Raw genomic sequence first — 57,142 nt, 5'->3', positions numbered from 1 at the left:
AATGAGTTCCTAGCTTCAGTTGGAATATCTATCGTTAACTTGTCCAGTCCTGATTTATCACCGGTTCCCACATTATCCAACTTAATGGCTTTGTATTCCTTAATGGTATCCACCAGTTCGCTAATTTCTTCACCACCATAATTGGTTAGAACAAGAATTACTTGTTGCACATCATCAACATCATTAACAAAACCATTGTAAACATTATCATAAACATCTATCAGGCCTTTATATTTGAACAAGTCAGGACGTTCATATTTATTTTTAGGAAACGATATAAAAGGAATTCTACCAAAATGATGTTCAAGAACGTTGCTACTCCCTAATTCATTCCCTGTACTGGCATCAAAAATAGGAAAACGATCATTCATTTGCAATAAATTATCATAATTAGAGGTTTCCGATTTAAATACTGTTACTGTTTTATCATTCCAATACTCATGCACACTATAATTCTTGCCAGTATCTGGATTTAATTCTTGATATGTTCTACGAACTGCCAATAACTTCTTATCCAAATCATTTGAATAAATTGGTGTGACTTGACCAGGAGGAACAATGCCATATCTAAATTGATTTTGTTCATCGATCCAATAGTGAACCCATGCAACTCCCGCATTAGCAGCATCAACAACTAGTTGATTCAACCGCAAATTAAAGTTATCACCCAATGTAGTTTTAATACTCTCGTTTAATTTATCATTTTCAACATCAATTGCAGGAGGAATAGTTGCTAAGTAACCAGCCTCCTGATCAACGAGTAATTGATGAAAGTTGGAACTAACACGATTATCGGCTTTTCTTAACGGTTCATCCTTACCATCAGGATTGGTCTTTGATTCACCATTATTGCGGTTCGTGATGTCATTCTTATTAAAGTAATAGTTCAATGACTTTTGAAATCTATTAATAAATTCGGTTCTTCGTGGATCAGTTAATTGAAGCAGTTTCTTCATTTCTTTGATTTCCAAGGCTTGAATCCTCCTTTCCTAATAGTTGATTCAAGTGAATATCTTGTGGCATCCATAGCATGGTCATTACCATCAGGATAGCCAGCCTTAAAGTTTCCATTTGAATCTCTTTCTAATTCATAAGTGCTGAATTCTCTTGCTGCATTCGGGCATTTCTTAGAATCAATGACTATCTCACGTAAATCCTGTAACCATTTATAACCTTGGTCTCTGCTACCCGGTCCTTTAATAGCACCATATACGTTTAATCCCATATCTCTGTATTCAGCAATCGTACCAGGGGACGCTGAATCACCAATAACCTGCTTATTTTCTGGATCAAGTTTCTTAATCAAATCAACAGCGTTTCTATTCTTCAAACCAACCTGATAAATTTCATTGAAAATATATAATCTGTGATTTGCGACATCAAAAAAGGTCTCGACGTATGCTAATGGATCATGAGCAAAACCAAAATCGAGGCCTCTTTTGATGTTATCGAATAGTTGATATTCTTCTTTAGTAATTTTGCGTAACGTGATGTTGTCGAATACTTCTGCACCTGTCCCAGTTATTTCTCCTAAGTATTCATGATTGAAAGCCTTCGGATTATCTTTCTTTAATTGTTCCGCATCAGCCAGGAATTCTTTTCCTAGCCATTCTTTAGGAACTGATAAGTAATCAGATGAATGAATCAAAGTATCATCACGAGTACCCTCTTTAGCCGTAGTTTGATTAACCCAACTGTTTAGACTCGCAGGAGGATTGTACGAATAAAAGGTAATGATATTGCTACCACCACGGTTCAGCGATTGGTTCATTGAACGTATCTCAGCCCAATTGTTAAACTCATCAGTTTCTTCATAGTGCTTGAATTTGGTAAATCCATGACGAAATTTCTGAGATTTAATTTTTCTAGGCTTATCTGCACCTTTGAAACGTATTTGCTGACCAGTAGGCTTGTAAGTCAATGTCATAGGACTAACTGACTCTTTCCAATATTCTTCAACTCCTAATGCATCAATTGCCCAAAGATACTGATCATATACAGAATCACGTAAGGTATTTGCAACCTTTCTGAGTACTACCGCATTAGATTCAGAATCTCTCATAATTCCAAGTACCACTTCAATTGATACAAAACTAGATTTAGTAGAACCACGTCCGCCTTTAAGCCAGTAATTTGAATGTCTATGATGTTTGATATCTACATGAAGCTGTCTGAAAGATGGTGCAACTTTACTCTTGAGTTTTACTTGCTGTGCCATCTTCATCATCCCCTTCAATATCATCTAAAATTTGAACCGCATTATTATCATCTTTGTCTTTAAAGGTATCCGCTAACTTGGTCAAGCTATCCAAAGCTTTCTGCTTATCATAAAGTTTAACTACTAATCCATCTTTACCTCGATGAATTTCTTGAACCAATGACCAATCTATTTGATCACTAGGCTTTAAATAAATATCAGCAACGTGTTTCTCAACTGGATTGTCCTCAGTATCAAGAAAAACATTACCATCGTTATCCATTACTATCTCTTTATGAACTTTGTAATCCAATACATCCCCAAGACTCGCAAATGCTTGTTTGGCATATTCTTTAACAACATCATCAACACTTATGTATATATCTGAATGTAGTTGATTCTTCAATCTCGTTATTTGCTCTTTTACGTTAGGGTTTGCGAGGTTACGACTACCTTCTACTCTCGATGTTTCATAACTTGCACCATATGCTCTTTGATAAGCCTGAGTTGCATTAAACTGTTGCAAATAAAAAAGGCAGAACGATTTTTGCTTTTCTGTCAGCTTATCGTTTGCCTCTAATTCATCTATTATTTTGGGTGCAACCTTTTTAGGTTTTGTATGCACACTCTTCTTAATGGGTGCACCCCTTTGCCAACCATGTCTACTCTTCCATGATTTGACTGTATTGATTGATACTTCATACTTACTAGCGATATCTTTATATTTCATTCCAAGTAAGTAATCCTTCTCTGCCTCTTTCCATTTATCCATTACATATCACCTAACCTCCTAAAATAAAAAAAGAAGCTATTCGGCATCTAATTATCATTAATATGATCGTATGCATATTCATACTGTTCTTCATAATCATCGAATGTATCTATTCTCTTTATAGCTGCCATTTCAGAATTGCGATTAAATTGAAGACAATAATTTTCGCCGCCAATACCCACATATTCTTTATTACTTACTCCACTTGCGTCTTCAATACTCTTTTGAATACGCATTATTTTTTTCAACTGCTCTTCAGTATTTTCAATGGATAATATCGGTCTAATAGCAGATACTATTTCTGAATTATTAGGTTTAATGATTTCTTTAGGTCCAATTTCCCCACCAGCAATTAGTTCTGACCTAAAATTATTACCACTCTTCATTTTATATGCTTTTACTTGACCATTCACATCAAACCCAAAGACGTAAACTGTTAAAGTTCCAGCATTATTTTCTAAACTAACATCTCCATTATTGATTCCATTTGATAAATATGAGCTTATCAAATCAACTAATATATCCACCTCACCTGCTAATACTTCGTGAATCATATTAAATACTTTTTTCAATATGGTTAAGTTTCCCGTTCCACACACTACAGATTTAGCAAATGGTACATACTCAAATTTTTGAGTGAAATAAGAAGGCACTACTTTTCCATCTCTATTTATAGATACCAATGTATCCATAGATAATGTAATTGAATCGTTTAAAATCATAGCGTTCATTGCTGTCATTGTTAGTCCTCCGTTGTTTTCTTAAATTGTATCCATTTAGATTTAAATTCTTTTCCTTTCAAGTTTTTTACTGCCATTCGATAAAATTTATATTCATCAGCGTAGTTATCATTCATTGTTTCTAACGATTTGATTTTCATTTCTTTTGCATCACCAGGTGCGACTATCTGAATAGCCCCAATATTATAATCTGAAAGTTTCTTGTCTTCTACCCTTTTACTACATCCCCAGATTCTATGCTTCCTGCAAAACATTCCACTATAAAAGAACTTACCGCTTTTGTTATTAACATTTACCACAAAAACCTGTAGTTTATTGTCCTCTATTTTTGAACAATAAACCTTACCTACAATTTTATTTGCTTTCCGAAATGTCAGAACCACAAACATAAAAGTACTTGCCGAAATAATTACTGACCAATCCCATGAAGATAATGTTTTTAACAAGCACTGCAGCCAACTCGGAACCCATGTTATTGTAATTAAAAAATAATACATTTTTAGTACCCTTTTAAAATAATACTAGTATGTTCCTGTCATTTCCATTTTTATGAACGCTGATGGATTCGAACCACCGAACCAAAATGGAACAGGGTTACAACCTGTTGCGTTTAACCACTTCGCTAAGCGTCCATTAATAGCTCACCGTTCATGATCAGATGACGGGCTATTAATTGTTTCTATAACTTCTAAACTCGAAACAATGGTTGATGTCTATTGGCTAGCCGTACAACCGTTTTATTTAGTTTTATGCTGAAGGACAACGTGGATACTAGGAGTCGAACCTAGTGACTGCTACCGGAAACTTATTATTCGTAGAAAAGGGGATTATCTAAAAGTTAGTATTAACTCACTAAGTAATTAGCAATCATTGAGCCTATCTCAATCCACAAAAAAAGTGACCCTTCCAAAGGTCACTCCAAAAATCATAGCTGAGGTGCTATACAGAACTATCTGACTAATTCCACAATATCATTATATATCTTTAATATACGAGGTTCTGAACACCTTTCGGACATCATTTGGACATATCGTTAATTCCATCTAATCCAAATGTCATTACACTCAATTCACTAATAGCTTTTTTCATATCTCTATCGATTGTTTTTGGATCACAGTGATATTTTTTTGCCAATTTGTTCTTATTAAGAAAATCTCTAGATAAATAATACCCATCGACCACTCCGTATCTACGTTTTTGTTCTTCATCGCCGTGATCACAAATTCCTTTGTACCGTTTTAATATTTCCTTAAATAGAATCATCATCTCTTTTGATCTGGCTCTATAGCCTAGCATAGATTGAATTGATAATTCATCAGCTGGCAAATGCTCTTTATAAGAGTTGGGAATTTCACTCTTGAAGTCTGGTAATGGTAATTCAGTATGATTCTCAAGATATCTATACTGTTCTAACAATAATTTTATATTTCTCAGTTCCTTTTGAGATTTAAGTAAAGTTATTTTTTTACGTTTTCCAATCAAAGTATTTGCTAGTTTATCAATTGTTTCATCACTTAAATCTATTACTTCCAAACTAATCACCCCTTAGTTATATTCTGATAAGATACTATCGATATCATCCGCTGCAATTTCAGCATCTTCTCTTCTTTCATCAGAATCCTCAATCAATGAATAATTCTCAAAATACTCAATTACTGCTTCCTTTTGATTACTATTCATTATGCAACCACCACAACATGACCAGATTCAATTTCATCACTGAATTTATCTTCAAGATATTCTTTAATCGAATTCATAGCATCAATCTTCCACGCACCACCATCTGCATCAAAAATTGCACCCTGCATACCTTCCCTCATTCTAAAGATAAACTTACTTACCGGTTGATCAACCTCTAAAAATGTCCTATATGGTGCTAATTCAACAGGATTAGGAACCTTGACTTCTGATACATTAGCAACACCAGATTGAACGGTTACTGATTGACTAACTCCATCATCACTAGCCTTACGAACGTTCTCCTCTTTCAAATTACCAATGACTTTTAAAATAATATTTCTATCATTTGTTTGTACAAATTGTGATTGAAGCATTATATTCATCTGCTCTGCGTCAATGAAATATCCAAAAACTGTATCAGGTGTAGAGGCGTCTGATTTTGCCAGCCATTCTCTACGACCATAACTGTCTAAAGCTGTAAATACATTAACCTGTGTAGGACTTTCAACTCTAATAAATAACCTTTGTGCTTTTCGTTCATCCATATTTTTTTACTAAAGCAATTAAACCTGTTAATGTTCTTAACCCAATAGATTCATCTGATAAATCCTTGGGAACAATCAAACATAAATCTCCATCGCCGTCTATATAATAATTTTGACCATCAACGATTTGAATCTTTTCTCCTGCAGCTTCTAATGATAATTCTTGAATCTTTTCAATAGTTTCAGTTGTCATATCCATTTGTGTTTACCTATGCCTTATTTTTTTGTAAATCAATAATGTTTTGCTTTTTATCTGAATTTTCAATGTTTTCTTCAGCAACTTTTTCTTTTGATTCCACTTCATCAACCGACTCACCAATATCCGTCTTAGCCTTACCATCATCGACATCAATATAAGTTTGACCTGGTACATTGGACTTCAATTCATTAGCGGCAATAAATCCAGTATTCATATCTCTACCAAGCAACATGGTTGTCGACGTTCCAACTTGTGGTGCCAAAGTAGATTTAGCTTCAACTCCAACGTCTACTGAATTTCTTTGATCATTAGGTACATACGTCAAAGTGAGAGTGATTTTACGTTTCTTGCTTGCATCTGTATTCAAATCAAGAATGTTTTCGCACACTCTTTGCACCTCTTTGGCAAATTTGGCTTGTACGGCGCCTTCTGCAATTTCTGATAGATTGAAATTTATTAATTGTTTATCTTTACTCATAAGCTACTCCTTTATTAAAATGGCAAATCATCATCACTAATATGTACTCCACTGGAATTACCATGGAATGGATCACTGGAATTGTTATTAGAATTATTTGATTGATTGTTACCATATTGATTTTGGTTATTTGAATTATTTGAATTGTTATAATTATTTGAATTCTGATTGTAATTTGAAGATGAGCTTTGATTGTTATATCCATTATCAGAATTGTGACGTTCGTTTTCCGCCTTAGTTTCAAGCAATGAAAAGTTTTCTACCATGATATCAGTTCTGTATACCCGTTGGCCTTGTTGATTGTCATAAGAACTTGTTTGAATACGTCCGTCAATTCCGACTAAGGAACCTTTATGAGTGAAATTTGCAAAATTTTCTGCTGCTTTACGCCAAACTACACATCTAATGAAATCAGCGTCTCTATCACCATTGGAATTGGTAAACTGTCTATTCACAGCTACGGTAAAACTTGCGACCGCTGCGCCATTAGATGTATATCTCAGTTCTGGGTCTCTAGTTAAACGTCCGACCAAAATCACTCGATTAATCATCCTTATCACCTCTAAATTCGTCTAAACTAATTTTCAGTGCATCGGAAATTTTAATCATCAGTCCAATGGTTGGATTTTTTATCTTACCATTTATAATAGCCACAATATTAGTTCGAGGAATATCTGCAATCCGCGACAGCTCACTTTGACTAATATTTTTAGATTTAAGTATTTTTTTTAAGTTATTTTTGTACATTTCACACTCCATCTTGTATAAGAACTTTTGTTCTGTACAGTATATTGACATGCTGTAATTCTTTTACTAGAATATTTGTATTGAATACACGTTTTTGTTTATCCTCCCCATGATTACTTCTTAATCGCGTTATTCAAAATAAATTATAAGGAGCCAGAATAATGGCAAGAATTAAAGTAACTTCAGAATCAGATTCAGGTAGAAATAATAGCTTTCACGATAACTACAAGGGAACGGATATGTCGAGACAACAATTTGTAAACGAAATCAATAAAGGCAACTATCCAAACTACTCTGTTAAAAAGATTCATAATATCCCCACACCAGTTTCTAAACCCGATTCATCAATAAACAATAATCTAGGTTAAATCCTGAACTCCTACATTAATTTTAAAGTCATAACCATCCTTCAATATGACTTGATCACTATCGATTACCGCAATGGGTTCTAAACTCTTATTCACAATCACTATATTTTTCCAGTCCTTTATCGGACTGGTTATTTTTTTATCAATATTTTTCATTCTTCATAACTCCTAGTATCTAAAATCCCCAATGACTTTTTATCATCCAGTAAAAAATCATGAGCATCACTTGACGTTAAAGTAATCATAGCTATCTGATCAAGAACATCTGCATTTCCTGTATATACTTGATTATTTTCTTTAAGCACTCTCATTAATTCGTATGCTTTTTTGGATTCTGCGTGAATATGATCAATCAAGTTACTAATAGTGGTCACATCCCTTCTAGCAATATCAAAACCATCTGGTTCAAATCCAAATTCACTTTTATCTAAAGTCATAACCTCATCTATTCTTTTCATATATTTCTCATGTCCTTACTATCGAATCTAATCGCATTATTTGATTTCTTCGCAATTAATCGACTGTATATTTTAGGGTTATAAATCGATTGCAATTCTTTACTAGAATTATTTGTTGTTACAATATTTACCTTGCTCTTACGATAATCAGCCAATCTAAATAGTAGTGACTGAGTATGATTACTGGCTTCATCAGTTTCAGATTTCATAGCACTCTCAGAGCCAAGATCATCAAGTACCAAAACATCACATGCCTTAATACAGTCTTCAACATCCCAAGCTTTTTGTTTCATACTAAAATCCTTGATTCCAACTAATGTCATGTTCAATAACATTGAGAAACTAGCGAAGTAACAAGATAGATTAGTTTGAGAATTCATAATTTGATTCAGGATACTAACAGCCAGCATTGTCTTACCAGAGCCTGCCTTACCAGCAAAGGTGTAATTACCGACTTCTCCGGACATAATCCGATTAGCTATATCAGTTGCCTTATTGAACTCAATTGATTGAGCATCATCACTTATTTCAAAGTCGCTAAAGAATTGATGTAAATCTTCAGCGTCACTGATTAATGAACTGTTGAATAACCTAGTTCTTTTAATTCGATTATTCATATTCGTAAACTTAACAGCCTCTAATTCTTCTCGTTGATCACGTTGTTTTAATACCTGGTCAATATCGATTTTGTTAATGTCAATTCCATGCTTAGCAGCAATCCGTCTCATTGGTCCATCGAGGTTTAAAGGTTCCATAATCGGTACCTCCTAAAATATTTCTGGATAAGTTGTCCCACCTGCAGAACTAAAACTATTACGAGTTTTACGCTTATTGAATTGTACAAACATTTGATCATATTTCATTCTCAACTTATCAGGTGATAGGATTACCCCAGACCAAAAATCATGTTGTTGACACCAATCAATCATCATTTTGATTTGTTGATACGACCTGTTATCCCGTTCGTGCATTAATCGAATTGTATTAGCCCATTTTTGAAGATTAGGTTCCTTAAAATTAGGATTGTTATCCTTGATTCTCATTGCTAAGTAACTAGCAGCTTTAAAATTTAAATCATCAGGTCCATAAGTCTTTTTAGACTTTGGACTATTACTTTTATTATTAGTATTTTGTTTATTAGTTATTGGTTCATTAGTACTTTGTAGTGTAGGATTATCCGCTGTTGGATTTCCCGATATCTGGTTAACCGTTGTCGGGTTTTCAGTCGTCGGTTCATCCCATACACTCCACTCTTTTTGACCAAACTTGCCACTGTCTTCTCTCTTTTGATGCCTTATTAGATAACCGGATTTTTCTAATTCCTTTAATGCTGATCTAATAGCATCACGACCATCTTTGCTATGGTCCATCAATTCAGTTTCATAGAATACCCAATCATCAGGCAAGCTAAGCATATAAGCTAGTAGTCCTTTAGCTTTAAGTGATAAACGCTTATCTTTTAAACCAGTATTGCCAATAATTGTGAAATTAGTTTTTCGTTTCCCTCTTACAATTGCCATGATTAACCTCCAATCCTCAATCTCTTACGATCTTCATCATCCAATTTAACGGGTTTAATATGGTACTTTTGAAGGAATGACATGATTCCAATCTTGTGTTGTTCAATGTGATGCACTCGACACAAAGCCATGAAATAATATTTACTGTGATTGATATGTTTCCTGTTTCTACCCATACCAACCGTTTCAACATGGGCAATGTCAGCATGTCGACCACAGATACAGCACTTATGATGTTCCAAACATCTTAACTGCATCGCATAATCGTTCGGAAGCATATCCCAGGTCTTAGTGGTAAATGGAACGTCATTATCAAAGCAGAAATCTAGTAACCAACTAAGATATGAATTAGCCTGAGTCATAGTACAGTTAGATAAACTGAAGTAATCCCTACCGGTTTCAGTAAGATACTGCCATTTCATAACTCCAGGAGCTTCCTTTTCAACCATGTACCCTGACCATTCACTTATTTCACCAATCAACGCATAAATTTTGCTACGCTGATCAATTGAAATATATCGATTGTCTGATAGTTCAAGTTCAATCACTGGTTGCTTACCATTAGCTAATTTTTGAACCTTCAAAGTATTAAATTCATCATTCATTTCCAAAGTAATATTTTTACCTTGAATATTTTTTACTTTTGCAAAGAATTTCATAATTCTGCCTAGAAGGCACCCATCTGTTTGAGTGCTTTTTCTGTAGATTCAATTTGTTGATTCATAAAAGTAATCATATTGTCAGCGCTTGAATCCGGTAGCTGATCAAAATTAACTTTTGGAAAATGACTACGTAACATTTGAGTTGAAGTATTTCTATCAGTCTGATTAAGCTTCGATAATCTATCTAGTAATTGATTCAGCAAGCCTTTTTTAGCTTCATTCGCCATTCTTGAGGGCTTAGGTGCTGAATAATTGTTGTTTCCATACATTGGAGGTTGATTGTTGTATTGCTCGTTAGTTGGATAATATCCATTGAATGGAGCTTGGTTGTAATCATTAGATTGATATTGCTGTTGAGGATTCCAATTGTTATTGCTGTCATTCTCTGGATCATCACCAGTAGACATTAAGAACAACTGCATTAGAAAATTTTTTTGAGCTCCTGTCTCAGCCTTGTAGATAGCTTTATCACCGGAATCCATTCCAATACCTGGCATGCTTCCAATAAATTCTTCAGAGCCATTAGTTAGCTTGAAAGTACCCATGACTGATACATAGTTCATAGTATTTCCCTTATTAGTTTGGCTATTCCAAGTATTCAAAATTTCATAATGAGGGATAATCATAATTCCATGATCAGCTAACTTATTCTGCAACTTAGACTTAACTTGTGATTCACTGACGTAATCAAAACCTTGACGGTTGTTCTTACCATCTTTTTCAATCTTGTCTAACTCTTTTTGAATCTTTGTCAGTTCTTGAACCAATGTAGTTGTTGCTGTTTTAGTCTCAACCATTGCTAACCCTCCCATGAACTTAGTGGATTGATAATATTATTTGTCACATTATCAAAACCATTGATTTTTTGAACAGCTTGAATAATGTCAAACTTACTACCGACAAGTTGAACAGTTACCGTGTATTCTGTTGGTGACTTATCAATCACTTCGCCCGTTTCAGTATCAACGGTAGTATTACCAACATTTTGTTGTGTTGCTTCTTTGATTGCTTGTTCAGATTCAATACGATTTTGTTCTTTGATTTCTTTTTGTTTCTTATCTTCAATAAATTGATCAATTGCCTTAATTACTTCGGTTGCGTTGTAATCATCAGACAATTGGCCGACCCATCCTTCTGATTCAATCCCAACATATTTGCAATGTTCGATAACCAATTGCTTATTAGTTTCGAACAGATCCTTTTGACGTTTTAAAGTATTGAATCCATCAGCAAGTATCTTGGTTAGTTTGATATCGGTCATTGTCTTATTAGTCCAAGACTTTTCAATTTGGATTGCTTCAGGATCAACACCATATTCTGGAGCCATATTATTGATTAGTTCCTCAACATGATTTAACCGTTCCTCACGTTGTGACTCTTCTAAAATCTTGATTCCTTTATCAATGGGAATTAATGACTGATTGATAATATCCCTAAAACCTTTTACCTTATCCTCAAATTCAGTCAGAGGCTCGTTGTAACTAGACTTGATTTCTTTTCGCTTGTCATCTAATCCTTTATTCAAAGAGTTCAACTTAGCTCTAGTGGATTTGACGCTTTTGAGATTGTCCTCAGTAACAATCAAATTTTTATATTTATTAGAAATTACCTCTAGTTCTTTCTTCAATCCTTCTTCGTTGTTAATTGTGATTTTAGTGGGTGTAAAATTAACATTGAAATCTTGAAGTACTATTTCATTAGCCATGAGCTACCTCTTTCGTGATATACTTTTATTGTTAAATATTTTTATTTCTAGTCGTCCTCAATTGCCGTTGAGAGCGACTTTTTTTCTGTATTCATAACTCTCGCTGAATATAAAAGAGCTTTAGTATTAAGATCTTTTTTCAGTTCACACATGGTTTGCTGATAGCCATATTGAATACAAATATCTTGAAACCTTTCTATTTGGAAATGTGTTTCCTGATTCATACTTTCACCTCTATTTAGGAATAGTAATGCTCAAATCTGTTGTAAATATCCGTTTCAGCATGCTGTTTGTCATTCTCAAGTTCCACACGATGCTTCTTTAATCGATTAATAGAATGTTGTAACGGTTCGTAATCAATTCCCTGCAACTTATTCAGATATTGGTCTGCCTTATATGATTCAATCTGTTCATCAGTTCGACCAATTTCTTTACAAACTCGTGCATGATGATTAAGTGATTCATCGATTGCCACTACGTCTTTGTTAATAATCATGTGGTTCATCCCCTGTTAATTTGTCGTCTGAATATTGATCGTATGGCTCCATGTCACCAATCGGACTGTATTCATCATCTGTTTTAACGCGAATATTATTGCTCAATATAATGGCTCCTTTGATATACTTTTAATATGAGAGGTGAAATTTATTATGGGGGATAATTACAAGTACAAAAGAAAGAATAATACGTCCAATTTCGTTTTAGATATTATTCCATCAATCTCCAAACCATTTCGTATCAATGAAAATTTATTTTCTAAGCAATCCTTAGTCGCTATGGGATTAGGTTCTAAGGCAACTCTATCCGCTGCAAGTTTAGTTCCTAAATCACCATTTGATATTCAAAATACATTTTCTAAACAATCTTTGGCTGCTATGGGATTAGGTTCTAAGGCAACTCTATCCGCTGCAAGTTTAGTTCCTAAATCACCATTTGATATTCAAAATACATTTTCTAAACAATCTTTGGCTGCTATGGGATTAGGTTCTAAAGCAGCTCTATCCGCTGCAAGTTTAGTTCCTAAATCACCATTTGATATTCAAAATACATTTTCTAAACAATCTTTGGCTGCTATGGGATTAGGTTCTAAAGCAGCTTTATCCGCTGCAAGTTTAGTTCCTAAATCCGTGCTCAATGCTTCCGTTTCTATTCCAAAATCTGCTTTTAATCCTTCTTGGATGAATGCATCAATAAAAGGTACATATAAATCTTTATCAAAATTAGATTTTAGATTGTCAGTAGATCTACAGTCATCATTCAATACACTATCTGATATGCCAACTAGTTCATTTAATAAACTCAACGAGGCATATGATAGCGTTCAAAAAGAATTTTCTGATTCTTATATTGATAGTGATGATAAAGATCAATATACTGATCAAATTGAAAGTGTCATAGATCCAGTTCAATTTTCCGAGGAACTGAAAATGATTAAGGAAAGGTTGGATAGTATAGAATCCAATACCCAAAGTAAGGATTCTAATAATGAAAAAGCGAATGAAGATTCTTATACTCCTCATAAAACGAACGCCACCTTTAATAATTCTTTATTAATCAAACTAGTACTTTTAATAAATCTTCTTTCCAACATAGATGGCTATTATTCTTTAGTAAAAGATCTAATAGCACTTTTCAAAGCAATAGTAAATTCAATTCATTGATTTTGTATATCGTGGTACTCGAGTGTTAAGTCATCTAATAATGAGTTAACACTTTTTATTTGCAATCATTCCAAAATTTAATAAACAGTCCTGAAACAACCACAGCAATCAAAAGTAAAAATAATCCTTTTAGAATTTCCATCTGATCAAACCTTTTATCTTTCGAATATCTTCTTCAGTAAAGTCGGTCAAACTCAAAATAATATTTTCAATAGTCCCGTATCTCATAAACAGATAACTAGTCATAGAACTAACAATTGCAACCAAAATAGTCCAGTTCATCAATGCTTCAAATGTCATAGTTGTTCCTCCTGAGTTCGTACCTGCTTCCACACATTTTTTAACCTTTATTTGTTAAAAACGAACTCATCAATTTCTTTCTTGCTATAAACTAGTAACCCATTCACGTCATGAGTTTTTAGACCGATAAAATATTTATCAAATGTATTATTTGAAACTCCTAAATATTCACAAGTTTCTTTTTTATTAAGAAACTTCTTATCCATACCAGCGTCAAACCTGGCCTTTTGAACAGCATCAGTTACTACTGAATAAACTTGTGAACCAAGTTCTTCTTTTTGTTTGTCTGAGAACAATACTTCAAATGCCATAGCAGCTACACCTCAATGTCTAACTGTTCTATTTGAGGAACAATTCCATGTTTCTTCAGTTCTTTGTACAAACCAAGTCGTCCTTTTTGAGTCCATTTAGTTTGTAATGCTGATCCTTTACCTGTAGCATTCTTAGCGTTCCTATAAGGAACCGTTTTGGATTGTGTCCACCCTTTATCCTGATATTTGGCATACAGGAACCAAGTGCCAGTCTGCGGATATTGAATTTTCAATTTATAAAGTAATTTATTAAAAGTTTTTCCGCTATATCCGTAATCCTTAGCAATGGCCGTAATATTCATTAAGGATGGATTAGATAATACTTGATCGTAATATGTTGCCTTTGGCTTTAACTCATTCACTTGCTGCTCAGCAATTAATCTTCCGTTTCGTTCTGTCTTCAATTGGGTTGCTAACTTAATTAAGTAATCTGGATCAGTTAGTGTTTGTTCAATTGCTGAATCGGTTAGATAAGCACCATGTTTTCTGATTGTTGGAAGAACTTCTGATGTAACCCATCTTTTGAACTCCCTTGCACTCGGCAATTTACTTGAAAGAATCAAACTATAGAGACCTGATTCATTAATGACTATTTTTCGAGGATTTCCAGAGGTTCCGTCGGAAATCACGACTGTACTTTTGTCTTCTTCATCAACATGGCGTTTCAATGCATCCCTGCCATTCGAATATCCAAGCGTATTAGTTATATCAATACCCACAAAGTTCGGTTCCCCATTGTATAAAATGATTCTTACGTTGTTTTCCTTAAACTTGAATTCTTGTAATTCATTCATTATTAGCACCTTCTTTTAAAACTTTATTTGATATACTCCTAAATAGGAGGTGAGAATTATGACACAAAGATATCAAAAAATTTGTAAAAATGGTCATCAACTATCTGTAACCTATAGAGGAACATCGGATCCCACTGAATTTTGTCCAGAATGCGGTAAATCTGTAATTTCAACTTGCCAATTCTGCCATGCCCCGATAGAAGGTTGGGACGAACCGGATGGTATAGTTTACTTGGGACAACGAACGGCTGACAGACCCAATTATTGTAAAAAATGTGGTCAGCCCTACCCATGGACTTCATTAATAATATCCACCGTTATTGAATTACTTGATTTAGATGAAGAAGTATCCGATCAGGACAAGACACTAATTAAATCAGCTATACCTGATCTATTAGTTGATACACCACAAACAAAATTGGCAGAAGCTAAATTTAAAAAAGGATTCTCAAAAGTTTCTATATTAGTTAAAGATTCACTTTATAATCTATTAGTTGATGTATTGTCTGATACAGTTAAAAAATCTATTTTTCCAAATTAGGTTTTCCACACCACTGACAATAATTGTCTGATTTTTTTATTAATCCTTTACAATAATGACATCTCATATAGAGGTGTTTTTTTATTGTTATGAGATATTGTTCATAAGAATAATTCACTATTTACCTCCTATAGGTCCAATACTTTTGCAATTTTAGAACGAATCTCTCTTGCTTTTGGAGACACGTCTCCTTTGATTGCTCTATTCACCTGTTGGCGATTTTCACCAATCAGATCAGCTAATTCAACTTGCGTCATATGCTTCTTCAGTAGAGCTGTTTTAATATCACTTTCAACTCTGTAAACAAGTTCAGTTAATTGTTGTTCTGGCATCAAAATATACCTCCTTTTGTTGTGTAATTTGTTTATCAAGTTGTTGCATTTTAGTACACAATTGTGTAGACTAAAGGCATAACAAATAAGCAATGTAACCTTTTACTATCTCAATCTCTCGCCAAAGTTATTGTAAGATAGCACTGTGTTTTTGTTGCTCAATTACTTGATGAATTAATAATAACACAATTGTGTACTTTGTAAACTTATTTTGTGTAACTTTGTGTAATTATTATCGTCATTCAGAGGAGAATCACTGATATGACAACGTTTGAACGTATCAAAAAAATATCTAAAGATAAAGGCTATTCACTTAAACAAGTAGCTATTAAAGCTGGTCTAAGTGAAAATGCTATTTACAGATATAACCAGGGTGTTGAACCAAAGTACAACACTCTAAAGGTAATTGCTGATGCATTACACGTTAGTGTAGAAGAATTAACTGGTGATTCTAAAATAAAGTCATCATCTACAGATGATAATGGTGACATTGATTTAGAGAAAGAAATTGCCAAAGGCAGAACCGTTCGCTGGGAAGGTAGAGAAATACCTCCCGAAGAATGGGAAATGTTTCGTAGAATCATGGAGGGCGGCAAGTAGATATATGAAGGACCAAAATACAAATAATGGTAGCCTTATGGATCCAGTCGTAACCTATCTATTGAACTTCGCTTATGATCATAAAATAGGATATACATTAATTCACAACTATAATTCAACATGGCCTTCATTTGCCTCTCCTGATGATAATATGATTCTTATTAATATGGATTGGTACAAGAAGAATGATATTCCTTTAATCATCGCCCACGAAATTGGTCATATGCTAGATGATGACGCTTGCTATTTATACGACGAGTCAACTCCGGCACAAATGAAATCTGAGAACCGTGCAAATGTGAGAGCAATTGATTTATTACTTGGTTACTGTAGGGAAAATGATATTGAATTTGATAGCTGTATTGCTTTTCTACAGCAATTCAATATTCCACTTAAATATGAAATCGTTGTCAAAAATAAGATGATAGCCTAAACATGATGTCCAAACACTGATTGACACTAAAAGCTGAAATGTTTCAGGGGGAAACAAAATGAAAACCAAGAGTTTAGCATTAACGGGATTAACTATTCTTTTAGCTTCAACATTAGTTGGATGTTCCAATACAAATTCGTCCAGTAAAAAAGATAGTGACAATAATACAAAAACAGTTCAAATAGCAAAAAAGGATAAATATTATTTTAAAGACAACAAGTTGGTCATTCGTGATTTAAACATTCAAATAACCCAAACTAAGATTATTCAACCGGGTGACACCGGAAATGAGTACGGTGAAAAACCTGTTATTGCATTCTGGTACAAGGTTACTAACAAGACCAATAAAAAAATCGATGCCATGACTGCTTGGATTGCTGTATTTAAGGCTGTTCAGGACAACAACTCTAATACAGTAAACGAATTAGAAGTTGCCTCTTTACCTGATGATAGGTTCTTAGATACTCAATCTCAAACTATTAAAAAGAACGGTACAGTTGAAAATGCAGTTGCATACACATTAAGTGACACAACTACGCCCGTTAAATTAACTGCGACTAAAGGTGTTGGCGGTAAAAAGCTAGGATCAATGACTTACAAGCTACAATAATAATTGAAAAAATAGATGAGTCTAACCTGTAGGCTTATTTATTTTTATCAAAATTGAAAGAAGGTGATAAATTCATGGACCTCTCTTAACCCTGCTTCCACACAGTGTAGGAGAAAATCATGGCTTATATTAAACAATACAAAACAAAATCCGGAACAAAATTATGGATGTGTCAATTTTCAAGTGGCACTGACCCATTAACCGGAAAAGTAAAAAGATCAACTAAACGTGGTTTCAAAACGAGACGACAAGCAGAATTAGCGGCGTCTCGAGCAATGGTTAACGTTGATAATTACGGCTATTCAGAAAAGCAAACAACTAAATTTTCTGAAGTCTACGAATATTTCATAAAATCATATAAAAATACAGTCAAAGAAAGTACCTTGAACCGAGTATTAGGTATTTTTAAGCACCATATACTCCCTATTTTTGGCTCTAGAGAGATAAAAAAAATAACCGTTCCAATGTGTCAGGAAGCGGTTAATAAGTGGTCTAAGGAGCTGACAAGTTTTGATAAGATAAAGGACTATGCAAGTCTTGTCTTTAAAGAGGCAAAGCGACTCAAGATAACTTATGATAATCCCATGGAATTGATTATCATGCCACATCTCAACAAAGATTTAGTTGAACAAGACAATGATAACTATTGGGATAAGAAGCAAGTTCAAAAGTTTCTTAAATGCCTCGATCTTGAATATAGTGGCCGAAATGAAAAAGCAGTTGCTTTCTTCAGACTGGCTCTATTCACTGGCGCTAGAAAAGGTGAATTATTGGCTTTAACTATCTCAGACCTTGATTTAAAAAACAACACTTTGAGAATAAATAAGACCGTCAGTCGTAGTATTGATAATATTCCCATAATATCAACGCCAAAAACCAAACGGTCAATCAGAACAATAGGATTAGATAAAGAAACTTCCCTAACCATGAAAAAATGGATTATTGAGCTAAGAAAAGAAATGTTTGAACTTGGATATAACACCGATAATTCTGATCAATTGTTATTTCCCAACACCCAAAATTCACTTCTTAGCCTAACTAAAGCCAATAAGTGGTTAGATCATATCTGTTCAAAATATGATCTCAAAAGAATTACCGTACATGGTTTAAGACATACAACCTGCTCCCTATTACTTGAAGCTGGTGCAAGTATCAAAGAAGTTCAATTGCAACTGGGACATAGTGATGCTTCTCAGATTCTAAATGTTTATTGGCACATGTCTAAACTATCACGTAAAAATACTATTAACAAGATGGCTAATTTCGTCAATATGTAGACAACGTCATGAACAACGTCACGCAATTAACTTAGTCAAAAACATACTCGTAACTACTAGTGTTTAGCCCTTTTTAAAGTAAGGGGTATCTTCCTCGTAGTTCGCTTTATAGAGTTTCAATAGGTTTCAGCATACTTAAAATATTGATGTATATTACCTGAATATGTGTCACGAAAAAACAAAAAAATGTGAACTCGTTTTAAACAATCAGTTATTATCAACTGGTTGTTTTTTATTATCATAATTTTCAAATTAAACTGTTTATTTTAATTATTATAATTTATCATGTTAATAGAGCATCCATAGATAAAGTTTCTTCAGACATATCATTAATACAAACCGAAAAATTTAAAACAATCAGAGATTTTTGTGTCGGATATTGTAGTTTTTCATGATGTTGAGGGATACGTTGTAAAACGTTTCCAAAATTATTTTAATAGCACAATTGTTGATTTCAATCCTGATTCGTCTGACATACTAATTTATTACATTAGTTATCCTTACTAGGACTTAGGGTATCTAAATTGATTGTCAAAGCTGTTATCTACACTGTATGACTAGGTTTAGTAACCATGAAAAGTCATGAATTTAGCTATTTAACGAAAAATTAGGAGGAATAATTTTAATATGGGGATGTTTACCAATAATCAAAAGAATTCAGCAGAAAATATTTACGTAAAAGAAGTCAGACCACTTTTAAAAAAAGACGGATTCACTCATGTAGTTATGATTAATAGCTTTAGCAAATGGATCAATCAAATTTTTGGTGCTGAAGATAAATACACTACACAAATAGATGGAATTTTATTAAATATGCAAAAAGATGGTTTTGAAATCCTAGATGTCAAATTTGATTCACTTCAAAATCAAGGATTGATGAAAGATATGGAAGGATTTCATACATTAGTAACATACAAATAAATTATTTGTCCAAATACTGATGACTTTAAAAGCTGAACATATGTTTATAGGGGGATACATTATGAACAAATATTCAAAGGTATTACTGACAAGCATTGCTGCTATTACTCTATCCACAACTTTTTTAGAAACACCAGATTTAAACATTAATCCATTACAAGAAACTGTCGTCTCTGCTAAAGCAAAACAGGCAACTTTAATTCCTGGATCTTACAAGGTTGGCTCAACAGAATTGAAACCAGGAAGATACACTATTACTTCAACTGATGGTTCAAGCGGTAACATCTCATCCACTCCCAAAAGAAGCTTACATGGTGATTCAATTAATGAAATTCTTGGTAGTGAAACAGATTATGGTCAAGTACCTTCAGTTACCGCTACATTAGCAAAGGGTGATAAAGTTAAAATTGAGGGATTGACTTCAGCTTCTTTTACACCTGTAACAAAGAGAAACAAGAAAAATACTACCACTCTTGCAACTGGATTTTGGGTAGTTGGTAAAGATATAAAAAAGGGAAAGTATACTGTAACTCCTCCAGATGGCCAAAGTGGTAACTTTATGGTTGATCCTAAGAGCGTTTTTGGAGATTCAACTAACGAAGTTCTTGGTGGCGACACTGATATGTCTCAAGTACCAAAGGTAAATGTAAAGTTACATAATGGCGATAAAATTTCTATCGCTGGTATGACACAAGTAAATTTTGCAAAAAAATAAATAAAGTTGGAACGAATAACAAAAAGAAGCTGTGAGAAATCTCACAGCTTCTTTTTTTGCCTCTAAACATCATACTGAGTTTCGTGTATACCAGCATTCATCAGATCATAAGGTGTCTTCATCGTTTCAGCATCCCATGTTGCAATACCGACAATCATAGAAATTGCCATCGAACTCAACGAATCATCTGTTTCAATATTGTCTTCAAAACCTTTTTTAATTCGATTCGTAGCAATTTGTGCACCCTTAGTATCTGTATATAGCAGAATCGCCCATGTTGGATCCTCATTATTCAATAAATACGTAATGTCGTTTGTTCTAGTTTTGGCTTTAATCGTACTCGTTGTCAATTTAAGCAAATGTTCCAACTGTCCCTGACTCATCATTCGTTTCAAATCACTAAAGTAGCGAATTTTGATAATAGCCGTTGTCACTGGAATATCAAACCGACGATTAGTCTCCGCAAATACCGCTATATCCTCAATATAAGCCACTGTTGTCCGTAAATTGGTCTCCTCATCAAAGGCACCACGTTGAATTAACGACGTTCTAAGCTCACTATTTGCCTTTTGTAAAATGATCTGATTACGTGTCATGGAATAAAGTGCAATTGACAGTAATAGCGGAATCACCATCCAAAAGCTCAATTGCCAAGGTATTTGATTAATATTATTAGTATATTGATAAATCATAATTACTACCTGAATGCCAATAAAAACAATATTGGAAATCAAGCTTGGTACTAAACCAAAAAAGTACGTAATCATCAACAAAGTCATGGCGCAAAATAAATAAATCACATTCAATAAAATATTTCCCGTTATCGCCATTAGAATGGCAGTCATCCCAAAGAGTGAAATAAAGAATAGCAAACCAATATCTTGATAAAGTGAACTTTTCTCATCATTTTTGTCCATCTTTATTCCCCCTATTCAAACGAGATTGCTTTCTAATCGTCAAAATTACAGCGATACCAATCATAATGATAACGATTATTGCCAAACTTAAATAAAGAATCAATTGTGAATTCTTTGTAAAGGTTTGTTTCTTTGCAAGTGACTTATCAATCGCCTTATCTTTTTTAAATCGATAGCCACTATGACTATTGTTCAAATCGGTCACGATTGCATCCCCAGTATATCCTTGAATATTCTTTTGAAATCCAATCTGAGTTGACGCTAGATAAGTATCTTTCGTCGTAACACCGGTAACAACCAACATCCCTCGCTTATCATTATATGGTGAACGAAGCAGTTGAGCTGTTCCGATATTTTTACCGTAGCCCGCTTCAATACTTAATTTTTCATTCGACACGATTCGATCAAAATTACTTGAATATTTAAAATACAAATTTGGATTTAATTTCTTAATCATTGCATTATTTTTAGGAGTTCCGACAACAATCACATTATTGTTATTCAAAACTGATTGACTAGGTATCTGATTATAAAATTGGATACTTCCGGTATTATTTTTAGAATATAAACCGATTAAATTAAAAATATTCGTTAAAGTTTTGAAATCGTCATCATTTAAATTTTCCGGTGTTATTACTACCAAATGATCATACGACTCATTATTAATAAACAACGTTGGGTAATTAGTAAACAGTAAGTCATTACTTTGACCTGATTTCACAACCATTTTCGATTGTGGTTCCACTTCAGCCCATGGTGTATCACTATTATCCGATTCAGATTGATTCTTCATCTCCAGGTCAAAGGCCACTCGAACAGTGAAACTACTGCCAAGCGCAACACCCTTTGGAACTGCCATGGTTAAATCATCACCATCAGCTCTGACACTTGTGAGTTTCTTGCTTCCAACAACCGTATTGTTAACGTACAACGTCACTAACGAACGACTAAAGTCGAGATTCTTACTATATTTAAAATGCAGATTGATTTTTGAGCCGTCAACATTTGTTTTATCATTCGGTATTTGAATAAAGTAACTTGTTTCTCGATGGCCAGCCCCGTCAATTCGATCTGGAGTCTTTGTCAAAGAATGCGTGCCACTATCTTGCTGACTAGCTGTATACGTATCTGTGCTTGCAGAAATACTCTTGTTTGACTTAGTTGTTTCCCTCATCAACTCTTCATTAGCAACAAATCGTGCCGCTTTTTCCAACAATTTACCGTCTTTAGCCGTTACTAATAAATAGTGCTTGCCGTCAACATAATAGGTTTTGATAACAGCATGTCCATTAACATCAGCCACATTTATTTGTGATTTAAACTTATTTGGCAATTTATTATAATTTGCCATAATAATTGAATAATCGCCTGTTTTATCTTGTAACTGGCTCATTTTAACAACTGGTATTTGATCACTATCAGTTGAAATTGTTCGCGATTCACCAGACAAAGCAATCATACTAGCAGTCAATTCATCACTCGTTGGATGATTGCTCGTAACAATTCTAGCTTGCTGAAACGAAATTGTATCCTTACCTGAAAAATGGTCATAAAAGGAACTCACCGTGTTATCAGCTTCGTTGACTTGATATTCAAAATTGACATTCGAGCCGTTTCCAATCGTTAACCAATTAGCCGGCGTCTGTGACAATTGATAGTTCTTATTTTGATTATCTTGATCAAGAACTTGACCATTGATTTGTAGCTTATTACTTGCTTGAAGCAAATCCAACGGTATCGAAATTTTTTCCGTCTGAAAGCCTGTCTCAGCTTTAGGTCTAAATGAATAGAATTTTACACCGTTAATAGAAACTGTAATATCTGAGGATTGTCTGGATGCCAATTGTGAAATTTGATAGTTGAGATTAAAGTTAACCTTTTTAACATTCCAATAATCTACCTTTGTAAAATACATATTTGACACAACCGATTTTCCAGACAAAGTTGTCGTTGTGTTTTGAAATTGTTGCGTATAAGTTTGATTATCAGCTGCCTCAACAGTTTTTGACTGAACCATTAGACATATTATTCCCAAAATCAATATCCAACCAACACGTAATAATTTATTGATAGCGCTTCGTTTTATACCACTTTGCTTGTTTATGAAAGACTTGTTCACGAATATACCCCACCATTCCGTAAGCGGCCACTGCCAGCCACATTTGACTATAAACAACATACATTAACAAAATTAATAACAAATTATTGAAAGTCAATTCTCCAGGTTCAGTTGTGATCGTAACAAACGTACTAATTACAAACATTAGAATCGCAAATACCTACAAAGAATTACTGAAACCTTGTAAATTAGAATGCACGATTCCAGCCACAGATAAAACAAAGACTGAATCAGACAAAAGTAGCGATGTCATCAGAAGAAAATAAATCGTTAAAAAATATAGCAAGTCAAACCGAATTGGCCGACCCTTTTTCTGAAAAAGCAACTTAGCATTTTTTACAATCACATAAATATTTCCTTCAACCCAGCGGGTTCGTTGATGAAACCACACGTCCAGAGTCTGTGGTTCTTGTTCCCAAGTAACTGCTCGCGGTTGAAAACGAATCCGATAACCCATTTGATAAATCCGAAAACTAATTTCCGTATCCTCGGCTAAGGCCTTATCATCCCAGCCACCGACTTTTTCAATGACGGAACGTCTAATAACATAATTAGTTCCAGGAATCGTACACAGGTGAAATAATTGCTGTCGACCTGCTTGCGCCATCCATTGAAACGACAAGGTCTCAATATTAATAAAACGAGTTAACAATGTTGCATTTTTATTTCTGGTTCTAAATTTACCAATCACAGCTGCTAAACGATCATCCTCAAGTAGCTGTGCCACCAAAATACGTAAAGCTCCATGTTCTGGAGTATTGTCAGCATCATAAATTGAAATGATGCTACCTTTAGCTTGTTTCAAGCCAATATTCAAGGCATTTGATTTGCCCTTACCACCAGTAACCTTATCTGTATTAATAACTTTCAAACGCTCGGAACCAAATTCAGCTTGTAACGATTTCAATAGTTCTGCTGAATTATCGCTGGAGTTGTCATTAATTACAATCACTTCGTAACGATCATGTGGATAATCAAAACTCAATAACGACAAAACAGTTTTCACGATTACGATTCCTTCATTATGGGCTGGAACTAAAATTGACACGAATGGAGGATCATCAGGTAATTGCGGATCCGGTTTAGGAACGCTACGTAAATACCAAGTATATCCGGCCACTGTCAGAATTAAATTAACAACCAAGGTTACCCAAATTGACATAACTGCTATGAATAACAAAATATCTAAGATTGAGATAACTGTCCCCCCTATTTCTTCCTGCGCATGCGATTCCAATAAACTTTTTGTCCGAGATAAATGAAGACTAATAAAATAATCGTCACAATTATAAAGAACGTCATAAAGATATGCCCTTGTACCTTAAAGTATCGACTAAGAGTTGCTTTAGGTTTATTGTCGCCGAATTGTTTATTTAACGATGAATTACTGATCTGAACCTCTTCATGCTTTCCGTTAGCGTAATAATTACCATATTTATATTCCAATAAAGAACTTGGCGTTTCTATTTTGGTAGTTAACCCATCACTAACCGCATCGTACCATGCAAAGTCATTTCGCTGTAAATCTCGTTTGACCGTTGCTAAATCCTTATCAGTATTAGGCAATGGTATCGTCAACGCAGTTGGAATTGAAAATTGAATATCACCTGTATTACTCATTTTCTTTAATGATGACATTGACATCCCAAAGTAACTCTCTTGGACAGCTTTAGCATCATTATCTTGTTTAACAAAATTAGGCTGACTCTGGCTAGGCAACATCAACCAATGATTAGCGTATTGCAAAAAATTTGTCCGCAAAACTTGATCTTGATTCCAGAAACCCTCAGCACTCACACCCACTGGAAAAACTTGATGTTGCGACAATGTAACTATATAGGTCGAAAATTGCTGACTAAGTAAAGTTCCACTGTTATTAGTACTGCTAACTTCGGGGGCATTCAAAAAAATAATTCCACCCCGACTTTCGACGTTTCTCAAGGTCGCAGTAAAACGATTAAAAGCTTTTAAGTTGGTATTTTGACTAACAGAAGTTGTACTAATAGCAAAAGAAATGCCATTTTTATTACAATAGCGACTTAATTCATCAATCATTCGTAAATCACTATACGGTGTTACTTTTGTAAAAGTTAACAAAGGTTGATATGTCCCGACACGATGAAACAATTGACCGATTAATTGAATCTCTAACATCAATGACAATCCGCTGGTATCAAAAAATGGCAAATAACCAGCTTTCTCATTGATTATTCCGAATGGATAATTCTGCTGGTTGGATTGCTGAGTCACCAAAGTCCCAATCTGCTGAGCTTTTTCAGTCTTATTCACAATAGTCATCGTATTGATGAATGGTAACAATTGCTCGTTGTCATTGTTTTTCAAATTAAATTGTTGACGATATAATTTTTGGACACTACCACCGAGTTCTTTGATTTCACTCTGGCTCAAATTTTGCCCAATATGCAACTTGATTCCTGAAAACTTTGCTCGATCAGATATGAATTTCTGATTAATCAATCCCAACTCACGCCAATTAATCATCGTTATAACGCCCAAATAGCGGTCGTTCAGTTCACCTTTTTTATATTTCGATTGATCAACTGTTTTAACTTGTAAATTCATACTAGTCAAAGCTCGTTGTAAGGTATCAATTTTTTTAGCCGCACCAGTAGCCGTATTTTCAGAATCATAGACTAATAAAACGTGATTGTTAGTACTGGCCTGAACATTAGTTGGTGTGATGAACCAAGAAATTAAAAACAAACTGATTGCTACGAACATCAATCTAATCTTTTTCAATCATCATCACCAACCTTTCCATCTGTATGCCACAAGGTATGATTTAAAATATCTGTTATAAATAATAAAAAGGTTAAATTTAAACTAGTCCCAACCATAAAGAGGCGTTGCGCCAAATCTGATGCTCCCGCCGTAACGATGGTATATATAGGAATATATACAACCGCTACCATTAGTCCCAATACTAGGAAGAATCTTAATATCCCGTGATATCGGTGACCCTTTATATCCAAATAACCTCCGACTGCGTAACACATTGTGGCACTCAAAGCCATCAAGCAATCAAAAGCATATTTACCCGGATAGAAAAAGCGAACCATCGAACTGTATATCATAAAATATTTGTAACGACTTAACGCCTTATGTCCTGAACCACGAGGATAATTACCAATATTGGCCGGTTGTATGCTAGTTATATTGGATGCAGCAACATTCAGTAACTGAAAAAGTTGTTTTGGATTACCCAAATAGTATCTTGTAACCCAACCAATTCCATTTTTCCTGAGTAAATTTTTGCGTACATACTTACCACTTGGTTTTATCGCAGTATAAGAACCGATGTAATAATTATCGCCACGTGACAAAGCAAATTGCCCATTGATTCCACCTTTTTCTACTTGAGTGGTCGGATCAGAATTATCCAAAAGAACACCGTGTGCGAATGACTCAAAATTATTAGCATCTCGAGTTTCCGGGCTAGCCGATAAGTAAATACCAGTTCCTGCCATGAAAATGAGCAAGGACCCAAAAATAATTGCCATCCGTCGTGCTTTAAAATCAGGCAAAAATAACAATCCTATTGAAATCAAAATTAAGGAGATTGTTAAGCTTGCACTCGCTGGTTTAGTCGTGACCAATAAAATAGCATTTAGAAAAAATACCCCAATCATCGGCCAATGACGCTGATAAATATTCCGAGCTAACGACATGATAGCCGCAAAAAGATAAACTGTGAAAATTAGCATTTGTGCTTCGGAATAAAAGGAATTAAAAAATAAAATGTATGCCGCATCGCCAAAAATTAAAACCACCAATAAAGCTATAATGTAATTTTTAATTTTACGTATTGGTGTGACAAGCGATTTAGTAAGTAAATAAATTCCGCCTAAATAAAACGAACTGTTGACCAGTCCCATGAAACGAATATCAAAAACCGTTTTGCTATAAAATAATTTATTAAGAAACACAGCTAAACGAACGAAAATCATTTGCGAACTAACAGTATAAAAATGATTTTCATTATAATATTGTAAAATTCCAAACTTCTTAATCACGAAATCATTGTATTGATTATAATGCGTCGAAAAGCGATATAACCCATTGCTTAACAGCGTATTATAAAAATCCCCACTATCTGCTAGTCCATTGATTGGCGGAATAAATAAAATAATTCCACAAATTATCCCTACTAGAATTGTTGCTAACATTGCTGGAGAAATTACTTTTGAAAAATGAACAAATCCAGTACGGAATTTATTCTTCAATATTTATCACCTCAATATTGAGCTGCTAGTAATGCCATCAAGTTGTTATAAGAGTAGGCTTCTTTTTTACGTTCAATCCCAATTGCCCCATACATTGGAGAACTCTTATCTTGAATCTGATATTTCCAAACTAACTTCATTGCTTTGTGATACATCCGTGGATTTTTATTGAGTGCAAAAATCTCGGCGGCTAAAGCATAACTACCGGCTGAATGTCCCTTGCTAACCACACTGCCATTGACAGAATACGTATTATACAAAGAATTGTTATCGACTTGACGTTTCAACCAATTCAAAGTAACCTCTTTAACTTTGCCAATTTCCGCCAGATGCAAAACAGTTTCAAGTGCCTCAGATGTATTCAAATCAGCTTGACTATAATCTTCAGCTTGCCAATTATAACTTGAAGCATAAAGTGGAAAAGCATCCCCTAGGAAACCCGATTTAACAACTGACAATTGTTTTTGATACATTTTTTTATTTTGGGTCGATGATGATTCAAAATATTTCAAAGTAGCTAAATCATAATAAGCTAAGGATCCTTCGGTACTAGCCTTGTGAGCCTTAATGTCGTAAAAGCTAGCAATCTTACCTTCTGACATCGTATTCTTCTGTAACTTGGCAAAACGTTGAACTGCTTCTTTGTGGTAACTTTGATTTTTAGTCAAGTCAGCGTACATCTGCAATGCTTTGATTATGCGGAGATCATCTAAAGTGGCATTAACATTAAACTGCTTCTTTTTAGACGGCGTATAACGATAACTAAATTGTTCACCTTGATCAAAAATTTTCTTAGTCTGCTTATAAAATTGCCGAAATTGTTTGTATTGGTGACTATAAACTAAGTACTGTAGCCATAAACCAGATGATTCAGAAAGTAATTCATGCCCTCGAGCCTCACTTTCTTCATAAGATTGTTGGCTATAATTAGTATAAATACCTTGATTTGTGATCATTTTTTTATTTAAAAAATTAATCAGTTTTTTTTGTTGATTAGTGTAATCCCCATAACTTGTTCGCTGCGTCAGGGCACTAACTGATTTAGTTGGCATCGAAGTGGTGGTATTTTTTGAACAACCGGTTAGCAAAATTAAAGCCAACAGAGCAAATATGATATATTTCCTTCTCATAAGAATCATTCAACACCTTTTGTTAAAAATTTTTTTGCTTTTTGATACTGCTTGGTGATTATTCTAGTTCAATAATCCGATTTATACATAAGTATTAAAAATATTCTTAAAATAACTTGTTTTGTTAGTTAAATATGACGCTTCCATGAACAATTTTTGCCACAATTTTTCATATTTTTACCATATTAAAAATAAAATCCAAAAAAGGGTAGATAAATTTAAATGAATTTATCTACCCTTTTCCATAGCCGATTCTATATCCAAAGTTGAATTTAATATAAAGTTTCTAAACTATATCTGTCTTTGACTGCTTATTTTTCAGTAAAACTATTAATTCCATTGCGAAAAATATCTTCGTAGAAATTATCCAACTCTTCTACACTCATATCTGGATGGTTAATCCAATATTTAACTAGACCAAATAATGCTGACGATAAGTATTGTACTAATAATTCTCTCTGCCTAATATCTAAACCATTAAACTGTGAAGAATTATTAATTACAATTAAACCTTTGGTAGTCAAAAAATCAATGAAATATTCATAAAATCTAGGATCACCGTTTTCACTCAAAAGAATACTTATAACATCTCGTTTATTATTCACCGTTTCCAAAATTTTCAAAATTTGTGACTCGTCAATAAATTCTCTCGTTGCTATCTGATAAGTATTTGGGTCAATATTATCTAATTCCGTTAAAATTTCATCTTCAATATCTTGCAAAATAGCATATTTATCCCTGTAGTGCCGATAAATGGTTGTTCGATTTATCTTACTCCGGTCAGCAATCGCCATAATCGTAATATCTTCCAAACGTTCCTCTTTCATCAAATCTAATAGTGCGGCTCGGATTTTATCATCCATATTATTCATAATTTATCCCCCGTACGATAAAAACAATTAACTTAATGTGCAAATTATTGTTTATTTTCCACTAGTTTCAATTTCAAAACAATACGGTTTTTGAGTTAAAAAGGGATTTAATTATATATATATTTTATTGATTTATTGTTGTAGCAGTTATCATTTTAACGGGATTAAAAATATTTTATGGTCCAACTGCTTTGACTCTTAATCTTGTCACAAACTTTTCCACTTATAACAAATAAAACCAGCAATCCCAAATCGGATTGCTGGTTTTATTTGCTTTAATACTTGAGAGCCAACATTATTTTAGATGCTCTCTTTGAGGTGCAATATTTAATTAAGCAGTCTTTAATTTACCGACCGCTTCTTCAATTGTTTTACCATCTGCAAAAACATGAGTGTTTTTATCTTCAACAGTAAACAATTGAGATTCTGTATTTAGTTCTACACGATATTTCATTTGTTTACCTCCCCATTAATTATTTCTTTATATCTGCTCAACGGATAATAAATGAAATTATATTCTTTATTTATTAAAATGCAAGCCCTTTCTTTTTAATAAATCTGTGATAATCTATTTTTTTCGGTGGCAAATTTTTTCAAATCTCGATATAATGAGGTACAGATAATAAGGAGAAGATGCAAAATGAAGAACATGTCCAAAAAAGAATATCCGTCGTGGTACCCTCGTAAACGGGGGCATAACACAGTAGAGTTTAATAAGCCAGATAAATGGTACGAATGGTCGGCCATTCTGGATGTTATCTTTTTTGCGATTTTTTTACTTATCATAAATCACTAAATAAAAGCATGTTGTCAGGTAATTAATCTAGCAACATGCTTTTTATATTTTGCGTTTTACTTGTTAAATGTGCCGCCTCCAGGAACAAGAAATTTAGGTCGCTATGGGGACCGATTCGAGCCAAAGAGCGGTCTCGAATCTCGATTTTGAACCTCGCAAAATACGCGAGTTTCAAAACTCGTCCCGTGGTGTAATGGCTAAAGCCATAACGCCACCTTCACAGCGACCTAAATTCTTGTTCCCTACGGCTAGTTTTTTCGTTGTTTTTTGATTCCTAATTTATTAGAGTATCGAGGCTTGAATACTATTTGGAACCCTTTAATCTTGATATATATATCAAATTATGGAAAAAATACATCATATACGCGTGGTGCTAGTTAGTTTATTACAACTAATCTCAAGCTTGTCATACTTCAACCGTTTAAAGAAATTTAGATTCATGTAAAGACTTTAGTCGGAAGAATCGAGAATAGTTACTGGCTGTGACAGTGGTGTTAGTGCGGGGTGTTTTCCCGTGCTTACAGCCACCGGGCGTGTTTGGAGACTCGCTTGTGAGGCTTCAGACCGGTCCGCATAGCCAGTAACTATTTCTCGATTCTGGAGACAGCATATTTAACTAACACCACACGTTATATTTGAAATGAGAATTATGAGGATAATTAAATATCCTCCCACTCACACATATTATTATAATTTCACATTTAAAATTTGCTATAATTAGGTTAAGGAGGCGGTAGGTATGGCTTTAAATATTAATTTGGTGAACGGTCGTAGTATTCACATCACTGAAGAAACATATATTATTGCATGGAAATATCAATCATCAATGATGGCAAGTAATGATGACCATTATTATCTAGATTGCATTTTCAAGGGTGGTTTTGAAGATGGTAAAATCACCGAAGAAGACGAAGAGAACAAATTGGAGGGTTTAATCAGCGCAGCTGACTGGATCACAATTGGTAAAGACAATAAAAACTCTTTGAAAACAACCGCTGTTTTAAGCATTACCAGAGACTAAATTAAAAAAGGACCCAGTCAATGACTGGGTCCTTTATGCTCTCTGGGGGGAAAGCAGTAATCAGAATTTTGATTACGCCAAATCTTAACATTAAAAAAACACAATTTCCAGAGAAAAGCACATATACAAAAATTTAGTTATTTAACGATTGACTGGCTTTTGAAGCAGCTTCCAAGGTATCACAAAAGTCCTCTAAGCCATCCTCGGAACCATTAGCACATGCAGCTTCGAAATACTTCACTTTATGATCTAATTTCTCCAAATATCGTTGCGACTGCTCAATTTGTTTCATCACTTCATCACGTTGACGTTTAAACATTGCAAGACGTTCTTCTAAAGTATCGTTACCTTCCATTGACATATTGACAAACTCTCTAATTTCCTTCAGCGACATCCCTGTCTCCTTCAAACATGAGATCAAATCAACAAAATCCATATCATCATCGGTAAATTCACGGCGGCCACCATTCCCACGATGTACAAATGGCATGAGCCCTTCTTTATCATAATAACGTAATGTGTAACTAGAAAGACCGGTCTTTTCTGCTACTTGTCCAATTGAATATGCCATATCGGTCCTCTTCTTTCTTATAAAAAATATTAATACCAGTATACCTTAATACCAGTATTTTTGTACTTTTTTAAAACAACCAACAAAAAGTAAATCCTTTGAAAAAAACAGACTAGTAATCAGTTTTACTTTAGATTACTAGTCTGTTTTTCGTTAATGTTTAAAAAATTTTTGTAATTTCTTATTTTTGAATCAATTGAATCAGTAAATGAATTTGCGCAAGTGTTTTCTCACGAATTTCATGACTGATTGTTTTTCTATTTTTAATTAACAGCTCTTCATAAATCGAACGTTGCAAAATCGAGACAATCATATCTGTAAAACTATTAACTTCAGCATCAGTAATCTTTGTAAGCTGTTGAATCGATTTAACATTATTAACTAAATTACTTTTTAATCTCTCAAGGATTTGTGAGATCCATTTAGACTGATCATTTGATAAAATCGCCCGTTCACGAATCGTGATCATAAAGGAACGATAGCCCTCTTCATCCGAAAAAATTTCATAAATGCCATTATAAATGTCGATAATCTGTTTTTCCAAATCGGCTAGATTATGAACTGGCTTTTGAACCTTTTCGACATATTCCTCGCGATAAATCATCCCTTTTTGAACGATTTGATCCAAAATTTGATTTTTGCCTTCTGGAAAATAATAGTATAACGAACCATCTGAAATACCAACTTCTCGATTGATTTCCCGAGTTGTCGTCGCCTCAAAGCCTTTTTTAACAAATAAATCTTGAGCAACCTCTAAAATTTTTTCTTTTTGAATGTCGCTTTTCTTCATAAACACCCCACTATAATCCTAATGTCGTTTGAATAATTAAATAAATATTCAAAATTATTAGCACAAACGTTGCAAACCAAGCACTGTATTTGACCCAATTTTTATTCTTGAATTCTCCCATAAGGTTCTTATCACTCGTGAAAATAACTAACGGAATGATAGCAAATGGCAAGGCTACACTCAAGAACACTTGTGAAAATGTCAACAGATTTTCAATCTTTGCTTCATTATCGTGATAATAAATGGCGAAAATTAAAACAGGTGTAACTGACAAAAGTCGTGTCAATAAACGTTGTGCCCAAAGTGGCATCTTTAAGCGAATGAAACCTTCCATAATAATTTGTCCGGAAAGAGTTCCAGTAATAGTTGAACTTTGACCTGATGACAACAGAGCGATAGCAAACAACATACTCAAAATGGGACTGGCAATTGCACCAACAACTTGTTTATTACTCAACGCATTGAATAAATCAACGAATCGTCCCAAATCACTGTTTGTTCCATAGAATAAAGCTGCACCCAAGATCAATAGCAAACTATTAACGATAAATGCTAAGAATAGCTGCATATTAGAATCAATCGTTGAAAACTTGATTGCTCGTGCAACATCCTTTTTATCTTTACGATTAATTTTTCTCGTTTGAGAAATGGATGAACCGAGATACAAATCATGTGGCATAACAGTCGCACCAACAATACCTAATGATAGATAAAGCATTGATTTGTTAGTAATAATACTACTTGAAGGAACATATCCTCCAATAATACCGGAAACACTTGGTTTTGCTAAAAAGACTTCATACAAGAACACTAATAAAATAACTGCAACTAATGTAGCTACAATCGCTTCAATCTTGCGAAAACCTAATTTCATTAGCAATAGTAAAATCAAAACATCGGCAGCTGTTATCAAAATACCAATTATCAAAGGGATATTGAATAGTAACTTAATCGCGATACCCGAACCAATAATTTCAGCAATATCAGTTGCCATAATCGCTAATTCAGCAATGATCCAAAGAATGAATCCTCCAGTCCTTGAAGTCCGTTCACGTGTCAACTGCGCTAAATCCTTACCAGTAACGATTCCCAATTTAGCTGACATTGACTGCAACAACATCGCAATCAAACTAGAAATTAAAACGACTGATAACAATGTGTACTTAAATTGAGCCCCACCAGCAATTGATGTAATCCAATTACCTGGATCCATGTAACCCACGGCAATCAAGACACCTGGACCCGTAAAGGTCATTAAAGTCTTCCAAAATCCAGCACCCTCGGGAACCTCAATACTGCCGTTGATTTCATCAAGACTCTTGTTGTTAGCCATATCTGGGTCAGCAACTTTCTTACTTGTTTCACTACTATTCCTCATGATAGTAGTACCTCTTTTCTATTGGTTTAGAAATTCGGTGATAGTTTATCATCGCAACTTATGACGTTATCTCCGTATTCTGACGCTATTTGAGGACACGATTAAATTATGCACTTATATAAAATCTTTAATATTGAATAATTTGAGCGTGCGCTCAATTAACAATTGATACTATATCACGATTTACAGAAAAATACAGTTTTTTTTATTGTTGATTACAAGGTGAGACTAATTTTTTGATGCAAAGCCTGCCAAAATCATATTTATCATGTTTCCTTTGATAAATTAATTTACTGAAAATACCTATTTAAAATATTTTCTTTCATCAATATTGTGAAACTGATATAACACATAAAATAGCTGAAGGTTCATCGTGATTCACCTTCAGCGACAAAAAAAAGCCCCAACCTAGACTAACTAGATTGAGACCATAATTATTTTAATAATTAATATTGTGACATGTATGTATCACGTTCCCATTGGGAAACTGTTTGTTGATATCTTGCCCATTCAGCATTCTTAGCAGCGAAGAAACTATTAGTTAATCCCTTGCCAAGTGATTGTTGAACATATTCATCTTTACGTAGTGCTTTCAAGGAGTTATGTAAAGTTGAAGGAAGATCAATGATGCCTTCTTCACGACGTTTGTCTTCTGACATTTCGTAAATATTATCTTTAACTTCTGGCATCAAGTCATAATTACTTTCGATACCATCAAGACCTGCATCCAAAATACATGCAATTGCCAAATATGGGTTAGTTGTTGGATCAACACTTCTCATTTCGACACGTTTTGACTTACCCTTAGCAGCTGGTACTCGGATAAGTGGTGAACGGTTCTTACTTGACCAAGCAATATAAGTTGGTGCTTCATAGCCTGGTACTAAACGTTTATATGAGTTAACTGTTGGGTTGTTAACAGCTGTCAAAGCACGAGCATGTTTCAAAATACCACTCAAGAACTTCTTAGCTGTGTCAGATAGCATATCATTTTCGTCATCGAAGATATTATCATCACCATTAAATAGTGACATATTGATGTGCATCCCTGAACCATTGATACCTTGAACTGGTTTTGGCATAAATGTTGCATACAAACCATGTTCCTTAGCAATAGTCTTAACAACTAGTTTAAATGTTTCGATACTGTCCGCAGCTGATAGAGCATCTTGATACTTGAAATCAATTTCTTGTTGTCCTGGTGCAACTTCGTGGTGACTAGCTTCAACTTCAAAGCCCATCTTTTCAAGACCTAAAACGATATCCTTACGAACATTAACACCTAAATCAACAGGTGAAAAATCAAAGTAACTACCATCATCATTTAAGTGAAGTGTTGGGTTACCGTGTTCGTCCGTATTGAATAAGAAGAATTCTGGTTCTGGTCCAATATTAAAGTTAGTAAAGCCCATGCCGTGCATTTTTTTAATGATTCTCTTCAAGTTAACACGAGGATCACCTTCAAAAGGTGTACCGTCTGTCTTGTAAATATCACAGATCAAACGGGCAACCTTTCCATGTTCTTCACCCCATGGGAAAATCAACCATGTTGATAAGTCCGGGTGTAATAACATATCACTCTCTTCAATACGTGTGAATCCATCAATTGATGATCCATCAAAAGTAATCTTGTTTGCTAGAACTTTGTCTAGTTGAGAAACAGGAACTTCGACATTCTTGATGATTCCGTTGATATCTGTAAACATTAAACAAATAAATTCAACGTTTTCATCTTTAACCATTTTTGTAATATCTTCTGCAGTATAATGTTGCACTTTTAACCACTCCTATTGGATATACCGATTTTTTAGAGGCCACTAATAAACGTTATTAATATACCGTTCTATTAATAATATGATGATAATACCAATTACAAATCTTAGTGTCAAATATTTTCATTACCATTTTCAATAAATTCCAATATTAAATACCAAGATTATCGTATAATGTAGTGCTAGTTAAATATGCCGCTTCCAAGAGCAAGAATTTTATTAAAGAATAACAATTTGTCATAGTTTTACCATGACCACCTGAAAAAAACAGGTTATATTCTTACAAATTTACTGAATTAAACAATAAACTAATAGCACTACACGTACGTATAAGAAAATTTTATCATAATTAATACTATTAATCGCATAATAAATTTGACTTATTGCTGTTTTCCCGTTAAATTATAGATACGAACGAAATCAAATATAAAAATAATAATTGTTCGTAATTAATGGAGTGAATAATAAATGCAAGTTTTCGATTATGAAGATATTCAACTAATACCGAATAAATGTATCGTGGATAGTCGTTCAGAGTGCGATACTAGCATCAAATTTGGACCAAAAACATTTAAAATCCCGGTTGTCCCTGCTAATATGCAAACAATTATTGATGAAAAACTAGCTGAAAAGCTAGCTGCCAATGGCTATTTCTACGTCATGCATCGTTTTGAGCCGGAGACACGTGTTAATTTCATCAAAGAAATGAACCAAAAGGATTTGTTTACTTCAATCAGTGTCGGTATCAAAAAGGATGAATTTGATTTCATTGATACTCTCGTAGCTGAGCATTTAAAACCTGATTACATTACGATCGATGTCGCTCATGGTCATAGTGACCGCGTCATTGAAATGATTAAATATATTAAAAAGAACTTACCTGATTCTTTCATAACCGCTGGTAACGTTGGTACCCCTGAAGGAATTCGTGAACTAGAAAACGCCGGTGCCGATGCCACAAAAGTCGGAATTGGACCTGGTAAAGTATGTATCACTAAACTAAAGACTGGTTTCGGTACTGGTGGTTGGCAATTAGCCGCTGTAAGGCTCTGTGCCAAAGCCGCAAGTAAACCTATTATCGCTGACGGTGGCGTTAGAAATGACGGTGACATCGCCAAATCAATCCGTTTTGGGGCAGATATGGTCATGATTGGTTCCCTACTTGCTGGTCATAAAGAATCTCCTGGTAAGATCATTGAAAAAGATGGCCAGAAATACAAAGCATATTTTGGTTCAGCTTCTCAATATCAAAAAGGCGAATACAAAAATGTTGAAGGTAAACGGATGCTTGTTCCTTACAAAGGTGAAATTATGGATACTTTGACGGAAATGAAGCAAGATTTACAATCTTCAATTTCATACGCCGGTGGTAAAGATCTCAATTCCCTACGTAAAGTAGATTACGTAATTGTTAAGAATTCCATTTACAATGGTGACGTTTATTAATTCAATTTAGTTGCAAGTATAGTTAACTTTCAATCATTAAGATAAAGGAGCCAAGTAATCCGATTTTGGGTTGCTTGGCTCCTTTTTTTGTTTTAAGCGGAAAAAGCTAATAAATAGTATCGCACATATTAGAAAAACATTTTAACACTATTTATCTTAGTCAAATAACATTCATAATAATCAACAAAAATAAGTTATTTCACGAAAAGATTACTAAACTAGCATCCCTCTGTATCATATACAGATTGATTTTTGACAAAGCAAAAGGTCGTATTTATCGCCATAAAAAGAAAAAGAAGCTGACGACTGGGTGTTCGTCAGCTTCTTTTTTATGAATGGGATAGTTCATGTTCAATTTGATAAGCTCCGGTTGTCCATCAAACAACTTTAGCAACTATCAAATTTACCATAACTGTAACACATTAACTGATAATTAAAAAGTGTGAAAACTTTTAAAGTAAAAAAGAATTTTTCTAATTTTTCATTGTCGATTTTTCAAGCTTACTCGACTCTTTGATTAAAGTGATCCGTGAAATGATGAATGCCTTTGTTACGCTCTTCAAAGCCTTCAGTCTTGCTTACAATGAAGCGTGGACGATTATTTACTTGATCTAAAACACGTCCCAAATAGCTTCCTAAAATACCAATTGAAAGCATCAACAAACCGAGGGTGAAAAGCAAAATAGTTACGCCTACACCTGCCAAACTGTAACTGCTGCTAACAATCATATAGCCCAGTGAAAAAACTCCACTAACCAACGGCACAATTGAGAAAATATTGACAAATTGTAAAGGTTTCATTGAAAACGAAGTAATTCCATCAATAGCTAGTTTAATCATCTTTGAAAGTGGATATTTAGTTTCACCAGCCATCCGTTCCTGACGATGATATTGAACACTTGTCTGTTTGAATCCAATCCAAGTAACTTGTCCACGAACAAATGGATCTTGTTCATGTAGCTTCAATAATTGGTGAACAGCCTTTCGATCCATCAAACGAAAATCACCTGTATCGAGTGGCATATCAATCGTTGCTAAATGTTTGAATGTTCGATAAAACATTTTGGCAGTAATTTTTTTGAAAAATGTTTCACCATCGCGTTGCATTCTTTTACCATAGACAATTTCGTAGCCTTCATTCCATTTTTTGATCATTTGAGGAATAACTTCAGGTGGATCTTGTAAATCAGCGTCCATCACAACCACAGCATCCCCTTTGGTATATTGGAGACCTGCAGTAATCGCTAATTGATGTCCAAAATTACGAGAAAACTCGACTAATTTGATATTATCATGTTGTTTGAGCGCTGCCTTAATAATTGAAACTGATTTATCCTTTGATCCATCATCAACGAATATCAATTCATATTGTTCTTCTTGCTGTTCGATATAGTTTAATAGTGTATCAATCGTTGCTTGAATACCAGCCTCTTCATTAAAAACTGGTAGAACAATTGAGATTAACTGATTTTTCATAAGCGAATGTCCTTTCATTGATTACTTATAGATGCTTGATAAATCATAAAGTGTTCCTGATTGACCAGGTCCACCCATGCCACCGCCCATTGCTTGTGCGCCGGTTGATTGCTTCATTTGTTTTTTCATTTTCTTAAGTTGAGCTTTGGTTAATTTCTTCTTACCTGTTGTTGGTGCTGATCCAGTTCCTGACGGAGCCTTTGTCCCACTTGGGGCTGCTCCACTAGGCGCTTGACCTTGACCACTTGAACCGCTTGGCTTAGCTGGCGGCGTTGAGCTACTTGAACTTGAACCTGGTGCTGTACCACTTGGAGCTTGACCAGTACTATTAGTTGAACCTGTTTCTGAAGCGACTGTTACAGAACTAGAATTATTAGTTGCTGTATTACTACTACTTGCTAAAGTGACTTTCTTAGCATGTTTCTTAATCCAAGAAACAATGGCACTATTATTACCTCCGGCTTTTCCACCAGAATAGTAATACTTGACCTTGCCTTCTTTAACAAGTTTCTTAAATTGCTTCAAGGTAATTGCATTATCGGTACCGTTGAAACCACCCATCGCCATAACAGCTTTACCAGTTTTAATAATGTATGGTGCAGCGGTACTTGAATCATCAGTCGCAAATAAATATTCAGCATTGCCTTGATGTTTCTCAAGATATTTCAACAAGGTTGAATCGACTGATGAATCGCCCATACCGCCACCACCTGATGACAGTAACGAAGGACCAGCACTTGGAATACCATTACTTGATCCTGCTAAAGTTGGCGTTAATGACCACCACGTTGGAGCAAGCATAACGATAATCAGTGCCGCAATTGGCCAAATTCGTTTATTCTTTAAGCGGATAGCAATCCATGGTAAGACGAATAATGGAATTGAAATGATGATTCCTGCAATCAACAATACCCAAGCTAGTGTTGGATAGTAATCCGTTAAATACCACGCTTGTAAAATACTTGTCGCTAAAATTGAAATTGGTAAAAGCATCGACCAAATCGACTTTTCACGCCATTGTTTAATCATTGTATAAATACCGACGCCAGCTAAAATGGCCATCGCTGGTGCCAACATAATTGTGTAATATGGGTGGAAGAAACTAGCAACCGAGAAGAATCCGGCTACTGGAACCATCCAACCTAACCACAACCAAAGTTCTTTTCTTTGATTATTAAGGGAATACCATTTTTTCTTTGGATCTTGATAATAAATATAACTAGAAATCACACCAAAGACGGCCAATAACATTAACCAACTAATCTGTGGTCCCAATTCCTTTTGTAATAATCTGAAAGGTCCGGCAGTACCAATGTTGAAGGCTCCACCCCCAGCACCAGCGCCTGCGCCACCACCGTTCCCTTTAGTTCCACCCATTGAAGGTGCGCCACCTTTAGTTGAACCAGATGGCTTAGCTGGTGGATTGCCATTAGCGGATGTTTTCTTCGAACCACTAGGTGGTGTTGGGGCATTACTTGACGACTTTGTACCACTCTTCTTTGACGAACTACCCATCCCTGGGAAAGCTCCGCCGGTACCAGTTGTTTGACCAAGCAAACGTTCTGTTCCGTTATAACCAAAGGCTAATTCCAAAGCAGAGTTAGTTTCCGAACCACCTTCATATGGACGACTAGATGAATTAGTCATATCAACTGACAATGGCCAAATTAAAGTGAAAACGGCTAAGAAGACTGTGGCAATTGATAAATGCAACAACTTCTTTTTCCAATTAACTTTGGCAGCTAACCAGTAATAAAGATACAAGGCTGGTAAGACCATGAAAGCTTGTAACATTTTAATATTGAACGAGAACCCAATTAAAGCAAAACCAATCCAAAGATATCTTTGTTGCTCTTTCAAAACAGCTTTTTGAACAAACCAGACGGACAATAGTAAGAAAAATACTAAAGTGGCGTCCATATTGTTAGTTCTTGAATCAGCTACTACGATTGGTGTTAACGTCATAATTAAGGCAGAAATTCGAGCTGGAATCCGGCCAAAGCGTTTGGAAACGAGGTTGTAAATCAAATATACCGAACCAATTCCAAAAAGAATTGATGGTAAAACCACACTCCATCCGTGAACGCCAAAAATTTTGGCACTAATCGTCATAAACCAAAGTGCTACTGGTGGCTTATCAACTGTAATAAAACCAGCAGGGTCAAAACTGGCATACCAGAAGTTTTTAAAACTTTTTGTCATACTAACAATCGCTGAAGTGTAGAAGCTGTTAGCCTCACCTGCTTCCCAAATATTCCATGCGTATAAAAATGCCGCTAGAATTAAGATTGCGATTAACCAATAATCATATTTAACATTTCTTAATTTATCGAAAAATCCAAGTTTTTCATTTTTTTGAACACGACTCGGTTCTTTTGAATCCATCATTTATCTTCTCCAATCTCTAAAAAACAATATTTATAAAGAAACAAATGATTGAATAAACTAAAACTGATAATAAAATCGGCTTTAATTGAAAATTATTTTTCATCTGTTCAAATTCCTTTCTTAACAACAGGGACAAGATTAGACAAACTAACTTAAATTAAGCTTAAATCGAAAATAATGCTTTATAATTATGATTAGAATTTGCATGGAGCTATCTCCAAATCCGATAAATACCCATGTATATAGAACTTATAAAAGGAGCCCAGATATGGCAAACAATATAAGAATCTTAGTAGTTGAGGATGATGAAAATTTAGCTAACAACATCGCTTCCTTCCTAGCTGACTTTTCAGAAGTTGATATTGAAAATGATGGTCTTAGTGGTAAATTTGCGGCAACTGAAGATGTTTACGATTTAATAATTTTAGATATCATGTTGCCTGAAATGAACGGTTACGATGTTTTGAAAAATATTCGCAAGGATAAAATTAATACCCCTGTATTAATTTTGACTGCCAAGGCTGAAATCGATGACAAAATTCATGGTTTCAATTTGGGGGCTGACGATTACTTAACTAAGCCTTTTCATCGAGAGGAACTTCAAGCACGGGTCAAAGCTCTCTTAAAACGTAGCGGCGTTTTAGCAGATGATTCCACTTTAAAAATCAGGAATTTGGAAGTTAATCTGAATAATCACGAGATTGATGCTAATGGCACACAAATTGCCCTAAATGGTAAAGAATATGATTTATTAGTTTATTTGTTGCAAAATAAAAACACTATTTTAACTAAAGACCAAATTTTTGAACGTATATGGGGTTTTGACTCTGATACTTCCATTACTGTCGTTGAAGTGTACATGAGTAACCTACGCAAGAAGTTGCGTCCTTCTCAAAACGATAATTTGATTAAAACTATTAGAAACGTTGGGTATATTTTCCAAGATGACACTGAAAACTAGACAAAATACCATCACTCGCCGTCAACAATTTAAACTATTTCTTTCCATCATGGCCGCCTTTGCCATCCTCTTTCTGACACTGGGAATTATCATCTTTAATCTCTTTCAATCATCGACCTATCGTAGTATTGATAAAGATATTCGAGATCAGGTCATTTCCATCCAGAAGCAACCTAATTTTGCTAAACGCACAACTCCTGATCCTCATGACCCGAACCATATGATTGACCAAAATAAAAAACCAGATCCGAAAGCTCCTTTTCAAGCTTCAATTCTGGTTTTTGATAATTCCGGTAAATTGCTTAATAAATCAAGTTTGGGTAACCGTTATTCAGTTTTAAAAAACATTAAATTACGGAAGAAAAATGTTAACATCAAACAAACACTCGTTGTTAATAAAATGAATTTCCGTTCAGTTCTGATTAAAGTTTCCAAGAAAAATCACAATCCAATGTATGCCGGTAATTACGTTTTGATCATGCAAAATATTGATACTCAAATTCAGGCAATCAAAAACTTCGAGGAAATCTTGATTATAACGTTCTTTATTTTTTGGATTATTGCATTAGTCATTTCTTACTTCCTAGCAAGAATCAATATGTTACCAATCGTTAAATCCTGGAAACAACAAACTGAGTTCGTTAATGATGCTGCCCATGAACTACGGACACCCTTAACGATTATCCAAGGAAAACTCGAATACATGCTGACGAAACCCAAGCAAACAATTTTGGACGAAGCTGAAGCTATTTCAGTTTCACTTGATGAAGTCAATCGACTCAACTCACTAACTAATAATTTGTTAGTTTTGGCACGTTCCGATTCAGCAACTACTAAGTACGAATTTAAACTAACAACTCCTGACTTTTTCTTAAAAGATCCTATTGAACCGTTTAAAGATATTATCAATTCTCAGTCAAAAGTTTTCCAAATCAATTTAAATCATCATCCCACAATGTCGTTAGACCGTGATAAAATCAAACAATTATTAATTATCCTGTTAGATAACGCGACAAAATACACGCCAAGAAATGGTACGATTAGAATATACGATCAAATCGAGGGTTCCAAATATCAATTTATCGTCTCCGATACCGGTGTTGGCATTAGTGATGCCGATAAAACAAAAATTTTTGGTCGCTTCTATCGTGTTGATAAATCTCGTAATACTAACAGCGGTGGACACGGATTAGGCTTAGCAATCGCTAAACAAATCGTTGACCTGCATCATGGACATATTTTTGTTCGCGACAACTTGCCCCAAGGCAGTGAATTTGTCGTCGAATTACCAATTAAACACAATTAAACCGAGGTTATAAATGTTATGGATAAAGCAAAGATTAAAAAATACTGGTTTGATTTTCTCAAGAATAAAAATCCCCTGGATTATCCATTAGGCGATATCACTATTTTTGGAGGTGAACCTGACCGTTTAGCCAAATTAGTTTATAACGGTACTAAAACGGCTACGACTTCTTCTTATGCTCTCTATGAACCAACCGAGTATATGCCAGAAGTTGGCGACTACAATATTATTTTAGACGGTCAGGAAAATCCTTTATGTATTACTAAAACGTTGGTTACTGAAATTATTCCGTTCAATTTAGTCAGTGCTGAACATGCCTATCATGAAGGCGAAGATTCACGTACATTGGCAGAATGGCGTCAGGTTCACGAAGACTTCTTTACAAAAGAATATCAAGAAGCTGGAATGAAGTTTACTACTGACATGCCTTGTCTTTGCGAAGTATTTGAACGTGTTTATTAATATCAAAAAAGAGCGGATAAATTTAAAATTTATCTGCTCTTTTTTATACATTATTGTAAGTTAACATCCTAGATGAATCCCGTGACATTACTTATCAGATTTTTCATCTAAAGAATTAGAAATTTTCTTCAAGTACATCACCATTTCATCTTCCTTGGTTGTTTCTTCCTCAGTTTCCTCTTCATCACGACTCTTGATAATCTTATTCATTGCCTTAACAATTAAGAAAACAACAAAAGCTATGATTAAGAAATTGATGATAGACTCAATAAAAGTCCCATATTTGAATGTCGCGTCCCCAACTTTAAATACTAAGTTACTCAAATCAATTTTCCCTAGGAATAATCCAATCAAGGGATTAATCAAATTGCTAACCAATGATTGTACGATGGCAGTAAAAGCAGCACCCATAATTACACCAACGGCTAAGTCCATCACATTTCCACGGCTAATGAAATCTTTAAATTCTTTTATCATAATCCAATCTCCTAAACATTATTTCTTCCTTAATTATGAGGGTTTTCAGGCCTTTTGTGCAAACTTTTCACTTACTAGTCATATACAAATTGTCCAAAAAGATGATTTTAAATAAATTTTTGAAACGCATTTCATTTATAATTAAATTGAAAGGCTGTGAAATTATGAATAAACTTGATATTTACAAAATGATTCTCGAAATTATTTCTGAGAAAAATCCTAAGGACTTCCAAGAACTACTTGATGATACTCAAAAATATCAAATCGTAAAAGATTACATTGCCAGTGACAATCCTAACCAGTTTTTAATTCAAGATATCCAAGATTCAGTCATCAGTATGATTAACGATGGCCTTATTTCCGGTATCATCAGTCCACTCAAATATGTGACTTTAATCAAAATTAATGGTTTAACAATTGAGGGTTTTCAATACCTTAAAAAATTAAAAGAAGACGACGTTGAACAACAAGTTAAAGCAATTCTACAAACAAATGATCAACCAATGAACTCTAAAACTTTAACCCAAGCACTTGCATCTCTAATCTTTTAACTTAAAAAAAATAGAAGTACCGATATAACGGTACTTCTAACCTCTTATTTTTTCCAAATGCCACTGACAAGAGTCGAACTTGCACTCAGGAAACCCCGAACAGCGACCTGAACGCTGCGCGTCTGCCAATTCCGCCACAGTGGCAACATAATACAAATAATTGCTTATTTAGATTACAATGAAAATGATACTACAAATGGAGGTTCTTGCAATGGAAAAAATTAGTAAAACCATCTTAAAACAAGTTATTATACCTCGCAAACCCGAATCATATAAGGGAACTTATGGAAAAACATTAATTATCGCAGGCTCAACTCACTTCGGTGGTGCGGCTATTCTTGCAACGAGTGCAACAGTTCATGCTGGAGCTGGACTAGTTACTGTAGCAACTACACCCGAAAAATTCACTGCTATCAATACTAATATTCCTGAAGCAATGACAATTGACTATCACAACAAAAAAGAACTGTTAGCAGCTATTCTTAACAATAACGTTATAGCCATTGGACCAGGACTGGGAACTTCAAGTGTTGCTGTCGGTTTAGTCAAAGCTGTACTCAATAACACTAAAACAGACCAAACAGTTATTTTGGATGCTTCGGCGTTAACTATTATTGCCGAAGAAAAAATTCCTTTACAAACGACAGCACACATCATTATGACGCCTCATCAGGGTGAATGGCAACGGCTTTCCCAATTAGCCATTCCTGATCAAACAGAATTTAACAATTTTGAAAAGATTCAAGGATTGAATCCTGATGCTGTTTTAATTTTAAAGAAGCACCATTCTGAAATTTACTATCAAGATATGTCCTTTCAAATTGACGCTGGTAACCCCGGTATGGCAACTGGTGGTATGGGCGACACATTAACCGGTATCATGGCAGGATTCATCAGTCAATTCGGTTATTCTCTTGCAACGATTCAAGCAGCACTTTTAATTCATAGTGTTGTCGGTGACAAATTAAGCAAAAAACAATACGTTGTCTTACCTTCCAAAATCATCGAGAAATTACCAAAATATATGGCTGAATTAAGTACCCAAACAAAATAAAAAATCTCTAGCAAAAATGTTTTTCAAACAGGATATGAACTTACAAAAAAACAGATTAGCAATCCCCCAAATGGATTTCTAACCTGTTTTTCTATACTCGCAAACTGACGCTTCGACTATCTAATATTAAAAATTCGTCTAATACGTTCAACTCGTGATCCTAAAATTTTATCTGCTAACATTGTTTTCAAAACTAAGTAACCGTAGACAACGCCACCTAGCCCTGCTTCAACCACCAGAACAACCACACTGATAATACGATCAGAATTGCCAACAAAGTGGAAAACAACCCAATTAACGAACATAACTGAAACGAACATAATCAATGAGAACAAGATAATTCCACTAATTCTACGTGAAATACGACCTGTATTAAATGGATAAACCGCATGTAATTCACGAATCATTAACCAACAAACAACTGCCATACCGATACTTGTTGCTACTAATGGACCGAACTCATGGAACAACCAAATCATTGGCAATTGCATAACGACTTTGACAATAAAGCCGTAAACAAAATATTTAATTGCCAGTCTGTTGCGATATAACGCCTGCAAAACAGCCGACAAAACTGTGAATAAGCCTAACAAAATAGAGATAATGGATGAAAATTGTAACATTAAAACACCTAAAGCATCATAACGATAAAACGTCGTCCATAGTGGCTGAGCTACAGCATACATCCCTAATGATGCTGGAATCATAATGAAGAAGAATAATTCCAAAGTATTAGAAATCTGCCCCTCTATCTTTTCTTTATTCCCTTTAGAATAAAGTCCAGATAAGATTGGCACCGCTGTAACAGCCATCGCTGTTGATAACGAAACAATAATCATAATCAATTTGTTAGCCTGGAAACCAAATAGTGAATAATAATTATCCAACTGAGCTCCAGTTGCGCTAACAAACATTCTCATAAACTGATTAAAAGTTGATTGGTCAAATAAATTAAAGAAAGTTATACCGGCATCCAAAATAATAAATGGAACCGCTTGTTCAAAAATTTCTCGTGTAAAGTTATTTTCATTTACATCAGCAACTGGTTTACCACCACGTGATAAACGCCTCAGCTTTGGTAAACGTCTCAATAAGGCTAATACCAGAATTCCAATCGCTACTGCTGCCCCAATAAAGGCGGCAAAAGTTGATTGGACAACGGCATTAATATAGCTCCCCTTATTCATAATCATAATAATATAAGTTGCAATCAACATATAAATTACTCGAGCAATTTGCTCAATAAATTGAGAAATGGCTGAAGGCGCCATATCTGAATATCCTTGCAAGTAACCGCGCAAGATACTTAAGATTGGGATAATCAAAACTGCGACTGCCAATGATTTAATAACGGGGATACTTCTTGGATCCCCATCAGTAAAGATAGTTGCCAGCACTGGTGCCCCGAAATACATAACAGCCCCAAAAATCACACCCATGAAGGTCATAATTTTTAGACCATGTTTAAATAATTTATTACCCGTTGCATACTGATCGAGTGCGTTATAATGTGAGATTTGCTTTGAAATAGCACCCGGAATCCCGGCTGTTGAGATAATCAAAAACAAACTGTAAATATTATAACCCTTCGCATACAGGGCATTAGCTTGTGGATAATATGACCCCATCCATGCCATCCATGGAATGATATATATCGCACCTAAAATACGAGAAAAAATACTACCAGCAGTCATCCATGCTGAACCTTTCAGCATCGTATCCTGTGAAGAAGACTCAGGATCCATTACTGGCATTACTTCTTCTTCATCATCATGGCTTTTATTTACGCCCAAAACATGCACCACCTTAAAAACTGTCCATTTAATTATAGCAAAATTATCATCTTAAAAATTTAAAATTACACTTAAAATGGCTAAAAAGCAAATTATTTTCCAGAAATTATGATTACTTTACAAAATCTCCAAATTGTAAAGCGCGATATTATTTAAATAATGATAGAATATGTCTGTTGAACGTTGGGAAGTAAACATTTCATTAATAAACTCACCTAGAATCTCTATTTTGCAATTATTCACAATTTTGAAATTCCTTCATATAATATATATAGACGCTTGAACAATCAATTTGTGTTTGCTTTCTAGTTCGGCATTTAAAAAGGCTCCGGAAAATTTTCCGAAGCCTTTTTTTAATACCTATTATTTTACGACAATGTTAACAATCTTATTAGGGATAACAATTACCTTAACAACCTTCTTACCATCGATGAACTTTTGAATCTTTTCATCTGTTGTAGCAAGCTTTTCAAGATCTTCTTTTGAAGTACCATTAGCAACTTCAACTTTATCTCTCAACTTACCATTAACTTGAACAATAATTTCAACTGTGTCAGAAACTAATTTAGCTTCATCATAAGTTGGCCATTTAGCATATGAGATTGAATCTGTGTGACCAAACTTGCTCCATAATTCTTCCATCATATGTGGTGCAATTGGAGCCAATAGTTGAACTAGACCTTCAGCATAAACCCTTGGCATTGTATCAACCTTATGAGCTTCATTAATGAAGACCATCATTTGAGAAATAGCTGTGTTAAATCTCAAAGCATCATAATCTTCAGTAACCTTTTTAACAGTTTCGTTATAAACTTTATCAAGCTTACCGTCATTTTCATCGGTTACGTAATCATCTTTTAATGTGCTGTAGTCGTCATCATTGATGAACAAGTTCCAAACACGGTCCAAGAACTTCGATGAACCTGACAAGCCATTTTCTGACCAGGCAATTGATGCATCCAAAGGACCCATGAACATTTCGTAAGTTCTTAATGTGTCAGCACCATATTGTTCAACTACATCATCAGGGTTAACAACGTTACCCTTTGATTTAGACATCTTTTCATGACCCTTACCAAGAATCATACCTTGGTTAAATAGTTTTTGGAAAGGTTCCTTAGTTGGTACAACACCCAAGTCGTATAATACCTTGTGCCAGAAACGAGCGTACAACAAGTGAAGTACGGCATGCTCTGCACCACCGATATATAGATCAACTGGTAACCATTGTTTCAATAAGTCGTAGTCAGCCAATTCTTTATCGTTATTAGGATCGATATATCTCAAGTAATACCATGATGAACCAGCCCATTGTGGCATTGTGTTAGTCTCACGACGACCTTTACGACCGTTCTCATCAACAACATTGACCCAATCAGTCAAGTTAGCCAATGGACTCTCACCAGTACCTGATGGCTTAATATCGCTATCAGCAGGCAATTCTAGTGGAAGTTCATTTTCAGGAACAAGTGAAGTTGTACCATCTTCCCAGTGAATAACAGGAATTGGTTCACCCCAGTATCTTTGACGTGAGAAGACCCAGTCACGGAGACGATAGTTAACTTTCTTTTCACCAAAGCCTTTATCTTCCATGTATTCAATTGCACGTTGGATAGCATCAGCTTTGTTCAAACCATCTAGGAAGTCGGAATTAATATGTTTACCATCAGCCGTTATAACGCCGTCATCGAGGTTACCTTCAATAACTTGTTGCATAGGTAAATCAAACTTTTTAGCAAAGTCATAATCACGTTCATCATGAGCAGGCACAGCCATAACAGCACCTGTACCATAAGTAACCAATACATAATCTGAAATCCAGATTGGAAGTTTCTTACCGTTAACTGGATTAATGGCGTAAGCACCAGTGAAGACACCAGTCTTTTCGTCATTTAAGTCAGTTCTATCAAGATCTGATTTGTGGGAAACTTCTTCTTTATAAGCATCAACAGCAGCTTTTTGTTCAGGTGTTGTAATCTTATCAACAAGCTTATGTTCTGGTGCCAAAGTCATGTATTCAACACCAAAAATTGTATCTGGTCTAGTTGTGAAGACATTGATTTTATCATCAGAATCAGCTACATCGAATGTAACTTGTGCTCCAACTGAACGACCAATCCAGTTTCTTTGCATTTCCTTGATATTTTCAGGCCAGTCGATATCATCAAGATCATCAAGCAATCTATCAGCATAGGCAGTAATTTTCAACATCCATTGACGCATTGGTTTTCTAATAACTGGGAAACCACCACGTTCGGTCTTACCATCAATGATCTCTTCATTAGCAACAACGGTACCCAAATCTGGTGACCAGTTAACCAATGTTTCTGATTCGTAAGCCAAACCTTTTTTGTACATTTGTTCGAAGATCCATTGTGTCCACTTGTAGAACTTAGGGTCAGTAGTTCTAACTTCACGGTCCCAATCATATGAAAAACCAAGTGAGTTGATTTGACGTTTGAAGTTATTGATATTTTTTTCAGTAAAATCAGCTGGGTTATTACCAGTATTTAAAGCATATTGTTCTGCTGGCAAGCCAAATGCATCAAAGCCCATTGGGTGCAAGACGTTATAGCCTTGAGCACGTTTCATTCGGGCAATAATATCTGTAGCTGTATATCCTTCTGGATGTCCAACGTGAAGACCTTGGCCTGATGGATATGGGAACATATCTAAGGCATAAAAGTTCTTCTTATTAGGATCCTGAGTTGTTTTAAAAGTATCGTTTTCCTTCCAATACTTTTGCCATTTCTTTTCTACGGTGTTGTGATTGTACATATTTTTCCTCCTATACAAAAAAAGTCCTATGATTATTAATAATCATAGGACGAGTTATCGCGTTACCACCTAAGTTCCGTACTCAAATAAGCACGACTCTTGAAATCCTTAACGGAGATTAAGCGTAGTCACTTACTGAGGTTCGGCGACTATTGTTAGTGGACGAGTTCGAAAATAAAAACTTACGCATTCACATCACCATACGTTTTCTGAAAAGCTTTTATAATCTACTACTTCCGTTGTTTTATATCTTATACCAATAATGTTTGTCCGACAACCAATAAATCAGAATTTAAATTATTTAATTGACGAACATGGTCAACTGTCGTTCCTGCTTGTGAAGCGATAGAATCAATCGTGTCACCGCTTTGAACAGTTACTGAGTCACTTTTTTGACTACCCGAATCATTAGAGTCATTTGCACTATAATCATTTTGGACATTGATTGATGAAGAATCTGAATCAGAGTTATCTGATGGAACATATTTCTTCACACCAGTCCGTTCATCTTGAACAATAACTGGGGCTTGTTGACTGCCGTAAGCATCTCCAACATTACCTGTATCATTCGTTGACGTACTCTTATTAGCTAAATTACTCATAGACAATGGTTGACCATCAGAACCAATAACTTGTCTTACAGTCAATGTCTTACCAGCGTAAATATAATTGTCAGTCTTCAAATTATTCAAACTCATCAATGTATCAGTTGTCATATTGAACTTATCAGCAATTGATTGGAGTGTATCTCCTTGAGCTACAGTATAAGTTTGATCCTTATCTGTGTCTGCACTATCAAATTGCGTCAAGTTGTACTTATCAATCACACTGTTCAATTTATCAGCATATGTTGTATCGGTAGCATAACGACCAGTTAGATACTTAGTGGCATCTTTATATGAACTAGTATTACTCTTCCATGCACCGGCATACATTTGCGAATTGCCAGAAGTTCCACCACGAAGTAATGAAACGTAATCCTCTAGTGATTCTTTGTATGATGGATACTTTCTAAAATCAGAGCTGATTGAATAAAGACTACCTGTTCCATCGTCTTCTTGTGTTCCCATATTAACAGAAGCACCTTTGTAATCACCCTTGATACCGAAAAGGTTGTAGTTTGGTGCACTGGCAAGTCCACTTGTACCCCAACCACTTTCGACCATAGCTTGAGCAATCATAACTGATGCATATAAATCATTATTGGCAGCTAATTTACGAGCTGAATTACCAATGTAATCAATAAATTGCTGATCTCCAACACCAGTAGATGTGACTGGAGTAGCAGCTGCTGCATTTTGATTCAACAAATTACTTACAGATAAAGCTTCAGCTTTAACAGGCGTTGGGGCAGAAATGTTGGCAATTTCAGCCACTGTTGCTCCAACAAACATACTTGATCCTAAGATCGACATATTTTTACGTAAGTTTGCGTTCTTACTCTTTTTATTATTTAATCTAGTCAAACGACTATCTTCGATTTTGCGTTCATGACGTGTCATAACCATAAATATCTGCTCTCCCTCAAAATCTTTATACTTTATTATATTTCTTAACAAAAACTTAAACAATAGAGAGATCAAAAAATATGAAAATATCTAAGAAATTATTCATCTTGACTATATCTTTACTGATTATTTTTGGCTTTTGGACAATCAATGTTGCTCTACAAACCAATTTAATCAAAAGCTTTGATACAACGCTCATCAACCAAATTTATCACCATAATAATTTCAGTCTCAGTATCTTTCGACCACTGACAAATATTGGTGATACTTTTGAAACTATTCTTGTAACCGCAATTATATTTTTGCTTTTAATTGTTAAAAAATATTATTATGCGGCAATTTATTTAGTTCTGAATAAAGTAATCGTTGCTGGACTTAATAGTCTAGTCAAAATCATCATTGAGCGTCCACGTCCGAGCCACACACATTATGTTTATGCTGGTGGCTTCAGCTTCCCTAGCGGACATTCTGCTAGTTCATTTGCACTATACATCTCAATTTTGATTATCAGTTTATATATTTTCAAAAATCTCAAATCAAAAATCATCATCAGCACCTTATGTGTTCTCATGGTGATTTTAATTGGATATAGTCGTATTTTCTTAGGTGTTCACTATCCTAGCGATGTCCTTGGTGGATATCTTCTAGCAGCAACAATCCTAACTTTCAATACTCTATTATTTCGAACCAAGAATCTTTCGATTCTTCAATTCAAAGGCGTTAAGAATTAAACCCAGTATCAATAGTACAAGAGTAGCAACGTAAATGTTGTGCAATCCTGAAAAAAGAATTTGTCTCATTTTGGGTAAAAGCTGATGTGGCAAGGAACTTGCGGTCTGTGGATCTATCAATTTATTCATCATATCGACAGTAATCCCCTTATTTTCAGCTGCACCTTTGGCTAAAGCAGTGTTCAAAACAATTCCATAAACTGAAACCATCATTGATTGACCAATTGTTCGTAACAAAGTATTGAAACTTGTTGCAACACCGACATTTTCTGGCTCGACAACAGTTTGAGCGGTTACTGTCGTTGTGGTAATTGTTAAACCAAAACCTAGACCTGCAATCCCAGCTAGCATACAGAAGTACCAGAATGGCGTTGTTGGGCCAGCAGCCAACAATAAACCATTAGCAATTGCCAAGAAGAATAAACTTATGTAAATGACACGATTGGGTGCCATTTTTTTTATCAAAGCTCCAGCCCAGAAAGATCCTAAAATCCAAATAATTGAACTTGGTGTAACTGCAAATCCACCCATTGATGGGCTTAAGCCTAAGATACCTTGCATCCAAGTCGGAATATATGCTTCAAACCCAATTAAGAAGCCACTAACTAGTAAAGCCAAAACATTTTGAATAACGAATGTTTTATTCTTAAACAATTCCAATGGCAAAATCGGATCACTAACATGTTTTTCAACATGAATAAAGACAAACACTGAAATTATGGAAACTAAAACTAGTCCTAATGGTAGCCACATTGTTTTTCCACCAATGTTTTGTAAAGCTAACATCAAAGGCAACAAAACTAAAATCAACATGATAGTTCCCCAATAATCGATTTTTAATTTTTCGTGTTCCCGCTTCTCTTCTTTAAAGAAGATCCAAATCAAGGCCATTGTAATTAATCCAACTGGCAAATTGATCAAGAAAACCCAGTGCCAGCTTAACTTTTCAACAATGAAACCACCTAATAACGGTGCAATAACGGCCGCAATTCCCCATGCAGAACCGTTTAATCCTAAAATTCGAGCTCGCTTTTCCAACGGATAAATATCAGCAATAATAGTGAAAGTTAACGGTTGGATGGCACCTGAACCGATACCCTGAATCACACGTGCCAAAATCAATGTCACCATTGAGTTCGACATCGCACAAAGCGTTGAACCAATAACAAAGATAACTAAACCAATCAGTAGCACTGGTTTACGACCAACGATATCTGATAGCTTTCCATAAATTGGCGTTGCTACGGCAGTCATTAGTAAATAAATTGAGAAGACCCAATTCATCAAACTAACCCCATGTAAACTCCCGATAATTGTTGGCATAGCAGTCGAAACGATTGTTCCCTCAATGGCCGTCATGAATGTCGCAATGAACACAGCAATTGTGACAATCACAACATTTGATTGATTCTTTTGTTCCATTAATTAATTCCTCCCATAAAAAAAGAGGCTTTCCCTAAAGTTAGACTTTAAAGAACGCCTCTGTAATCATCGATTAAATTTTCAAGAAACTCTTAATATCATTAACTTTATCAAGTTTTTCCCATGGTAAATCGATATCTGTACGTCCGAAGTGACCATATGCGGCCGTCTTCTTATAGATTGGTCTTTGCAGATCAAGCATTTCAATGATACCTAGTGGACGCAAGTCGAAGAACTTATTGATAACTTCTTCAAGTTGTTCTTCAGAAAAGTCACTAGTACCAAATGTATCAACGTGAATTGACACAGGTTTTGCTACACCAATGGCATAAGCAATTTGAATTTCAACCTTTTCAGCCACACCAGCAGCAACAAGATTTTTAGCAATGTATCTAGCAGCATAACTAGCTGAACGGTCAACTTTAGTAGCGTCTTTCCCTGAGAAAGCACCACCACCGTGACGAGCAAAACCACCGTATGTATCAACGATAACTTTACGACCAGTAAGTCCGGAATCACCTTCAGGACCACCGATAACGAAACGACCTGTAGGATTAATTAAAATCTTTGTCTTGTCGTCCATCATGTTAGCAGGAACAACTTCATCGATAACATATTTCTTGATATCTTTTTGAACTTGTTCGAGACTAGCTTCAGCTTTATGTTGTGTGCTCAAAACAATCGTATCAACACGAACTGGATGATCATTTTCATCGTATTCGATTGTAACTTGTGACTTGGCATCAGGCATCAAGTAATCGATTGTTCCGTTCTTTCTAACTTCGGCCGTCTTTCTCATCAACTTGTGAGCGAGAGAAATTGGCAATGGCATGAATTCTTTAGTTTCGTTAGTAGCAAAACCAAAAACGAAACCTTGATCACCAGCACCGATTTGATCCAATGGATCTTTATCAGTGTTACCACGTTCTTCCAATGCATCGTCAACACCCTGAGCAATATCAGGAGATTGTTCATCTAGTGCAACTAATACGGCACAACTATTACCATTGAAGCCAGGGTTTGCACCATCATAGCCAATATCGGTAATTGTTTTACGTACGACACTTTGAATATCAACATATGCAGAAGTTGAAATTTCACCAACAACTAGTACTAGACCAGTTGTAACAGTTGTCTCGCAGGCAACACGCGCATCTTTATCCTTTGCTAAAATAGCATCGAGAATTGCATCACTTATTTGATCAGCAACTTTATCTGGATGTCCTTCTGAAACTGATTCAGAAGTAAATAAATAATTTTTTGACATATCTTTTCCACCTTTTCGGTTACAGGGCCTCTCCTTAAACAAAAAAAGGATCCCATCAGGAACCTCTTAATAGGTTAACATAAACGTAGACCATTTTCATGAAAAAACTTGGTTTGACGTTAATCTTTTTCTACATTAATATGATTTTATGAGTCAAAGGAGTTAGCATGGATAAATTAAAATCTAAAAAACTATTATCTGCTTTTATCGAATTTATCAGTTACCACATATTTCCCTTTATTTTTATTTTCGTACATAATCTGAATAATTATTCATTACATGGCTTTTTGATTATCATGGTGGCGATGGTAGCCTTATATAAAGAATTCATCTTAACCTTGAATCCGAATAAATATTTCCATATTTTGTACAGTGCCATTTACGTTTTACTAGCTGTCCTATCAATGCATTCACTAAATCTTTTCGTAACACTTCTAGTATTTGCTCAATTAGCTTTCCTATATATGGTTAAATATTTACCTGAAAACTATAAGAATTTAGTTTCTCTAGTAGAAGATTTCGTTGTTCCCAGTTTTATGTCGATTGCCCTAGCCTTCACTTACATGCACTTCATTTCAGTTAACTTCGTTGTTCCGTTGTTACTGGTCAACTTAGCAACCGTTTTGATCAATTACTTTGAAGGCAGTCGCCAAGACTATATCGAGTTAATTGCATTATCAGTTCTCAGCGCTATTTTGTTCTTATTAAGCTACATCAGTTTGTGGACTGCACTAGCCATTATTGTTTTCGTCGTTGCAATGTCATTATTGAAAAAATACAAAAACTTTGCGCAGTCAAATCTTTTCTATCGTGTGATTGGCAATTTAATATTAGTTATTTAAAGAATTTCCTTAGGAGATTCTTTTTTTATTTGCTATTGAAACATGTTTTAGTTTGGGTGATATGCCGCCTCTGGGAGCAAGAAATTTTGGCTGCTGTGGGGACCGGCCCGAGCCAAGGTCTCGGCCCTCGATTTTGAACTTCGCAAAGAACGCGAATTTCAAAACTCGTCCCGTGGTGTAGGAGCTAAAGCTCCAACGCCACCTGCACTGCTGCCAAATTTCTTGCTCCCAGAGGCTAATTGGTTAATTTTTTTAATATTAATTAACAGCCAAATTTATCGTATCTAATGAAATTGGCTGTTAATTAAATTATTAAATTCAAAAAATTATTTTACTGTTTATAACTTTAGATACTTCTAATAATTAATATGAAAAAGATAACAAATTATAAGTTCGTTAAACATTCAAATACTACTAAACACCAACGACAAACAAAGAACTAGTCGGGAGGGCGGAGAATACAGACCTGCAGTGAAAGTAATGTTAGGACGGCTGATTTTGCCG

62 protein-coding genes, 2 tRNA genes, 1 pseudogene, 1 riboswitch and 1 other annotated feature (1 of these 67 cut by a window edge) are annotated in these 57,142 nt (G+C 34.8%); of the genes and pseudogenes, 18 read left to right on the top strand and 47 right to left on the bottom strand.

Annotation, left to right across the window (positions count from 1 at the left end; all coding sequences use genetic code 11):
* From FD31_RS05385 to FD31_RS05330, 13 genes are all read right to left on the bottom strand, one after another.
* A protein-coding gene (locus FD31_RS05385; RefSeq protein WP_057891744.1) for a phage portal protein crosses the window boundary here: on the bottom strand, positions 1–971 show its 5' portion. The gene continues 460 nt to the left of window position 1, outside the view; the window shows 971 of its 1,431 coding nt (coding positions 1–971); its start codon is at positions 969–971; its stop codon lies beyond the left edge, outside the window.
* Positions 953–2,218, bottom strand: a complete 1,266-nt coding sequence (locus tag FD31_RS05380) for a PBSX family phage terminase large subunit (RefSeq protein ID WP_057891743.1) — start codon at positions 2,216–2,218, stop codon at positions 953–955. The genes FD31_RS05385 and FD31_RS05380 overlap by 19 nt, the downstream gene beginning before the upstream one ends.
* Positions 2,190–2,969, bottom strand: a complete 780-nt coding sequence (locus tag FD31_RS05375; RefSeq protein WP_083483591.1) for a terminase small subunit — start codon at positions 2,967–2,969, stop codon at positions 2,190–2,192. The genes FD31_RS05380 and FD31_RS05375 overlap by 29 nt, the downstream gene beginning before the upstream one ends.
* A gap of 47 nt (positions 2,970–3,016) precedes the next feature.
* Positions 3,017–3,709 (bottom strand): hypothetical protein, encoded by a 693-nt coding sequence (locus tag FD31_RS05370; RefSeq protein ID WP_057891742.1) that lies wholly within the window; start codon positions 3,707–3,709, stop codon positions 3,017–3,019.
* A 2-nt stretch (positions 3,710–3,711) separates the two neighbouring features.
* Positions 3,712–4,155 (bottom strand): hypothetical protein, encoded by a 444-nt coding sequence (locus FD31_RS05365; RefSeq protein ID WP_147007337.1) that lies wholly within the window; start codon positions 4,153–4,155, stop codon positions 3,712–3,714.
* Positions 4,156–4,259: 104 nt separating this feature from the next.
* Positions 4,260–4,341: transfer RNA gene (locus FD31_RS05360), tRNA-Tyr, on the bottom strand.
* Positions 4,342–4,726: 385 nt separating this feature from the next.
* Positions 4,727–5,242: a hypothetical protein gene (locus FD31_RS05355; protein WP_057891740.1), complete on the bottom strand. Its 516-nt coding sequence runs from the start codon at positions 5,240–5,242 to the stop codon at positions 4,727–4,729.
* 12 nt (positions 5,243–5,254) lie between these two features.
* Positions 5,255–5,389, bottom strand: a complete 135-nt coding sequence (locus FD31_RS14475) for a hypothetical protein (protein WP_268872418.1) — start codon at positions 5,387–5,389, stop codon at positions 5,255–5,257.
* Positions 5,389–5,763, bottom strand: coding sequence for a hypothetical protein (locus FD31_RS05350; RefSeq protein WP_147007336.1), 375 nt, complete (start codon positions 5,761–5,763; stop codon positions 5,389–5,391). The genes FD31_RS14475 and FD31_RS05350 overlap by 1 nt, the downstream gene beginning before the upstream one ends.
* Positions 5,764–5,926: 163 nt before the next feature.
* Entirely contained in the window at positions 5,927–6,127 is a 201-nt protein-coding gene (locus FD31_RS05345; RefSeq protein ID WP_147007335.1) for a hypothetical protein, read from the bottom strand.
* A gap of 16 nt (positions 6,128–6,143) precedes the next feature.
* Positions 6,144–6,611: a hypothetical protein gene (locus FD31_RS05340; RefSeq protein ID WP_057891737.1), complete on the bottom strand. Its 468-nt coding sequence runs from the start codon at positions 6,609–6,611 to the stop codon at positions 6,144–6,146.
* A 14-nt stretch (positions 6,612–6,625) separates the two neighbouring features.
* Positions 6,626–7,162 (bottom strand): single-stranded DNA-binding protein, encoded by a 537-nt coding sequence (ssb, locus tag FD31_RS05335; protein WP_057891736.1) that lies wholly within the window; start codon positions 7,160–7,162, stop codon positions 6,626–6,628.
* Positions 7,155–7,358 (bottom strand): helix-turn-helix domain-containing protein, encoded by a 204-nt coding sequence (locus FD31_RS05330; RefSeq protein ID WP_057891735.1) that lies wholly within the window; start codon positions 7,356–7,358, stop codon positions 7,155–7,157. The genes ssb and FD31_RS05330 overlap by 8 nt, the downstream gene beginning before the upstream one ends.
* 161 nt (positions 7,359–7,519) lie before the next feature.
* Between FD31_RS05330 and FD31_RS05325 the strand changes: the two genes are divergently transcribed.
* Positions 7,520–7,726: a hypothetical protein gene (locus tag FD31_RS05325; protein WP_057891734.1), complete on the top strand. Its 207-nt coding sequence runs from the start codon at positions 7,520–7,522 to the stop codon at positions 7,724–7,726.
* On the opposite strand, the gene FD31_RS14060 is transcribed toward FD31_RS05325, so the two are convergent.
* From FD31_RS14060 to FD31_RS05290, 9 genes are read right to left on the bottom strand one after another with little or no spacing between them, the layout of a single operon-like run.
* A complete protein-coding gene (locus FD31_RS14060) occupies positions 7,718–7,882 on the bottom strand; it encodes a hypothetical protein (protein ID WP_157049145.1) in 165 nt (54 codons plus the stop codon). The genes FD31_RS05325 and FD31_RS14060 overlap by 9 nt on opposite strands.
* Entirely contained in the window at positions 7,879–8,184 is a 306-nt protein-coding gene (locus FD31_RS05320) for a hypothetical protein (protein ID WP_057891733.1), read from the bottom strand. The genes FD31_RS14060 and FD31_RS05320 overlap by 4 nt, the downstream gene beginning before the upstream one ends.
* On the bottom strand, positions 8,181–8,939 hold the full coding sequence (locus FD31_RS05315) for an AAA family ATPase (protein ID WP_057891732.1): 759 nt from the start codon (positions 8,937–8,939) through the stop codon (positions 8,181–8,183). Before FD31_RS05315 ends, FD31_RS05320 begins: the two co-directional genes overlap by 4 nt.
* Before the next feature lie 12 nt (positions 8,940–8,951).
* A complete protein-coding gene (locus FD31_RS05310; protein WP_057891731.1) occupies positions 8,952–9,704 on the bottom strand; it encodes a helix-turn-helix domain-containing protein in 753 nt (250 codons plus the stop codon).
* A 2-nt stretch (positions 9,705–9,706) separates the two neighbouring features.
* A complete protein-coding gene (locus FD31_RS05305) occupies positions 9,707–10,363 on the bottom strand; it encodes a putative HNHc nuclease (protein WP_057891730.1) in 657 nt (218 codons plus the stop codon).
* 8 nt (positions 10,364–10,371) lie between these two features.
* Positions 10,372–11,163 (bottom strand): ERF family protein, encoded by a 792-nt coding sequence (locus FD31_RS05300; RefSeq protein WP_057891729.1) that lies wholly within the window; start codon positions 11,161–11,163, stop codon positions 10,372–10,374.
* Positions 11,164–11,165: 2 nt separating this feature from the next.
* Positions 11,166–12,071 (bottom strand): DUF1351 domain-containing protein, encoded by a 906-nt coding sequence (locus FD31_RS05295; protein WP_057891728.1) that lies wholly within the window; start codon positions 12,069–12,071, stop codon positions 11,166–11,168.
* 47 nt (positions 12,072–12,118) lie between these two features.
* Positions 12,119–12,295, bottom strand: coding sequence for a hypothetical protein (locus FD31_RS14055; protein ID WP_157049144.1), 177 nt, complete (start codon positions 12,293–12,295; stop codon positions 12,119–12,121).
* Positions 12,296–12,309: 14 nt separating this feature from the next.
* Positions 12,310–12,567 (bottom strand): hypothetical protein, encoded by a 258-nt coding sequence (locus FD31_RS05290; protein ID WP_057891727.1) that lies wholly within the window; start codon positions 12,565–12,567, stop codon positions 12,310–12,312.
* Between the two features lie 154 nt (positions 12,568–12,721).
* Between FD31_RS05290 and FD31_RS05285 the strand changes: the two genes are divergently transcribed.
* A complete protein-coding gene (locus FD31_RS05285; protein ID WP_057891726.1) occupies positions 12,722–13,732 on the top strand; it encodes a hypothetical protein in 1,011 nt (336 codons plus the stop codon).
* Between the two features lie 129 nt (positions 13,733–13,861).
* Here FD31_RS05285 and FD31_RS14050 read toward each other — a convergent pair whose 3' ends face one another.
* The 3 genes from FD31_RS14050 to FD31_RS05275 are packed head-to-tail and all read right to left on the bottom strand — an operon-like array spanning position 13,862 to position 15,137.
* Entirely contained in the window at positions 13,862–14,032 is a 171-nt protein-coding gene (locus FD31_RS14050) for a hypothetical protein (protein ID WP_157049143.1), read from the bottom strand.
* 47 nt (positions 14,033–14,079) lie between these two features.
* Positions 14,080–14,343, bottom strand: coding sequence for a DNA-binding protein (locus FD31_RS05280; protein ID WP_057891725.1), 264 nt, complete (start codon positions 14,341–14,343; stop codon positions 14,080–14,082).
* Between the two features lie 5 nt (positions 14,344–14,348).
* Complete coding sequence (locus FD31_RS05275; RefSeq protein ID WP_057891724.1) at positions 14,349–15,137, bottom strand: phage antirepressor; 789 nt, start codon at positions 15,135–15,137, stop codon at positions 14,349–14,351.
* A gap of 58 nt (positions 15,138–15,195) precedes the next feature.
* Here FD31_RS05275 and FD31_RS05270 point away from each other — a divergent pair, with 58 nt between their 5' ends.
* The gene (locus tag FD31_RS05270; protein ID WP_057891723.1) at positions 15,196–15,678 is read left to right on the top strand and encodes a DUF2321 domain-containing protein; all 483 of its coding nucleotides are present in this window, start codon (positions 15,196–15,198) and stop codon (positions 15,676–15,678) included.
* Positions 15,679–15,806: 128 nt separating this feature from the next.
* On the opposite strand, the gene FD31_RS05265 is transcribed toward FD31_RS05270, so the two are convergent.
* A complete protein-coding gene (locus FD31_RS05265) occupies positions 15,807–16,010 on the bottom strand; it encodes a helix-turn-helix domain-containing protein (protein ID WP_057891722.1) in 204 nt (67 codons plus the stop codon).
* Between the two features lie 261 nt (positions 16,011–16,271).
* On the opposite strand from FD31_RS05265, the gene FD31_RS05260 reads away from it, so the two are divergent.
* The 6 genes from FD31_RS05260 (at position 16,272) to FD31_RS05235 (ending at position 20,566) form a co-directional block, all read left to right on the top strand.
* Positions 16,272–16,610, top strand: coding sequence for a helix-turn-helix domain-containing protein (locus FD31_RS05260; RefSeq protein WP_057891721.1), 339 nt, complete (start codon positions 16,272–16,274; stop codon positions 16,608–16,610).
* A gap of 4 nt (positions 16,611–16,614) precedes the next feature.
* Entirely contained in the window at positions 16,615–17,043 is a 429-nt protein-coding gene (locus tag FD31_RS05255) for a hypothetical protein (RefSeq protein ID WP_057891720.1), read from the top strand.
* Positions 17,044–17,101: 58 nt separating this feature from the next.
* Entirely contained in the window at positions 17,102–17,653 is a 552-nt protein-coding gene (locus FD31_RS05250; RefSeq protein ID WP_057891719.1) for a DUF5067 domain-containing protein, read from the top strand.
* Between the two features lie 119 nt (positions 17,654–17,772).
* Complete coding sequence (locus FD31_RS05245) at positions 17,773–18,930, top strand: site-specific integrase (RefSeq protein ID WP_057891718.1); 1,158 nt, start codon at positions 17,773–17,775, stop codon at positions 18,928–18,930.
* A 627-nt stretch (positions 18,931–19,557) separates the two neighbouring features.
* A complete protein-coding gene (locus tag FD31_RS05240) occupies positions 19,558–19,851 on the top strand; it encodes a hypothetical protein (protein ID WP_057891717.1) in 294 nt (97 codons plus the stop codon).
* Positions 19,852–19,912: 61 nt separating this feature from the next.
* Complete coding sequence (locus tag FD31_RS05235; protein WP_057891716.1) at positions 19,913–20,566, top strand: hypothetical protein; 654 nt, start codon at positions 19,913–19,915, stop codon at positions 20,564–20,566.
* A 62-nt stretch (positions 20,567–20,628) separates the two neighbouring features.
* Here FD31_RS05235 and FD31_RS05230 read toward each other — a convergent pair whose 3' ends face one another.
* From FD31_RS05230 to FD31_RS14470, 8 genes and pseudogenes are all read right to left on the bottom strand, one after another.
* On the bottom strand, positions 20,629–21,483 hold the full coding sequence (locus tag FD31_RS05230) for a hypothetical protein (protein ID WP_057891715.1): 855 nt from the start codon (positions 21,481–21,483) through the stop codon (positions 20,629–20,631).
* A complete protein-coding gene (locus tag FD31_RS05225) occupies positions 21,470–23,500 on the bottom strand; it encodes a cellulose biosynthesis cyclic di-GMP-binding regulatory protein BcsB (protein WP_057891714.1) in 2,031 nt (676 codons plus the stop codon). The genes FD31_RS05230 and FD31_RS05225 overlap by 14 nt, the downstream gene beginning before the upstream one ends.
* 46 nt (positions 23,501–23,546) lie before the next feature.
* A pseudogene (locus tag FD31_RS05220) lies at positions 23,547–24,800 on the bottom strand (glycosyltransferase family 2 protein).
* An 11-nt stretch (positions 24,801–24,811) separates the two neighbouring features.
* A complete protein-coding gene (locus FD31_RS05215) occupies positions 24,812–26,362 on the bottom strand; it encodes a hypothetical protein (protein WP_057891713.1) in 1,551 nt (516 codons plus the stop codon).
* Complete coding sequence (gene wsfD / locus FD31_RS05210) at positions 26,359–27,789, bottom strand: glycan biosynthesis hexose transferase WsfD (protein WP_147007333.1); 1,431 nt, start codon at positions 27,787–27,789, stop codon at positions 26,359–26,361. The genes FD31_RS05215 and wsfD overlap by 4 nt, the downstream gene beginning before the upstream one ends.
* Positions 27,790–27,857: 68 nt before the next feature.
* Positions 27,858–28,976, bottom strand: a complete 1,119-nt coding sequence (locus FD31_RS05205) for a hypothetical protein (protein ID WP_057891783.1) — start codon at positions 28,974–28,976, stop codon at positions 27,858–27,860.
* A 311-nt stretch (positions 28,977–29,287) separates the two neighbouring features.
* Entirely contained in the window at positions 29,288–29,848 is a 561-nt protein-coding gene (locus tag FD31_RS05200) for a TetR/AcrR family transcriptional regulator (protein WP_057891711.1), read from the bottom strand.
* Positions 29,849–30,179: 331 nt separating this feature from the next.
* Positions 30,180–30,302, bottom strand: a complete 123-nt coding sequence (locus tag FD31_RS14470; protein ID WP_268872417.1) for a hypothetical protein — start codon at positions 30,300–30,302, stop codon at positions 30,180–30,182.
* A 1,081-nt stretch (positions 30,303–31,383) separates the two neighbouring features.
* Between FD31_RS14470 and FD31_RS05195 the strand changes: the two genes are divergently transcribed.
* Positions 31,384–31,665: a hypothetical protein gene (locus tag FD31_RS05195; RefSeq protein ID WP_057891710.1), complete on the top strand. Its 282-nt coding sequence runs from the start codon at positions 31,384–31,386 to the stop codon at positions 31,663–31,665.
* 133 nt (positions 31,666–31,798) lie between these two features.
* Here FD31_RS05195 and FD31_RS05190 read toward each other — a convergent pair whose 3' ends face one another.
* The 4 genes from FD31_RS05190 to glnA all read right to left on the bottom strand — a co-directional run bounded on the left by FD31_RS05190 (position 31,799) and on the right by glnA (position 36,179).
* A complete protein-coding gene (locus tag FD31_RS05190) occupies positions 31,799–32,236 on the bottom strand; it encodes a MerR family transcriptional regulator (protein WP_057891709.1) in 438 nt (145 codons plus the stop codon).
* 181 nt (positions 32,237–32,417) lie between these two features.
* Positions 32,418–33,026, bottom strand: a complete 609-nt coding sequence (locus tag FD31_RS05185) for a TetR/AcrR family transcriptional regulator (protein WP_057891708.1) — start codon at positions 33,024–33,026, stop codon at positions 32,418–32,420.
* A gap of 10 nt (positions 33,027–33,036) precedes the next feature.
* Complete coding sequence (locus FD31_RS05180) at positions 33,037–34,404, bottom strand: Nramp family divalent metal transporter (RefSeq protein WP_057891707.1); 1,368 nt, start codon at positions 34,402–34,404, stop codon at positions 33,037–33,039.
* Between the two features lie 446 nt (positions 34,405–34,850).
* Complete coding sequence (gene glnA / locus FD31_RS05175) at positions 34,851–36,179, bottom strand: type I glutamate--ammonia ligase (RefSeq protein WP_147007373.1); 1,329 nt, start codon at positions 36,177–36,179, stop codon at positions 34,851–34,853.
* A gap of 465 nt (positions 36,180–36,644) precedes the next feature.
* Between glnA and guaC the strand changes: the two genes are divergently transcribed.
* The gene (guaC, locus tag FD31_RS05170) at positions 36,645–37,622 is read left to right on the top strand and encodes a GMP reductase (RefSeq protein ID WP_057891706.1); all 978 of its coding nucleotides are present in this window, start codon (positions 36,645–36,647) and stop codon (positions 37,620–37,622) included.
* Between the two features lie 501 nt (positions 37,623–38,123).
* On the opposite strand, the gene FD31_RS05165 is transcribed toward guaC, so the two are convergent.
* Together FD31_RS05165 and FD31_RS05160 are read right to left on the bottom strand one after the other, a co-directional pair.
* Entirely contained in the window at positions 38,124–39,098 is a 975-nt protein-coding gene (locus FD31_RS05165; RefSeq protein ID WP_057891705.1) for a glycosyltransferase family 2 protein, read from the bottom strand.
* A 21-nt stretch (positions 39,099–39,119) separates the two neighbouring features.
* Positions 39,120–41,486: a glycosyltransferase family 39 protein gene (locus tag FD31_RS05160; protein ID WP_371862675.1), complete on the bottom strand. Its 2,367-nt coding sequence runs from the start codon at positions 41,484–41,486 to the stop codon at positions 39,120–39,122.
* Between the two features lie 268 nt (positions 41,487–41,754).
* Here FD31_RS05160 and FD31_RS05155 point away from each other — a divergent pair, with 268 nt between their 5' ends.
* From FD31_RS05155 to FD31_RS05145, 3 genes are read left to right on the top strand one after another with little or no spacing between them, the layout of a single operon-like run.
* Positions 41,755–42,447, top strand: coding sequence for a response regulator transcription factor (locus FD31_RS05155; RefSeq protein WP_057891704.1), 693 nt, complete (start codon positions 41,755–41,757; stop codon positions 42,445–42,447).
* Entirely contained in the window at positions 42,431–43,753 is a 1,323-nt protein-coding gene (locus FD31_RS05150) for a sensor histidine kinase (protein WP_057891703.1), read from the top strand. Before FD31_RS05155 ends, FD31_RS05150 begins: the two co-directional genes overlap by 17 nt.
* 18 nt (positions 43,754–43,771) lie before the next feature.
* Positions 43,772–44,215, top strand: coding sequence for an ASCH domain-containing protein (locus FD31_RS05145; protein ID WP_057891702.1), 444 nt, complete (start codon positions 43,772–43,774; stop codon positions 44,213–44,215).
* An 87-nt stretch (positions 44,216–44,302) separates the two neighbouring features.
* Here the strand turns inward: FD31_RS05145 and mscL are convergent, their stop codons facing one another.
* Complete coding sequence (gene mscL, locus FD31_RS05140; RefSeq protein WP_057891701.1) at positions 44,303–44,692, bottom strand: large-conductance mechanosensitive channel protein MscL; 390 nt, start codon at positions 44,690–44,692, stop codon at positions 44,303–44,305.
* 164 nt (positions 44,693–44,856) lie between these two features.
* On the opposite strand from mscL, the gene FD31_RS05135 reads away from it, so the two are divergent.
* On the top strand, positions 44,857–45,243 hold the full coding sequence (locus FD31_RS05135; RefSeq protein ID WP_147007372.1) for a hypothetical protein: 387 nt from the start codon (positions 44,857–44,859) through the stop codon (positions 45,241–45,243).
* 58 nt (positions 45,244–45,301) lie between these two features.
* Here the strand turns inward: FD31_RS05135 and FD31_RS05130 are convergent.
* Positions 45,302–45,387: transfer RNA gene (locus tag FD31_RS05130), tRNA-Leu, on the bottom strand.
* 67 nt (positions 45,388–45,454) lie between these two features.
* On the opposite strand from FD31_RS05130, the gene FD31_RS05125 reads away from it, so the two are divergent.
* Positions 45,455–46,297, top strand: a complete 843-nt coding sequence (locus FD31_RS05125; protein WP_057891699.1) for an NAD(P)H-hydrate dehydratase — start codon at positions 45,455–45,457, stop codon at positions 46,295–46,297.
* A gap of 116 nt (positions 46,298–46,413) precedes the next feature.
* Here FD31_RS05125 and FD31_RS05120 read toward each other — a convergent pair whose 3' ends face one another.
* The 3 genes from FD31_RS05120 to FD31_RS05110 all read right to left on the bottom strand — a co-directional run bounded on the left by FD31_RS05120 (position 46,414) and on the right by FD31_RS05110 (position 52,376).
* Positions 46,414–48,051, bottom strand: a complete 1,638-nt coding sequence (locus tag FD31_RS05120) for a putative polysaccharide biosynthesis protein (RefSeq protein ID WP_371862676.1) — start codon at positions 48,049–48,051, stop codon at positions 46,414–46,416.
* A gap of 402 nt (positions 48,052–48,453) precedes the next feature.
* Positions 48,454–50,868: a leucine--tRNA ligase gene (leuS, locus tag FD31_RS05115; protein WP_057891698.1), complete on the bottom strand. Its 2,415-nt coding sequence runs from the start codon at positions 50,866–50,868 to the stop codon at positions 48,454–48,456.
* 42 nt (positions 50,869–50,910) lie between these two features.
* Positions 50,911–51,121 (bottom strand) — a binding site (T-box leader).
* Positions 51,120–52,376, bottom strand: a complete 1,257-nt coding sequence (locus tag FD31_RS05110) for a glucosaminidase domain-containing protein (protein WP_057891697.1) — start codon at positions 52,374–52,376, stop codon at positions 51,120–51,122. Its footprint overlaps the feature before it by 2 nt.
* A gap of 80 nt (positions 52,377–52,456) precedes the next feature.
* On the opposite strand from FD31_RS05110, the gene FD31_RS05105 reads away from it, so the two are divergent.
* The gene (locus FD31_RS05105; protein WP_057891696.1) at positions 52,457–53,107 is read left to right on the top strand and encodes a phosphatase PAP2 family protein; all 651 of its coding nucleotides are present in this window, start codon (positions 52,457–52,459) and stop codon (positions 53,105–53,107) included.
* Here FD31_RS05105 and FD31_RS05100 read toward each other — a convergent pair.
* Complete coding sequence (locus tag FD31_RS05100; RefSeq protein WP_057891695.1) at positions 53,054–54,529, bottom strand: MDR family MFS transporter; 1,476 nt, start codon at positions 54,527–54,529, stop codon at positions 53,054–53,056. The genes FD31_RS05105 and FD31_RS05100 overlap by 54 nt on opposite strands.
* 73 nt (positions 54,530–54,602) lie before the next feature.
* Entirely contained in the window at positions 54,603–55,796 is a 1,194-nt protein-coding gene (gene metK, locus FD31_RS05095; protein WP_057891694.1) for a methionine adenosyltransferase, read from the bottom strand.
* A riboswitch (SMK box riboswitch) is annotated at positions 55,794–55,871 on the bottom strand. It overlaps the preceding gene by 3 nt.
* A gap of 92 nt (positions 55,872–55,963) precedes the next feature.
* Here metK and FD31_RS05090 point away from each other — a divergent pair.
* Positions 55,964–56,638: a hypothetical protein gene (locus FD31_RS05090; protein ID WP_057891693.1), complete on the top strand. Its 675-nt coding sequence runs from the start codon at positions 55,964–55,966 to the stop codon at positions 56,636–56,638.
* The last annotated feature ends 504 nt before the right edge of the window (positions 56,639–57,142 follow it).

The organism is Companilactobacillus nantensis DSM 16982 (assembly GCF_001435815.1).
In the GTDB taxonomy this organism is placed as follows: domain Bacteria; phylum Bacillota; class Bacilli; order Lactobacillales; family Lactobacillaceae; genus Companilactobacillus; species Companilactobacillus nantensis.
This window is presented reverse-complemented; position numbering and strand designations above follow the sequence as displayed.

What these genes read in the sequence shown, in the direction of transcription:
- FD31_RS05235 (WP_057891716.1), top strand. Translation starts at nt 19,913, where the DNA reads ATGAACAAATATTCAAAGGTATTACTGACAAGCATTGCTGCTATTACT.
- FD31_RS05330 (WP_057891735.1), bottom strand. Translation starts at nt 7,358, where the DNA reads ATGTACAAAAATAACTTAAAAAAAATACTTAAATCTAAAAATATTAGT.
- FD31_RS05150 (WP_057891703.1), top strand. Translation starts at nt 42,431, where the DNA reads ATGACACTGAAAACTAGACAAAATACCATCACTCGCCGTCAACAATTT.
- FD31_RS05105 (WP_057891696.1), top strand. Translation starts at nt 52,457, where the DNA reads ATGAAAATATCTAAGAAATTATTCATCTTGACTATATCTTTACTGATT.
- FD31_RS14060 (WP_157049145.1), bottom strand. Translation starts at nt 7,882, where the DNA reads ATGAAAAATATTGATAAAAAAATAACCAGTCCGATAAAGGACTGGAAA.
- mscL (WP_057891701.1), bottom strand. Translation starts at nt 44,692, where the DNA reads ATGATAAAAGAATTTAAAGATTTCATTAGCCGTGGAAATGTGATGGAC.
- FD31_RS05245 (WP_057891718.1), top strand. Translation starts at nt 17,773, where the DNA reads ATGGCTTATATTAAACAATACAAAACAAAATCCGGAACAAAATTATGG.
- FD31_RS05190 (WP_057891709.1), bottom strand. Translation starts at nt 32,236, where the DNA reads ATGGCATATTCAATTGGACAAGTAGCAGAAAAGACCGGTCTTTCTAGT.
- FD31_RS05380 (WP_057891743.1), bottom strand. Translation starts at nt 2,218, where the DNA reads ATGGCACAGCAAGTAAAACTCAAGAGTAAAGTTGCACCATCTTTCAGA.
- FD31_RS05240 (WP_057891717.1), top strand. Translation starts at nt 19,558, where the DNA reads ATGGGGATGTTTACCAATAATCAAAAGAATTCAGCAGAAAATATTTAC.
- FD31_RS05270 (WP_057891723.1), top strand. Translation starts at nt 15,196, where the DNA reads ATGACACAAAGATATCAAAAAATTTGTAAAAATGGTCATCAACTATCT.
- FD31_RS14475 (WP_268872418.1), bottom strand. Translation starts at nt 5,389, where the DNA reads ATGAATAGTAATCAAAAGGAAGCAGTAATTGAGTATTTTGAGAATTAT.
- FD31_RS05090 (WP_057891693.1), top strand. Translation starts at nt 55,964, where the DNA reads ATGGATAAATTAAAATCTAAAAAACTATTATCTGCTTTTATCGAATTT.
- FD31_RS14470 (WP_268872417.1), bottom strand. Translation starts at nt 30,302, where the DNA reads ATGAAATATCGTGTAGAACTAAATACAGAATCTCAATTGTTTACTGTT.
- FD31_RS05255 (WP_057891720.1), top strand. Translation starts at nt 16,615, where the DNA reads ATGAAGGACCAAAATACAAATAATGGTAGCCTTATGGATCCAGTCGTA.
- FD31_RS05310 (WP_057891731.1), bottom strand. Translation starts at nt 9,704, where the DNA reads ATGGCAATTGTAAGAGGGAAACGAAAAACTAATTTCACAATTATTGGC.
- FD31_RS05370 (WP_057891742.1), bottom strand. Translation starts at nt 3,709, where the DNA reads ATGACAGCAATGAACGCTATGATTTTAAACGATTCAATTACATTATCT.
- FD31_RS05135 (WP_147007372.1), top strand. Translation starts at nt 44,857, where the DNA reads ATGAATAAACTTGATATTTACAAAATGATTCTCGAAATTATTTCTGAG.
- FD31_RS05315 (WP_057891732.1), bottom strand. Translation starts at nt 8,939, where the DNA reads ATGGAACCTTTAAACCTCGATGGACCAATGAGACGGATTGCTGCTAAG.
- FD31_RS05230 (WP_057891715.1), bottom strand. Translation starts at nt 21,483, where the DNA reads ATGGACAAAAATGATGAGAAAAGTTCACTTTATCAAGATATTGGTTTG.
- FD31_RS05225 (WP_057891714.1), bottom strand. Translation starts at nt 23,500, where the DNA reads ATGGTTCAGTCAAAAACTGTTGAGGCAGCTGATAATCAAACTTATACG.
- wsfD (WP_147007333.1), bottom strand. Translation starts at nt 27,789, where the DNA reads ATGTTAGCAACAATTCTAGTAGGGATAATTTGTGGAATTATTTTATTT.
- guaC (WP_057891706.1), top strand. Translation starts at nt 36,645, where the DNA reads ATGCAAGTTTTCGATTATGAAGATATTCAACTAATACCGAATAAATGT.
- FD31_RS14055 (WP_157049144.1), bottom strand. Translation starts at nt 12,295, where the DNA reads ATGAATCAGGAAACACATTTCCAAATAGAAAGGTTTCAAGATATTTGT.
- FD31_RS05145 (WP_057891702.1), top strand. Translation starts at nt 43,772, where the DNA reads ATGGATAAAGCAAAGATTAAAAAATACTGGTTTGATTTTCTCAAGAAT.
- FD31_RS05285 (WP_057891726.1), top strand. Translation starts at nt 12,722, where the DNA reads ATGGGGGATAATTACAAGTACAAAAGAAAGAATAATACGTCCAATTTC.
- FD31_RS14050 (WP_157049143.1), bottom strand. Translation starts at nt 14,032, where the DNA reads ATGACATTTGAAGCATTGATGAACTGGACTATTTTGGTTGCAATTGTT.
- FD31_RS05250 (WP_057891719.1), top strand. Translation starts at nt 17,102, where the DNA reads ATGAAAACCAAGAGTTTAGCATTAACGGGATTAACTATTCTTTTAGCT.
- FD31_RS05345 (WP_147007335.1), bottom strand. Translation starts at nt 6,127, where the DNA reads ATGACAACTGAAACTATTGAAAAGATTCAAGAATTATCATTAGAAGCT.
- FD31_RS05375 (WP_083483591.1), bottom strand. Translation starts at nt 2,969, where the DNA reads ATGGATAAATGGAAAGAGGCAGAGAAGGATTACTTACTTGGAATGAAA.
- FD31_RS05195 (WP_057891710.1), top strand. Translation starts at nt 31,384, where the DNA reads ATGGCTTTAAATATTAATTTGGTGAACGGTCGTAGTATTCACATCACT.
- FD31_RS05265 (WP_057891722.1), bottom strand. Translation starts at nt 16,010, where the DNA reads ATGCCAGAACAACAATTAACTGAACTTGTTTACAGAGTTGAAAGTGAT.
- metK (WP_057891694.1), bottom strand. Translation starts at nt 55,796, where the DNA reads ATGTCAAAAAATTATTTATTTACTTCTGAATCAGTTTCAGAAGGACAT.
- FD31_RS05320 (WP_057891733.1), bottom strand. Translation starts at nt 8,184, where the DNA reads ATGAAAAGAATAGATGAGGTTATGACTTTAGATAAAAGTGAATTTGGA.
- FD31_RS05120 (WP_371862676.1), bottom strand. Translation starts at nt 48,051, where the DNA reads ATGCCAGTAATGGATCCTGAGTCTTCTTCACAGGATACGATGCTGAAA.
- FD31_RS05280 (WP_057891725.1), bottom strand. Translation starts at nt 14,343, where the DNA reads ATGGCATTTGAAGTATTGTTCTCAGACAAACAAAAAGAAGAACTTGGT.
- FD31_RS05290 (WP_057891727.1), bottom strand. Translation starts at nt 12,567, where the DNA reads ATGATTATTAACAAAGACGTAGTGGCAATCGATGAATCACTTAATCAT.
- FD31_RS05340 (WP_057891737.1), bottom strand. Translation starts at nt 6,611, where the DNA reads ATGAGTAAAGATAAACAATTAATAAATTTCAATCTATCAGAAATTGCA.
- FD31_RS05185 (WP_057891708.1), bottom strand. Translation starts at nt 33,026, where the DNA reads ATGAAGAAAAGCGACATTCAAAAAGAAAAAATTTTAGAGGTTGCTCAA.
- FD31_RS05325 (WP_057891734.1), top strand. Translation starts at nt 7,520, where the DNA reads ATGGCAAGAATTAAAGTAACTTCAGAATCAGATTCAGGTAGAAATAAT.
- FD31_RS05100 (WP_057891695.1), bottom strand. Translation starts at nt 54,529, where the DNA reads ATGGAACAAAAGAATCAATCAAATGTTGTGATTGTCACAATTGCTGTG.
- FD31_RS05165 (WP_057891705.1), bottom strand. Translation starts at nt 39,098, where the DNA reads ATGAAAAATCAGTTAATCTCAATTGTTCTACCAGTTTTTAATGAAGAG.
- FD31_RS05160 (WP_371862675.1), bottom strand. Translation starts at nt 41,486, where the DNA reads ATGATGGATTCAAAAGAACCGAGTCGTGTTCAAAAAAATGAAAAACTT.
- FD31_RS05300 (WP_057891729.1), bottom strand. Translation starts at nt 11,163, where the DNA reads ATGGTTGAGACTAAAACAGCAACAACTACATTGGTTCAAGAACTGACA.
- FD31_RS05110 (WP_057891697.1), bottom strand. Translation starts at nt 52,376, where the DNA reads ATGGTTATGACACGTCATGAACGCAAAATCGAAGATAGTCGTTTGACT.
- FD31_RS05305 (WP_057891730.1), bottom strand. Translation starts at nt 10,363, where the DNA reads ATGAAATTCTTTGCAAAAGTAAAAAATATTCAAGGTAAAAATATTACT.
- ssb (WP_057891736.1), bottom strand. Translation starts at nt 7,162, where the DNA reads ATGATTAATCGAGTGATTTTGGTCGGACGTTTAACTAGAGACCCAGAA.
- FD31_RS05125 (WP_057891699.1), top strand. Translation starts at nt 45,455, where the DNA reads ATGGAAAAAATTAGTAAAACCATCTTAAAACAAGTTATTATACCTCGC.
- FD31_RS05205 (WP_057891783.1), bottom strand. Translation starts at nt 28,976, where the DNA reads ATGAGAAGGAAATATATCATATTTGCTCTGTTGGCTTTAATTTTGCTA.
- FD31_RS05180 (WP_057891707.1), bottom strand. Translation starts at nt 34,404, where the DNA reads ATGAGGAATAGTAGTGAAACAAGTAAGAAAGTTGCTGACCCAGATATG.
- leuS (WP_057891698.1), bottom strand. Translation starts at nt 50,868, where the DNA reads ATGTACAATCACAACACCGTAGAAAAGAAATGGCAAAAGTATTGGAAG.
- FD31_RS05260 (WP_057891721.1), top strand. Translation starts at nt 16,272, where the DNA reads ATGACAACGTTTGAACGTATCAAAAAAATATCTAAAGATAAAGGCTAT.
- FD31_RS05275 (WP_057891724.1), bottom strand. Translation starts at nt 15,137, where the DNA reads ATGAATGAATTACAAGAATTCAAGTTTAAGGAAAACAACGTAAGAATC.
- FD31_RS05155 (WP_057891704.1), top strand. Translation starts at nt 41,755, where the DNA reads ATGGCAAACAATATAAGAATCTTAGTAGTTGAGGATGATGAAAATTTA.
- FD31_RS05200 (WP_057891711.1), bottom strand. Translation starts at nt 29,848, where the DNA reads ATGAATAATATGGATGATAAAATCCGAGCCGCACTATTAGATTTGATG.
- FD31_RS05295 (WP_057891728.1), bottom strand. Translation starts at nt 12,071, where the DNA reads ATGGCTAATGAAATAGTACTTCAAGATTTCAATGTTAATTTTACACCC.
- FD31_RS05350 (WP_147007336.1), bottom strand. Translation starts at nt 5,763, where the DNA reads ATGCTTCAATCACAATTTGTACAAACAAATGATAGAAATATTATTTTA.